Source organism: Paenarthrobacter nitroguajacolicus (assembly GCF_031455195.1).
Lineage (GTDB): Bacteria > Actinomycetota > Actinomycetes > Actinomycetales > Micrococcaceae > Arthrobacter > Arthrobacter nitroguajacolicus_D.
The window spans coordinates 57,106-114,776 of record NZ_JAVDSH010000006.1; the positions used below are offsets into that span (position 1 = coordinate 57,106).

Sequence of the window (57,671 nt, forward strand, 5' to 3'; positions counted from 1 at the left end):
AACTGAAGGGCGCCTGGTTGAGGATGAAGGACTCGTCCTTGCGCCAGGCAGCGAACAGTGCGTCCTCGAAGCCGGTCCGGGTGATGCGCTTGAGGTAGACCGCGGGGATGATCTGGTCGGTGTCCACGTTGCTCTGGCGCAGCGGTACACCAATGCCGGTGTGGGTTGTGAATGCTTCCATGGGATCCTCCTAGACTGCGATTCCGGTCAGTGTGCCCGCGGAAGCGGACTCCAGGTCCGACGGCGAGCTCAACGTGCCCCGGACGGCTGTGGCTGCTGCCACCACGGGCGAGACCAGGTGCGTGCGCCCACCCTTGCCTTGGCGGCCTTCAAAGTTCCGGTTGGATGTGGAGGCGCAACGCTCTCCCGGCTCCAGCTGGTCCGGGTTCATGCCCAGGCACATGGAGCAACCGGCGAAGCGCCATTCGGCTCCGAATTCCTTGAAGACCTTGTCCAGGCCCTCTGCTTCGGCTTCCAGGCGGACCCGGGCGGATCCTGGAACCACCAGCATGCGGACGTTGGGGTCCTTGGCGCGGCCGCGAATGATGTCTGCAGCGACGCGGAGGTCCTCAATGCGGGAGTTGGTGCAGGAGCCCAGGAAGACCGTGTCAACGCGGATGTCCTTCATGGGCGTGCCGGCTTCGAGGCCCATGTACTGCAGGGCACGCTCGGCGGCAGCTTTTGCGTTCTCGTCGCCGAAGTCTTCGGGGGACGGAACCTTGGCGGAGAGCGAGACACCCTGGCCGGGGTTGGTACCCCAGGTCACGAAGGGTTCCAGGGTATCGGCGTCGAGGTCGACTTCAACGTCGAACGTCGCGTCAGCATCCGTGTGGAGCGTGTTCCAGTACTCGACGGCGGCATCCCAGTCGGCGCCTTCCGGCGCGTGGGGGCGACCCTGCATGTAGTCGTAGGTGGTCTGGTCAGGGGCGACCATGCCAGCGCGTGCACCGGCTTCGATGGACATGTTGCAGATGGTCATGCGTGCGTCCATGGACAGTGCCCGGATGGCCGAACCACGGTATTCCAGGACGTAGCCCTGTCCACCACCTGTGCCGATCTTGGCGATCACGGCGAGGATGATGTCCTTGGCCGTAACGCCGGGGCGCAGGGTGCCCTCAACGTTGATGGCCATGGTCTTGAACGGCTTCAGCGACAATGTCTGCGTTGCCATGACGTGTTCAACCTCGGACGTGCCAATGCCCATGGCCAGTGCACCAAAGGCACCGTGCGTGGAAGTGTGCGAGTCGCCGCAGACCACGGTCATGCCCGGCTGGGTGAGCCCCAACTGGGGACCAACCACGTGCACGATTCCCTGTTCCTTGTCCCCCAGGGAGTGCAGGCGGACGCCGAATTCCTTGCAGTTGGCCCGCAGGGTTTCAATCTGGGTGCGGCTGGTGAGGTCGGCGATCGGCTTGTCGATGTCCAACGTTGGAGTGTTGTGGTCCTCCGTCGCGATGGTGAGGTCCACACGGCGCAGCTGCCTGCCCGCCAGCCGCAGGCCTTCAAATGCCTGCGGAGAAGTCACTTCGTGAACGAGGTGCAGGTCGATGAAGAGAAGGTCGGGCTGGGCATTGGCTCCTTCGCCCTCACCTTTGCGCACGATATGCGCATCCCAGACTTTCTCGGCCAGTGTCTTTCCCACGGCCTGCTCCCTTCACTGCGGTTTGGTTGTTCCTAGTCCACTGAAGCAGCACCGCTGCGAAATAGGCCAGTGAAACAACTTGCATCTCAGATATTGAGACGGCAATATCATTACATGGACAATTCTAGTGGAGTCGGTGTCATTGATAAAGCGGCCCAGGTCCTCGATGCTCTCGAGGCCGGACCAACGACACTCGCGCAACTTGTAGCGGCCACGGGCCTCGCCCGGCCCACGGTTCACCGGCTCGCGCTGGCACTGGTTCACCACCGCCTGGTGAGCCGCGACATCCAAGGACGATTCGTCCTCGGCAGCAGGCTCGTGGAGTTGGCATCCGCTGCAGGAGAAGACCGGCTCATCGCTTCAGCAGGTCCCGTCCTCATCCAGCTAAGGGACGCCACGGGTGAAAGCGCGCAGATTTTCCGCCGGCAAGGCGACTGGCGCGTCTGCGTCGCGTCGGCCGAGCGCCCCATCGGCCTCAGGGACACCATTCCCGTTGGCACCCAGCTGTCCATGAAGGCCGGCTCCGCCGCCCAGGTACTGCTGGCATGGGAAGACCATGACCGCTTGCTGGAGGGGCTGCAGAACGCCCGCTTTACGCCCACTGTCCTGGCGGGAGTACGACGCCGGGGCTGGGGTCAGAGCCTCGGCGAACGCGAACCTGGGGTCGCCTCGGTTTCAGCCCCCGTCCGTGGGCCTTCCGGAAGGGTGATTGCGGCCGTCTCCATTTCGGGTCCGATCGAGCGCCTCACCCGCCAGCCCGGCAGGCTGCACGCCGAAGTGGTCTGCAACGCGGCCCGCGTCCTGACCGAAGCACTGCGGAAGAACAACGACTAGTCCGGCGCCGGTCTACGCTGATCCAGCATCCACCATCGGGACGGGAGCCCAGCATGAGCAACTACGCCGTATTCCTCCGCGGCATCAACGTCGGAGGGATCAACATCAAAATGGTTGATCTCAAGAATGCGCTTGAGGATTACCCGTTCACCAAGGTCAAGACTTTGCTGGCCAGTGGAAACGTCGTCCTGCACAGCGAGCTCGGCGCCAAGGACGTCAAGGCCCAGTTCGAGAAATGCCTGCGGGACGCGTTCGCCTATGACGCCTGGGTGGTGGTTCTCTCCGCACAGCGGGTTGCCGAACTCGTCGAGGCTTGTCCCTATCCTGCCGACGACAAGTCCACGCACAGTTACGTGACGCTGGCCTCCGATACCGCCATGCTCGACGAACTCTTCGACGCAGGCCAGGCCTTGGGAGGCGTCGAACAGGTGCGGCTGGGCCCTGAAGCGTCCGCCTGGCTGGCCCCTGCCGGCGGCACGCTGGAGAGCCCTTTCAGCAAACTCTCGGCGAAAGCACGCTACAAAGCAAGCACCACCACCCGGAACCTGCGGACCCTCATCAAGGTCCGGGACGCCGCGGCAGCACTCTAGGACGTACGGGCAGCCTTCAACGCCGCATTAAAGGCCTTCAAGCGCGTGATCTCCACCTCGACGGGCTCAACGATCCGTGTTTCAGCCACCGCCGCAACGGATTCCTTCAACCGTTTGGCGGCTCCGGATGCCCGTATTTTCGCTGCCCAGCCACCAAAAATGCGGCCGGCGATGGCAAGAAGAATTCCCAATGCGACTCCCCCGGCCACCATCAACGTGGGCCAGGGCCAACCCTCCGTTCGAGGAACGTCCGGCACCGGCATCTGGAAGTAACCCAGCGCCGCCAGGACTCCGAGCCAGCCCAGGCCACCCACCGCCAACAGAAGTGCCAACCATTGCAGGGAGTTGAAAAGCGCCCACCACAGGGGCCGTTTGGTCGCCTTCAGGTCGGTTCCTGCGATGGCCTGGTCCAAGGCATCCGGCAAATGCTCGCGGCCGTCCCTGGCCACACCCCGGATCGCGGCGCGCCACGGCCCCGGAGCACCCGTGGACGCGTCGTCCACGAAGTCCCTGACGGCCGCATCCGTCCGCGCCCGCTCAGGAGCGCCTGCGGGAGGCAAGGAGGTCCGGCTCAGTTCCGGCTTCGTGTCGCCCCGGCCCAGGTTCAGCCTGCGCAATGGGTCCGGCCGGAAACGCAACAGCCACCGCGTCACGGGCCACCCTGTCCTCCGGGCCGACTCCCGCTTGAACGACCGCTGGACCGCGTCCACCACAACGGGTACGTTCGCGGCGGTAGCCAACTCCGACGCAAGGCGCGCCTTGGCATTTCCCCTGATCCCGCGCGCTTCGCCCTCCCCGGAGGCCCGGGCCAGTTCCGAGGCCGCCTTCGCGACGTCGGCCGCGAGCCGCTGCGTCGTTGCCTCCCGCTGGACCACGACGTTCCTGATGGCACCGCGGACGGTTGAAACGCCGTCGCCCGTCACTGCCGAGGCGCTGAGCACGCGAACCTTACCCAGGCCGTCGCGGGCCAGGATGCCCTCCAAGGACTGCATCACGGCTGAGGCGTCCGTGGGGCTTAGCCTGTCCACCTGGTTCAAGACCACCAGCGTGACGGCACCGTGGGAGGCCATGGGCTTGAGGAAATCATTGTGGACCGCTGCGTCTGCATATTTCTGGGGATCAAGGACCCACACCAGGACATCCACCATGCCCACCATGCGCTGGACGATCTCCCTGTTCTCCGCACGCGTGGAGTCGAAGTCGGGCAGGTCGAGGAGGACCAGGCCCGTGTCTTCGCCCGCGAGTCCGGCCATCGGGGGCAGGGTGTGGCGCTCCTTGACGTCAAGCCAGTCCAACAGCGGTCCGCTGCCTTCTTCTCCCCAAATCCCTGCCAAGGGTTCCGAGGTGGTGGGACGCCGCGCTGTCGCTGTCGCGAGCATACTTCCGGACACTGCGTTGAACAACGAGGATTTGCCACTGCCGGTGGCACCGAAAAAACCCACCACGGTATGTCCTGCGGATAATGATCGCCGGGAGGCGGCGCGCTCCAGGACGTCGTAAACCGATTGGAGTTCCTCATCAGGAAGGACGCCTTCGGCAAGTTCACGGGCTTCGTTGAGTGATTCGAGCCTGCGCTGCAGGTGGGAGGATTCGCGGACCTGGCTGTGGCGGCTCATGCGGCTTCCGCCAGGCGGCGAAGTGCGGCGGCGTGCCGGGCGAGGTCGCTGCCCGAACGGGGATGGGCAGCTTCAAGGCGGCCGAGGAAGCGCTGCCTTTCGTCGTCCAGGAGCCGTTGGCATTGTGTATGCAGATCCTCCCGCGCCTGTTGGGCGAGGCGCCTGACTGCGTCCTCGCCAAACACCGCTTCCAAAAGCTTCTGCCCCACTACTGCCGTTCCGCCCGCGATCCCTATCTCAAGACCGGTCAACCCGGCTGTCATGGAAAACACGACCACCATGAGCGCAGCACCCAACCCGTTGATGCCGAAGGACAGCCAGCGTGCCTGGGTCCGTTTGCCCTGTCCCTGGGTCCGGATCATCTCCATCAGGCCTTCCTGCCACGACCGGATAGCGGCGGCGGCCCGGGCATCGAATCCTTCGCTGGTACCGGACAGGTCATCGGGGCCCAGGAGCTGGCGGCCCGCGGGATCCGAACGCCAACGCCTGTCAACGTTCTCCGCGGCGTTGGCAGCCTCATCCAGAATCACGGCCTGCAACCCGGTTTCGATGGCCGTCTCCACCTTCACGGCCGGGGCAGGTTCGCCCCGGAAGAAGGCCCCCATGCGGTCACGCATGCGGCCTATATTCTGCTCAAGGGTCCGGAAGAACTCACCCGTGCCGACAAAGTCCTGCCACCGTGCCAGGACTTCACCCCGCAGGAGTGCTCCGTCTTTGGTTGCGGCGAGAATGCGTGAGAGTGCCAGCTCATATTCCTCCACGCAGCCTCCCTCGAGTTCGCGTGCTGCGGTGTCCTGCGCTGCCGCCGCGCCGGCTATTCCGTCGAGGCGGACGCTCACTGCCTTAACGGCTCCGTTGAGTGTTCGGCGGGCGACGTCGGCGCGGCCAGCTGCATTGGCGGCCAAGGCTCCCAGCCACTGGCGCAAGGGGGCCGCTGCCTCGTGGGGCAGCATTCCGAGTGCGTCCAGTTCGCTTTCCGGAACCACAAAGAGCTTCGCTTCGCCAAGGCCCTGCCGGTCCAGCATTGCCTGCAGATCGGCCCTGACCTCTTCCTCGGCGGCGGCCGGCACCCGGTCCAGGACAACGGCGACGGTGATGTCCCGCGAGGCCGCGTCAAGAAGCAGCCGCCACGGGACGGCGTCGGCGTATCGGTTGGCGGTGGTGACAAACACCCAAAGGTCCGCGGCGGCCAGGAGCTGTCCGGCCAGCCTGCGGTTGTCATCGGAGATGGAGTCGACGTCGGGCGCGTCCAGCAGCGCAATGCCTTGGGGGACGTTGTCGTGCGCCACCAGGACCAGCGAAGTGATCGCCTGGGCGTCAGGGGAAGCGCCGGCCTGGTTGGCCGGCACGGGACTTGCCGACACCATGCCGCGGATCCGGTCCAGGTTTGGCAGGATGCGGTGCCCTTCGAACCACTCCGCATCCTGCGGGTGGTGCAGCAGGATGGGCTGGCGGGTCGTGGGCCGGATAGCGCCGGCACGTGTGACCGGGAAGCCAACCAGCGCGTTGACCAGGGTGGACTTGCCGGCTCCGGTTGAACCGCCGACGACGGCCAGCAGCGGCGCGTCCAGGCTTCGGTAGCGGGGAATCACGTAATCGTCGAGCTGGGCCAGTGACTCGCGGATCCACTGGCGGGCTTCCTGCGCTTCCGGCACCGCGAGCGGCAAGGTGGTGGCCGCAAGTTCGGCTCGTGCAGCTTCCAGGGTATCGACGGCGGCCGCCGCCCCTCGGGGTACTGGACTGGCCCCGGATGCTGATGGGTCTTGGTTTGCGATCACAGCATCATCATGCCAGCCCGATCCCGGTCCATCGCACGGGGCAGGCGCTTAGGCAAAAAGAAATCCCCCGGAACCGTGAAGTTCCGGGGGATTCAGCTGTGACCCCAGCGGGATTCGAACCCGCGTTACCGCCGTGAGAGGGCGGCGTACTAGGCCGCTATACGATGGGGCCTTGCACTTTTTGTCACCGTTTCCGGCGATCAAGCTGAATGAGTATTTCATACTTTCAGCTCCGCTCCAAATCGCTTCAGCGAAGTGGAAGTTCCGATTTTCCGGCGTATTCACGCGGATTTTCAGAGCTGGGATACCAGGACTCGAACCTAGAATGACGGTACCAGAAACCGTAGTGTTGCCAATTACACCATATCCCAAAGTGGCTTTCGGACCGGAGTTCCCCGCCGCGGTTTCCCTTGGCTTTCCCTCCGCGCCCCTCAGCACGAGTAATGACTCTACCGGAGTCTCGCCACCTGCACAAATCGTAAAGCCGTTACCTGCATCACACGGCGCTCAGGCCGCCGTCGGGGCCTTCATCAGCAACCGGGACAGGGAATCCACCTGTCGTCCGGTGAACTCCTCCACCACTTCCCCGGTCCTGTTCAACCACACGCCAACCAGTCCCGCCGCGGTTGCTCCGTCCGCATCAAGGAGCCGGTTATCGCCAACATAGAGGGTCTCCCCGGGAGCTGTCCCCAGGAGGCGTACACCTTCGAGGTAGATGGCGGGATCCGGCTTGGGCACGCCCACAGTGTCCGTACCCACCAGGGTCGCGATCCTCGCCAAACCGGCGCCGTCCAACTTGGCGCGTTGGTAGTCATGCACGTTGTTGCTGACCGCACCGTAGGGAATCCCCGCTGCGTCCAAGGCATCCAGGACTTCCTCAACGTCGTCAAAAGCCCGCACGTACGCCGTTTGGCGCTGGTGATACTCGGCCACCCACGCCTGGGATTCCTCGCCGTCGCCCAATTCCACGCCAAAATGGCCCAGGGCGGCCCTGCCACGAAGCAGCCGCTGCTCGTTGAACGTCAGTTCCCCGGCCAGGTAGCGGTCATAGAAATGCGTGGTCTCGTGCGTGAAGATGCGGCCGAACTTCACCCACCCGGCCTGATCCAGGCCGGGCAGGAGATGTTCACTGACGTCACGCAACGCGGTGGTCATGGCGTACTCGAGGTCCACCAGGGTGTCGTCGATGTCGAACAGGACACCGCGGATAGTGCCGAAAGTGCTTGCGATCGCCATGACGTGAGCCGTTGCTAGCCGCGGAAAGCGCGGACGCGGGCCAGCGAGGAATCCTTGCCGAGGATCACCATGGACTCGAACAACGGAGGGGAAATGCGACGGCCGGAGATGGCGGTGCGCACCGGACCGAACGCGGCGCGGGGCTTGATGCCGAGGTCCTCGACGAGCGCCCGCTTAAGCGCAGTCTGGATGTTCTCGGCAGTCCAGTCCGTGATCGGCTCCAAGGCTGCCAGGGCTGCGTCGAGGACTTCCTCGAGGTTGGCCGGAAGACCCTTGCGGGCGTCGTCGGCGACGTCGATGGCGTCATCGGCCTTGAACAGGAACGCCAGCATTTCCGGAGCCTCGCCCAGGAGGGTGATGCGTTCCTGGACCAGGGGAGCTGCCTCTGCGAGGATCTCCTCCTGACGGGGGGTGAGGATCTCACCGACGAAACCGGCGGCGCGGAGGTAGGGAACAAGCCGCTCTTCGAAGTCTGCAGGGGCAAGCATCCGGACGTGGGTTCCGTTGATGGCTTCGGCCTTCTTGATGTCGAAGCGTGCCGGGTTGCCCAGGACGTCATGGATGTCGAAGTTTGCCACGAGCTGCTCCACCGTGAAGATGTCCTCATCCGCGCTCAGGGACCAGCCGAGCAGCGACAAGTAGTTGAGCAGGCCCTCGGGGATGAAGCCACGCTCGCGGTGCAGGAACAGGCTCGACTCGGGATCGCGCTTGGAGAGCTTCTTGTTGCCCTGGCCCATAACGTAGGGCAGGTGCCCGAATTCCGGCATGTATTCGGCCACCCCAATGGCGTAGAGCGCCCGGTACAGCGCAATCTGGCGCGGGGTGGAACTCAGCAGGTCCTCGCCGCGCAGGACATGCGTGATCCCCATCAGTGCATCGTCCACCGGGTTGACCAGGGTGTACAGCGGGGCGCCGTTGGCGCGGACCACTGCGAAGTCAGGGACGGAGCCGGCCTTGAAGGTGATTTCCCCGCGGACGAGGTCGTTGAAGGTCAGGTCTTCGTCCGGCATGCGAAGGCGCAGGACAGCCTCCCGGCCCTCAGCCTTGAACTGGGCGAGCTGCTCCTCCGTCAGGTGGCGGTCAAAGCCGTCGTAGCCGAGCTTGGGGTCGCGACCGGCTGCCTTGTGGCGGGCTTCGATCTCGTCAGGGGTGGAATACGACTCGTAGACGTGTCCCCCGGCCTTGAGCTTGGCGATGACGTCCTGGTAAATGTCGCCGCGCTGCGACTGCCGGTACGGTTCGTGCGGCCCGCCAACCTCAACGCCTTCATCCCAATCGATGCCGAGCCACTTGAGGGCGTCCAGCAACTGGTGGTAGCTCTCCTCGCTGTCGCGGGCAGAGTCGGTATCCTCGATGCGGAAGATCAGCTTGCCACCGGTGTGGCGTGCGTAGGCCCAGTTGAACAGGGCCGTTCGGATCAGCCCAACGTGCGGCGTTCCCGTCGGTGACGGGCAGAAGCGGACGCGGACCGGAGTCTCGGCGTTGACGGCAGGGATGGCGCTGGGGGCAGCGTTCGACGCAGAAGCAGTAGTCATAGTGGTTCCAACTTTACCGCTTGGCACCGCCTCGGTTTCCCGGCCGTAAACGCTCGACGGCGGCACTCGCCTTTCGTACGAAAGGTGGGTGCCGCCGTCAAGGTTTGGCTGTGGCCGGATGCCTAGCGGCGGACCACCGGGTTGGAGAGCCGGCCGATGCCTTCGATTTCCACTTCGAAACGGTCGCCTTCGCTGACCAGGCCTACCCCTGCCGGGGTGCCGGTCATGATGACGTCTCCGGGAAGGAGCGTGAACGCGTGCGAGACGATCGAGACGAGCTCGCGTACGCCACGGATCATCTGGTTGGTGCTGCCGTCCTGGCGGAGTTCCCCGTTCAGCCGGCCCTGGATGGCCAGGTCTTCGTGATCCAGGTCAGTCTCGATCCACGGCCCAAGCGGCGCGGACGTGTCGAAGCCCTTGGCTCGCGCCCACTGGAGGTCCGTCTTCTGGACATCGCGGGCCGTGAGGTCGTTGCCGCAGGTGTACCCGAAGATGACGTCGTCCGCACGCTCTTCCGGAACGTCCTTGCAGATGCGCCCGATGACAACACACAGCTCGGCTTCGAAGGAAACTTCCTCCGAGAACTCAGGAAGGATGATGGGGTCATTCGGGCCGATCACGGAAGTGTTGGGCTTGAGGAACAGCAGTGGCTGCTGGGGAACTTCGTTGCCCAGTTCCGCGGCATGCTCAGCGAAGTTCCGGCCAACACCGATCACCTTGCTGCGCGGAATGATCGGAGCGAGGAGCCGCACGTCTTCGAGCTTGTGCTTCACATGGGTACGTTCGACGCCATTGAAGAAGGGGTCGCCGTTGATGACAGTGATTTCCTCACTGCCGGCCTCGCCTTCAACAACGCCGTAAAGGGGATCAGAATCAACTACAAACCGGGCGATACGCATGGGCTCAAGCCTACCGTCACGGTTCAGCTTCGCAGGTAATCCAACTGGGCCGCCACGGACGTCTCGGCCGCCCACCTGACGGAAGGGTCGACGTCGGGATACACGGCGTCGGTGACTGCCGCGATGGACGCGTCTTGGCCAAGACGGTCAAGGGCTGTCCTGATCTGGTCCAGTCGCTGCTCACGGTGTTCGCGATACTCCCGGCACTTAACGTCCAGGGCAGGGAGCACGGGACCGTGGGCCGGCAGCAGGGTCGCTGGCCCGAAGGCTTCCAGCCGGTCCAAGCTTGCGAGGTAGTCCCCCAGCTTGCCATCCGGATAGTCCAGGACAGTGGTTCCACGGCCAAGGATGGTGTCGCCAGTGAGGACCGAACCCGTGGGGCCATCCCCTGGCAGGTGAAAGCACAAGGAGTCGGAGGTGTGGCCGGGAGTAGCAACCACGCGGATTTCAACATCGCCCACAGTGAGTACTTCGCCATCGTGGAGGGGCTCACCGCCGTGGCAGTATTCGGCCAAGGTGGCCCGGACAGGAGCACCGGTCAGAGCGTGGAAACGAGCTGATGCCTCCGTGTGGTCCGCGTGCCGGTGCGTGATCAGCACGACGTCCACCCGTCCGGTCGCAGCCAGCTCGGCCAGGTGCTGTTCATCCTCGGGTCCGGGGTCCACCACTGCGACGCGGCCGGAACCGGGCGCACCAATGACGTAGGAGTTGGTGCCGTCCAAGCTCATCGGACCCGGGTTGGGGGCCAGCCGGAAGCGCGTCAACTCGCTGCTGCGCCGCAGGGAAGAGGAGCCACCGTCGGAGAATGAGTTGCCGGAAGTCGAACTGCTGGAAGGTGAATTGCCGGAGGTCGCCATTGATTCAGAAGTCACTCCCCCATCTTGACACCACTTCCCAACCCTCACTCACACCCCACCCCCTACCAGCCAACCCTCACTCACATCCCACCCACTACCAGCCACGCCTCACTCACTGCTCGGACAGCCGAAGTATGCTCGACGGCGATATCCGGCGCCTACGGTTCGTGGCCACTTTGGACTCTTGTACGCAGAGCGTGAGAGAGCGTCCGAGGGAAACGGGTGGGACCTGAGAGAGCATCCGGGGGAAACGGGTGGGACCTGAGAGAGCATCCAAGGGAAACGGGTGGGACGTGAGAGAGCGTCCGGGAAGCAGAACGGCGGCCCTTCCGCTTGATAACCAAGGGAAGGGCCGCCGTCGTGCGGTGGTATTTCGGGACGTCCGGAAGGCTAGACCAGGCGGGTGAGCCAGCCGTGGGTGTCCTCGACGGTTCCGGTCTGGATGCCCAAGAGCTGCTGGCGGATGGCCATGGTGGTCTCGCCGGCTTTGGCGTCCTCGGCACCGATGAACTCGGTGGCGTCCTTGAGGACACCGATGGGCGTGATCACAGCAGCGGTACCGCAGGCGAACACCTCGGTGATCTCACCGGAGGCGACGCCGTCGCGCCATTCGTCCAGGGTGATCTTGCGCTCGCTGACTTCGCGACCCATGTCCTTTGCCACCTGGATGACGGACATGCGGGTGACGCCTTCAAGGATGGTGCCACTCAGGGCCGGGGTGACGAGGGAGCCGTCCTTCATGACGAAGAAGACGTTCATGCCGCCGAGTTCTTCCACGGCGTCGTCGTTGAAGTGGTCCAGGAAGAGGACCTGCTTGCAACCGTTCGCTTCGGCTTCCTGCTGGGCGATCAAAGAAGCTGCGTAGTTGCCGCCGCACTTGGCCGCTCCGGTTCCGCCGCGGCCGGCGCGGGCGTATTCACGGGAGATCCAGATGGAGACCGGCTTGAGCTCGCCGCCGAAGTAGTTACCGGCGGGTGAAGCAATAACGCGGAAGGACACCTCGCGGGCAGCACGAACGCCAAGGAATGCCTCGGTGGCGATCATGAACGGACGCAGGTAAAGGGCTTCGCCGTCGCCCGACGGAACCCATTCCTGGTCGGCCTGGACGAGTTCACGGATGGCACCGAGGAAGTACTCCTCCGGCAGTTCCGGAAGGGCGAGCCGGCGGGCAGACTTGTTGAGGCGGGCGGCGTTGGCCTCCGGACGGAAAGTCCAGACAGAACCGTCAGCGTGACGGTATGCCTTGAGGCCTTCGAAGATCTCCTGGCCGTAGTGCAGGACCGCGGCCGACGGGTCAAGGGAAATCGGTCCGTAGGGCTCGATCCGGGCGTTCTGCCAACCGCCATTGCCATCGGCGTCGACTTTGTAGTCGACGACGGCGGTGTGGTCGGTGAAGTAGTCGCCGAATCCCGGGTTCGCCAGGATGGCTGCACGCTCCTCAGCAGACTTCGGTGTTTCCGAAAGCTGCTGGCTGAATTCGACGCCATGGGCAGTCTGAGTCATGTTTCCTCCACAGTCAGCTACCTGGCAGGGCGAACGCGGCCCCGAAGGGTGTGGTTCAGCGATGGACCAGGGAAGCAGGTAAATAATTCAAGACAAGCTTACGCCTGAGATTTGGGCCTAAAGTGCCGCCGCAATGGCGTCGCCAATGGCAGCTGTGCTGCGCGGCTCGCCGGTGCGGCTTTCGACGTCGGCGACTACTGCCGCTTCGATCTTGCGGGCCGCCGTGGTGTAGCCAAGGTGGTCCAGGAGGAGCACTGCGGAGAGGATGGCCGCGGTGGGGTCGGCTTTCTGCTGTCCGGCGATATCCGGAGCGGAGCCGTGGACGGGTTCGAACATGGACGGTGCTGTGCGGTCCATGTTGATGTTGCCCGATGCCGCCAGGCCAATGCCGCCGGTGACGGCAGCGGCAAGGTCGGTGAGGATGTCGCCGAAGAGGTTGTCGGTGACGATGACATCGAAGCGGGAGGGCTCGGTCACCATGAAGATAGTGGCGGCGTCGATGTGCAGGTAGTCGTGGGTGACCTCGGGGAATTCCTTGGCCACTGCCTCGACGGTCCGCTTCCATAGGTGCCCGGCGAACACGAGCACGTTGTGCTTGTGGACGAGAGTGACGTGCTTGCGCGGACGCTCGCTGGCGCGGCGGAAGGCATCGCGGACGACACGCTCGACGCCGTGTGCCGTGTTGAGGGAAACCTCGGTAGCAACTTCGTGCGGAGTGCCGCCACGCAAGGTTCCACCGTTGCCCACGTAGGGACCCTCGGTACCTTCGCGGACCACAATGAAGTCGATCGTTCCGGGGTTGGCCAAGGGGCTGCCGACGGTTCCGTACAGCCGGGACGGGCGCAGGTTCACGTAGTGGTCCAGGGTGAAGCGGAGCTTGAGGAGCATCTCGCGTTCGATGATGCCCGACGGGATGCGGGTGTCGCCGGGAGCAGCGCCCACGGCCCCGAAAAGGATGGCGTCACGGGTGCGCAGGTCTGTCAGGACCTCGTCCGGAAGGGTCTCACCGGTCTCAAGCCAGTGCTGTGCACCGAGCTTGTAGTTGGTCAGCTCAAGGGAGACGCCTTCGGCGGCGACGGCCTTTTCGAGGACCTTGACGGCTTCGGCGATGACCTCTGGGCCAATGCCGTCGCCTGGGATGACAGCGAGATTGATGGACGTTGCACTCATACGTCTATCTAGCCAAGCAATCCACATGCTGGTCAAAATCGTCTCACTCTGCGAACAACGCCTCGGTACGGGGTTAAGACCACGGCATGATGCCCGGACGGTCCGCCTCCGCATAGAGTCGTATGCGTGGATAGCAGGCATGCAATATACGAATGGTTCCGGGTCAACCGCTTCAAAGTGGACCTTACGGCTACGTGCCTCCTGATCCTGCTCTTTGGGCCGGTCTATCTCCTTGCCGGGCACCCGTGGCTCGCACTCCTTTCCTGCAGCCTTCTGTTACCCCTCGCTTGGCGACGCACCCGGCCGGCCATGGCCGCCGTCGTCGTAATCCTTGTGTGCCTGGTCCAGTGGGCGGTGGGTGCGGAACCCGTGGCGGGCCAAATCGCCGTTCCACTCGTCATTTACGCCACCGCCGCTTACGGACCGGCCTGGGCAAGCCGGACAGTGTTGCTCGCAGGGATGCTTGGCGGCATCATGCTGACCACACGCGAGTTCTCCAGCAGTGCAGAGTCGGGCATCATGGGCCTCACCATCGGGGCCCTCTATACGGTGCTGATTTGGATGCTGGTGCTGGTGAGTTGGACGTTGGGGGACCTCACCCGCGTTCGACGTCTCCAGCTCCAGGCATTGGAGGACCGCACCCGGCGGCTTGAAGTAGAACAGCAGCAGGAGCGCCAGTTGGCCGCAGCTGACGAACGATCCCATATTGCGCGGGAAATGCACGACATCGTGGCCCACTCTTTGTCCGTCATCATTACCCAGGCAGACGGCGCACGTTACGCAGCCGCAGCGAAGCCCGAACTCGCCACCGAAGCGCTGGCCACCATTGCCGCCACAGGCAGGGATTCCCTGGCAGAGATGCGACGGCTGTTGGGCATCCTCCGCTCCGACGACGACTCCCCCACCCGCCCGCAACCCCGGCTTTCCGATCTGGACGAGCTCCTTCTGGGTTTCCGCGCCGCGACGCTGCAGGTTGTCTTCGACCAAAGCGGCGTCCCCCGCAGGGCGCTTCCCGCCGGGGCGGAGCTGACCGCATACCGCATCATCCAGGAGGCACTGACCAACGTCATCAAACATGCCGGCCCCAAGGCCAGTGCGCGGGTGACGCTCGCCTGGCAAGGCCGGGGCCTGCAGCTGGACATCGTCGACGACGGCCGGGGCGCCGCCGCTGATCCGCCGGCGGCAGGTGGCGGCAACGGCTTGCGGGGCATGGGCGAGCGCGTGTCCCTCTACGATGGTTCCTTGACCGCAGGCCCGGAACAGGGCGGCGGTTTCCGCGTGTCCGCTTTCATCCCCTATTCGGAGGCCTAACCCATGTCCGATGTTCCTGCGCCCATCCGGGTTGCCTTGGTGGACGACCAACACTTGGTCCGCTCGGGATTTGGCATGCTGATCAACTCCCAGCCGGATCTGGAAGTCGTGGCCGAAGCGGCGAACGGCATCGAGGCTGTCCAGGCTTTGAGCGCCACAGCGGCCGACGTCGTCCTCATGGATGTCCGCATGCCCGGAATGGACGGCATTGAAGCAACCCGGCGCATCCTGGAGCAGGCAGCAAGCCAACCCGCGGGCTCACAGCGGGCAGAGGTCAAGATCGTCGTCTTGACCACCTTTGACCTGGACGAGTATGCCTTGGCTGCCATTCAGGCCGGCGCGAGCGGGTTCCTCCTCAAGGATGCCCCACCCGAGGAGCTCCTTGAGGCGATCCGCACCGTTTACCGTGGCGACGCTGTGATCGCCCCGTCCACTACCCGTCGCTTGCTGGACCATGTGGCGCCGCTCCTGAGGACCCAGACGCCAGAGCAGAGCCAGCACGCTGCGGCCGTCGAGAGCCTCACGGCCCGCGAGCGCGAAGTGTTCCACCTGATCGCCCAAGGGCAGTCCAATCCTGAGATCGCGGCGGGGTTGTTCTTATCCGAAGCCACCGTGAAAACCCATGTGGGCCACATCCTGGCCAAGCTCGGCGCCAGGGACCGCGTCCAGGTTGTGGTCATCGCTTATGAGACCGGCGTGGTTGCGCCTGGGGCGTAGCCTCATCCCGGGTGCCTGCCGGGCTCAGACCACGGTATGAGTTGGCGTGTCCGGGAATCGGTCCCCGGCCCGATCCGGCAGGGGTGCACCGAACCCTAGCGTGGAAGCATGACAACATTCATGCCTCTCCCCCACCCTTCAGGAACAAACCGGCCCGAGGGATCGGACGCTGCCCAAGCCCGTCCCGCCGTCGAAGCTTTCAAGCTGACCAAAAGCTACGGGCGTGCCGATACGAGCGTTACGGCCCTGGACGGAGTGTCGGTGAGTTTCGACGCCGGGAAGTTCACGGCCATCATGGGGCCCTCCGGATCCGGCAAGTCCACCCTCATGCATTGCCTGGCAGGCCTGGACTCGGCGGATTCCGGCCGCATCGTGCTGGGTGGCACGGAGTTGACCGGTCTCAACGACCGCCAGCTCACCGCGCTGAGGCGTGAAAGGATCGGCTTTGTCTTCCAGGCTTTCAACCTGGTGCCCACGCTCACGGCCGAGCAGAACATCACGCTTCCGCTCGCATTGGCGGGCACAACGGCCGACGCCGGGTGGCTGGATACCGTTGTCAGCACCCTTGGCCTGAAGGATCGCCTGAAGCACCGTCCACATGAGCTCTCCGGGGGCCAGCAGCAGCGCGTGGCAGTAGCCCGGGCGCTGTTGACCCGTCCCGACGTCGTCTTCGGTGACGAACCTACCGGCAACCTGGACTCGAAGGCCGGCGGCGAAGTTCTTGCTTTGCTTCGCCGGAGCAGCCAGGAAATGGGCCAGACCATCATCATGGTCACCCACGATCCCGTGGCCGCAAGCTATGCGGACCGGGTGGTGCTGATGAGCGACGGTGGCCTTGTGGGAGAAATCCACGACCCCACAGCAGATTCTGTCCTGGCCGCCCTTGGCAAGCTGGGGGCGTAAGGCATGTTGCGTGTTGCACTGTCCCAATTGACGACGCACTACCGGCGGTTCGTGGCGATTGGACTTGCCGTGATGTTGTCGGTGATGTTCCTCGCTGCCACCCTCATGGTGGGCGCAAGCACCAATGCATCCTTGGGTGCGAGTATTGGCGAGGCCTACCGTAAAGCGGATCTCGTGGCGACGTCCAAGAACGGCGAACCGTTCACCCAGGCTGCCGTGGATGCTGCTGTTTCTTCACCTGCTGTGGCGGACAGCTACGCGGAGCGGTCCACGTATGTAACCTTCCAGGCTGGCGGAGGTGAGCAATTCGGCCGCCTTCGGAATGCAGCCCCAGCCTCCTTGGAGGGCGCTGTCCTCTCCTCCGGTTCCATGCCTTCGCAGGCTTTGGAAGCTGCTGTTGACGTCAAGACCGCCGGACATCTGGGGCTTACCGTCGGCAGCACGCTGGAGTTGCACGGGGCGGGTCCGGTCAAGAACGCGAAGGTGACCATTACGGGGCTGATGCAGGCCACGAATGATCCTTTTTCGTCCTCGGCCGCCCAGTTGCTTGCCTCCGACACGGTGCTCAACGCTGTGCAGGACGCCGGGGCCGGGTATACGGGTCTGCAGTTCGCACTCAAACCCGGGGAGGACGTGTCCGCGGCGAAGGACTACATCTCCCACAGGATGGAAGCTGCCGGGGCTGTGTCGCCCGTCGTCGAAACAGCCCAGGAGAAGGTCACCTCGACGGTCGCCATGCTCAGCGCCGGACAGGACCAGTTGACGGTAGTCCTGCTCGCCTTCGCTGGAGTGGCCATCCTCGTATCCACCTTGGTGGTGGCCAACACGTTCTCTGTCCTGGTGGCTCAACGGACCCGGGAATTGGCGCTGCTGCGGTGCCTGGGCGCCGGGCGTTCCCAGATCCGCGGGTCTGTCCTGCTCGAAGCCCTCGCGGTCGGATTCATTTCCTCTGTGCTGGGCGTCCTTGCCGCCACCGGCCTGATGACAGCCTTGATCGCCTGGGCCAAGTCCCAACCGGAGCAGGCCTTCGCGACGCTGGCGGTTCCGCCGTCGGCCATTATTGCCGGCTTGGTGGCCGGAACCCTGTTGACCGTAGTTGCGGCGTTGGTGCCTGCTAAGGCGGCGACCGCTGTGGCGCCTCTTGCCGCTTTGCGGCCCGCCGATGACGCGTCCGTCCGGAACCGGCGTGGCAGGCTGCGCCTCGTCATTGGGTTGCTGGCTTTGTTGGGTGGCGCTGGCCTGCTGGCATACGGGAGCCTGAACGTGGCGCTGCCCGTTGCGTTGCTGGGTGGCGCAGCGTCGTTCGTGGGCATCCTGCTCTGCTCCACACTCTTCATCCCCTCGGTGGTCGCTTTGGCTGGCCGTCTGGCGGCACCGGCCGGCGTGCCCGGCAGGCTTGCCGCCGTCAATGCCACCCGCAACCCGGCGCGTACTTCGGCCACGGCTGCGGCCCTGCTGATTGGCGTGACCCTGGTGTCCCTCATGATGACGGGCGCGGCGACGTCGCGGCAGGCGTTCAACGACACCCTTGCGGAGAACTACCCCGTTGACCTTTCCGCCCAGACTGCCGTGGACGGCACGGCCAACCTTTCCCAGGCAGTGGACAGGATCAAAACGCTCGACGGCGTCAGCGCTGCGGTCCTGCTGCAGGCGGTGGGAACCTTGAAGGACGGGGCCACTCCCGATGGCGGACGAACCGTCTATGCCCTCCCGGCAGCTGATGCAGGATCAGTGTTGCGGGATATCAACCTGAAGCCTTCTCCTGGCATGGTGTACCTGCCTGAAGACTCGGTTGCCGGCCGCGCAGCCATCGGAACGACTGCCGGCGATGTGTCGCTCGAATCGAAGGTTTTGCGTACCCGGAACGTCCCTGCCTTCGTTGAAGCAACCAGCATTGCTTCGGCGCCGCTGCCGGAAACCCCCGGTATGGTGTGGGTGAAGCTGGACGACTCCGTCTCGGGGGACCGGGTTCAGGCCATCCAAAAGGAGATCGCGTCGGCCCTCGGCGTACCGGAACGCACTGTCAGCGGTGCGGCGATCGAACGTGTGACGTTCAACAGCATCATCGATGTCCTGCTGCTGGTGGTCACGGGGTTGCTGGGCGTGGCCGTGGTCATTGCCTTGATCGGTGTGGCGAATACCCTGTCACTCTCCGTCCTCGAACGGACCCGCGAGAACTCGCTGCTTCGTGCACTGGGGCTGACCAAGGGCCAGCTCCGCGGGATGCTGGCTATCGAAGCCGTGCTGGTTGCGGGAGTGTCCGCCCTCCTGGGGGCCGGGATGGGCGTCGTCTACGGCTGGCTCGGCGCACAGGCCACCCTCGGCGGTGTGGCGACCGTCGTTCCCGCTGTGCCGTGGATGCAACTGCTGGCCGTCTTCGGTGTGGCCGTGGTGGCCGGGCTGCTCGCATCAGTGATTCCGGCCCGGCGTGCGGCACGTTTGTCCCCTGTCGAAGGGCTTGCCACCGCTTGACGCTCCATCACCAAATAGCCCTTAAAGCGGAACGCTCCCGCATTGCCTCCGGTCCTGCCGGTGGAAATGCGGGAGCGTTCCGCTGAAGGGTATGGTTCCTGGAAGAGCGCTGCTAGGCCTCGGCGGGTTCCTCGAAGCGCGGGAAGACCGGCGCAGGTGCCGGCAGTTCTGTGCCCGCGACGATCGGCGTGGCGATCGCAGCGAACTGGCGGGCGTCGCCTTCCGGCTGCCCAAGGACCTCGAGGAGCTTCGCCGACGACGACGGCATCACCGGCTGGGCGAGGATCGCCACGATCCGGACCACTTCCAAGGTGACGTAAAGGACAGTGTTCATCCGTTCGACGTCCGTTTTACGCAGCACCCAGGGGGCCTGCTCGGCGAAGTAGGCATTGGTATCACCCAGCACGGCCCAGATGGCTTCGAGGGCGCGGCTGAATTCCTGCTTGTCGAACGCCGAGCGCGCGATGTCCAACAGTTCACCGGCCCGGGCCAGCAGGGCGGTGTCCTCCTCCGTGAACGCACCGGGCGTGGGTACCTTGCCCTCGCAGTTCTTCGCCACCATGGACAGCGAACGCTGGGCAAGGTTTCCGAAGTTGTTGGCGAGGTCGGAGTTCATCCGGCCTACGATCGCTTCGTGGTTGTAATTGCCGTCAGCGCCGAACGGAACTTCGCGGAGGAAGAAGTATCGGCACTGGTCCAGGCCGTACTGCGCCACGAAGTCCTGCGGTGCTACCACGTTGCCCAGGGACTTGGACATCTTGACGCCGTTGTTGGTGAGGAAGCCATGGATCATGACGCGCTTCGGCAATTCCAGACCGGCGCTCATCAGGAACGCGGGCCAGTAGATGGCGTGGAACCGCGAGATGTCCTTGCCGATCACGTGGACGTCGGCCGGCCAGAACTTCCTGAACGATTCGGACTCGACGTCCGGGTACCCCACACCAGTGAGGTAGTTGGTCAGTGCGTCCACCCAGACGTACATGACGTGTTTTTCATCGCCCGGAACCGGAACACCCCAGTCGAAGGTGGTGCGGCTGATGGACAGGTCTTCGAGGCCCCGCTTGACAAAGCTGATGACCTCGTTGAAACGGGACTGTGGAGCACCGAACTCCGGCTGTTCCCCGTAGAGCTCCAGGAGCTTGTCCTGGTAGTTGGAGAGCCGGAAGAAGTAGCTTTCCTCAGCCGTCCAGGTGACCAGCGTGTCCGTTTCCTTGGAGTAACGGAGGCCGTCCTCCTTGACCACGGTGTCGTCCTCGACGTAGTACGCCTCGTCGCGGACCGAATACCAGCCCTCGTACTTGGACAAGTAGATGTCGCCGTTGGCTTCCATCTTCTTCCAGATGGCCTGCGAGGCAGCGTAGTGGTCCTTGTCCGTGGTGCGGATGAAGCGGTCGTGGGAGATGCCCAGGTCCTGGCTCATCTGCTTGAACGCCGCAGAGTTCCGGTCCGCGAGCTGCTTGGCAGTGATGCCTTCCTTCTCCGCGGACTGTTGCATCTTGAGCCCGTGCTCGTCCGTTCCGGTCATGAAGAACACCTCGTGACCGTCAAGCCGCTTGAAGCGCGCCATGGCATCCGTTGCAATGACCTCATAGGCGTGTCCGATGTGCGGCACGCCGTTGGGGTAGCTGATTGCGGTGGTGATGTAGAACGGGGATTTCTCTGGAGACGTCACTCTAAAAAGTTACCTTTATTTCGGATGAAAGAGCTTAGTTAAGTTCGGTCAGCGTATCGCTGAGGCGGACCAACTCGTGGTCATGGGAAGCCACCATGACGGCGATGCCGTCGCTGGTGGTGTCCTTCAGGATTCCGATAATGCGGTTGGCTGCGGCACGGTCGAGGCTGGCAGTGGGCTCGTCCACCACCAGGACACGGGTGCCCAGGATCAGTGCGCGAGCAATGGCCACGCGCTGGCGTTCGCCACCTGAAAGCTGGGCGGGACGGTGCCGCATTCGACGGCCCAGGCCCACCAGGTCCAAAAGGTCCTTGGCCATTTCCGTGCGCTGCTCCACTTCGCCATCGGGAACGGCGGGAAGCAGGACGTTCTCCAACGCGCTCATGCCGTCGATCAAGGCACCGCCCTGATCGACGTAACCGATGAGGGCACGACGGCGGTCCGCGATTTCGTCGTCGCCCATCGTGTCCAGCGCCACGCCTTCCCAGAAGACCTTGCCCGACGTCGGCAGCGTAAGTCCGGCGCTGACCGTCAGGATACTGGTCTTGCCGGAGCCGCTTCGGCCGGCGATACAGTGCATCTCACCGGCGTGCAGCGTCAGGTTGAAGTCATCGACGACGTCGACTTCCTCGGCTCCGCCTTTGTCGCCACCGTAGTGGATGGTGACGCGGCTCAGTTCCAGGGGCGTTGCGTGGTCCGCTGCCCGCACGATCGTGTTGGCTCGGGTCTGCAGCGACTCTTCCGTGGATTCCGGGGTGGCCGCCAGCTCGGGGTTGAGGTTGTCAGTCATTTGACTACTTTCGTTGCAATCGGAATCCAGCAAATTACGGCCAGCAGACCGGCCAGTCCGGCCCAAAGGGCCGCGTAGGGGGCAAGGAGCAGACCCAGGCCCAGTGCGCCGAGGACGCCCAGGGGAAGTGCCACAGTGCCCACCAGTGCATTTTCGAAGAAGCGGACCTGTCCCAACATGTCCGGGTTCCAACCCATGGCCCGTAGCGTGCCGAGGTATTCCCGCTTGGCATGAAGCTCGAACCGGCCAGTGACAAGCGTCAAGAGCAGCCCAACCACCACGCCGAAGACGGCGAGGATCACGCTTGGCGCCGCGATGCTGGCGGCCGCGAGGCCACTCAGCGCGCTGGCACCGGCTGCGCGGGGAATGTCGATCAGCAGGGCGATCAGGGCACCTACCGCGGCGCCGAAGACGCCAACGGCCACGGCCAACGAGATCGAGTTGAACCTGTTGGTGGTGAGCTGCCTGTTGGCGAACGTCAACGGCGAGTCCACGGTGACCAGTCGTTCGTCATGCTGCGGTTCCTGGTCAACCACTACGCGGTGGCGTAGCTGTTGGGCGGCCAACAAAGCCGCGCCGACGTAAATGACCAGCATGGTTGCGGAGACGATCACGGTTGCAATGTTCCAGCTCAGGAGGCTGAGGACCACCCCGGCAACCGTCAGTGCCGCAGCTCCCACGGCGAACTCTTCCAGAACCCAGGACCGGATCCGTTTCTGGGTCCAGCCCATAGCCCGCAGAATGCCGGCTTCGCTTCTCCGCTGGCGGATGTAGCTCACCGTCGAGGCGCCGGTCAGGAGCGTGGCGCCCAACAATGTCAGGAACAGGAGGGTGATGTTGGTTCCGGTCAGGGACCCGGAAACCGCGTCAGCAGCGTCCTGGCGAACCCATGACTGCTGGACGGTGCCCAGCGGTGACTCCTTGCCGGCGTCGTCCTTGCTGTAACCGGGAACAAAGATGTTGGCGTCTTCGCGGGCCGATCCAGCCACCACGGTGGCTTCGAGGCCGAGCTCGCGGATCTGGGTGGCCAGCTTCTCCACCTCAGGCTGCGCTGTCTTCCAGTTGCCCGATGCGTTGGCACGGACACGGACGGCGTCGATCACGTTGGCGTTCGAGTCGTAACCGCGTGCTGCGGCCAAGCCGTAGTAATCCGTGATGGCGCCGGCAGACTGGCTGACCAGGCCGGTAGCGCTCAAGGAAGGCTTCAGGGCCGTGCCGTCGACGTCCTTGCCGTTGGCGTCCTTGCTGAGTGTCATCGGGGCCGGGTCGTAGCCACCCAACGGCAGCTTGTTGACGTCACCGGCTGCGGCTTGGACGGCTGCCGGATCAAAGGTGCCGTACACCATGGGCAGAGGGGCAGCGGGCTTCTTGCCGGTTTCCAGGTCTTCCCGGTACGACCGCTCATCGACGGGCTTGCGCTGGGTCTGGTCCACCGGCGCGCCAAAGGAGGACTTCTCCGGCAAACGGTTCACAGTGACCCAATCCCCCGGGGTAGCGCTCTTGTCTGAGGCGCCATTGGCGGCGTCTTCGCCGTCCTTGTATTTCGGCGCAGCAGCGAACGCGGTGCTCCACGTCGCCGGGTTATACAAACCCTGGCTGAACGAGGCCGTGCTGCCCAGCAGTTGGCTGTGGTCCGTGGAACCGGGCCACTCCAGGGCGAACGGGGACTTGGAAACGAACGGGAGGTAATCCTTGTCCAAGGATCGGGTGACCGTGCCGACGTCCTTAACCACCTTGCCGCTGGCGTCGAGTTCCTCGATCTTGACCGAGTACTGCAGGTCCAGCGAAGTGCCCGTCCGGACGATCAGCGGGATCGCCTTGGAGTCATTCGTCAGCAGACCATCACGCTTGGCCTGCTGGTACTGCGTCATGAGGGGTGCCCAGTATTTGAGCTTGACGCCCAGGAAATCCGGGCCTTCCTCCAACTGTTCCATGCTCAGGCCCGTGGTGAAGAGGCTTTCGAAGTGGCGTCCGATGGCTCCGGCGTCGCGGGCATCTGCCGGCGGTGCCTTTTCAAGCGGCGCCAGGAAATCGCCGGCCGAGCCGAGGAGGGCCCTTTCGGCTGCGGGATCGACGGCGACGACGGACTCGGTCACCTCAGGTGCCAGGGGAAGCGCCACGGAAAGGTTGAAGAGGTTGTGCTCGGACCCGAGGGCCGGGGCGGGAAACTTGACCCCGGTTTCACCATCAGGCCCGGCGATCCGGACGTTCGTGCCGCCGGCTGCCTGTTCCTGCACCAGGCGGCCCTTGCCCAGGGTGCCCTCGGCACTGGTCTTGAAAAGGGTCTGCTGGTTGACGCCGTCAGAACTGGTTGCCGATGCCGTCAGGCGGTATTTCTTGGGGGTATCGGACAGCACGGATTCGGCTGCAGGCCACTTGCTTGAATCCATGGCGGAGGGGTCCCCCGCAGTTACTGCCCCGGCAAGGCCAGCGTTATATCCCAGGTAGTCCATGGCATTGAGCCGGGGGGCTTCCAGGTTCTGGGACACGCGCGAGACCAGGCTGATGGGCGCCGCAACGGCCGTCTGGCCCATGCCGCGGATCTTCTCCAGTTGATCAAAGCTGATGCCGCCCTGACCGTTGGCGATCTCCGGCTGGATCAATGCACCGCCGTCGCCGTCTTGAGACTGGTCAGGCTTTGCCTGGACCAGGATGTCGTAGAGTCCCCGCGAGTTCTCGTCCACTGTACGGTTCAGGGCTGCCTGTGACTGGCTCTGAACTAGGACGGACAAACACATTGCGACGATCAAAATGGCCGCGGTCAGCAGCAGCACACGGCTTCTGATGAACCTTTGGACGGCGTTCATTGGGCTCCCTGAGACCTTGATTGCGGGCGCGCACACATGGTCCGGCATTTTGCGTGGAACGCAGGGGAATACCGGGCTGTATGTGCAAAAAGTTGTGGCCGGCCTGCTGCCGGGTCCGAATCCCGGACCCAGCCATTGTAAGCAGACCGGCCACTCCTGCGTGCCTAAGGGTGTGTCGCAGGCACGCGAACATCAGCTGATTCGGATCAGTCCTAGTCCTCCAGATCCACTTCCCGGACCATGTCTGCGCCGATCCCGGCCTTGATGGCTTCCAGGACCTGCTGCGGAACCGAGCTGTCGATGGTCAGGAGCGCAAGGACCTGCCCGCCTTCGGTCTGACGTGCAACCTGCATGCCGCCGATGTTGATGTTGTTCATGCCCAGGATGTGGCCGATGGTGCCGATGACGCCCGGACGGTCGGCGTACGCCACTACCACCAGGTGCTCACTGATGGGAATTTCGACGTCGTATCCGTTGACGCCCACGAGCTTCTCAACCTGCTTGGGGCCTGTCAGCGTTCCCGCGACAGAGATCTGCGAACCGTCGCTGAGGGCTCCGCGGATGGTCAGGACATTGCGGTAGTCCTCAGCGTCCGGGGTGGTGATGAGGCGGGTGTTGATGCCGCGCTGCTCGGCGATGACCGGGGCGTTGACATAGGAGACCTGCTCGGTCACCACATCGGCGAAAACGCCCTTCAGTGCAGCGAGTTCAAGCACCTTGACGTCCAGCGCAGCGATCTCGCCTGCCACCTCGACGTCGATCTGCGTGAGGGAAGCGTGGGTCAGGGCGGTGAAGATCCGGCCGAGCTTTTCGATCAGCGGGATGCCCGGACGGACGTCCGGTGCAATGACTCCACCAGCAACGTTCACGGCGTCCGGCACGAGCTCGCCGGCCAGGGCAAGGCGGACGGACTTGGCGACGGAAACGCCGGCCTTTTCCTGGGCCTCATCCGTTGATGCTCCAAGGTGCGGGGTTACCACGACGTTATCGAGCTCGAAGAACGGGAGGTCGGTGCTCGGCTCCTTGACGAAGACGTCCACGCCGGCGCCAGCAATCTGGCCTTCCTTCAGGGCGGTGTAGAGGGCTTCCTCGTCCACCAGGCCACCACGGGCAACGTTGATGACGTATGCCGATTCCTTCATCTTCGCGAACGCATCCGCTCCCAGCATCCCCACCGTCTCGGGTGTCTTGGGCATGTGGATGGTGATGAAGTCGGAGTTTTCCAACAATTCATCGAGGGTAACCAGCTTGACGCCCAACTGGGCTGCGCGGGCAGACGTGATGTAGGGGTCGTACGCGAGGATTTCGGTCTCGAAGCCCTGCAGGCGTGCTGCGACCAGGGCGCCGATGCGGCCCAGGCCAATGATGCCGATCTTCTTCTCGAACAGTTCGATGCCGGTGTACTTGGAGCGCTTCCACTCGCCGTTCTTCAGCGCCGAGCTGGCCTGCGGAATGTGTCGGGCCAGGCTGAGGATGTGGCCCACGGTCAGCTCAGCTGCCGAGACGATGTTCGACGTCGGGGCGTTGACCACCATGACGCCGGCCTGCGTTGCGGACTTGATGTCCACGTTATCCAGTCCAACGCCGGCGCGGGCGATGATCTTGAGGTTCTTGGCAGCGGCGATCGCTTCGGCATCCACCTGCGTGGCCGAGCGGACCAGGATGGCGTCGACGTCGGCGATTGCGGACAGCAGCTGGGAACGGTCGGCACCGTCGGTCTGACGGATTTCAAAGTCCGGGCCCAATGCCTCGACGGTGGCGGGCGAAAGTTCCTCGGCGAGGAGGACGACGGGTTTGCTGGCTGACACGGGGTGGCACCTTACTTTGGACAACTTTGGGACAGAACTGGACAAGGAGCGGATGCGTGGCCCGGGCACGGCGCCGGGACCAGCCCAGAATATCGAATCCGGGCGCTGTTTCCGGTGCCGGGGAGGGATGTTACGGACGGACCGGAAGCGTTGTGAAGAAGTTCACAGCTCAGGCAGCGGGCATTACTGATGGGAAAATGCCCGTAAAACGGCGACGCCCGCCCGGCTGTTTTGCCGGACGGGCGTCTGTTGCAGGGCTGTTGCCGGTCAGGCGATCAGCGGGCTGCGGAACCTTCGACGTAGTCAGCGTCCTGCTGCTGCCAGGAGAACAACGAGCGGAGCTCGCGGCCGACCTCTTCGATCGGGTGCTGCTCTGCCTTGGCACGCAGCTCCTTGAACTCGACGCCGCCGTTGTCCTGGTCGTCGATGAAGCGCTTGGCGAAAGCACCGCTCTGGATGTCCGCGAGGACAGCCCTCATGTTTTCCTTCACCTCGGGGGTGATGACGCGGGGGCCGGAGACGTAGTCGCCGTACTCAGCGGTGTCGGAAACGCTCCAGCGCTGCTTGGCGATGCCACCTTCCCACATGAGGTCGACAATGAGCTTGAGCTCGTGAAGTACCTCGAAGTAGGCGATCTGCGGCTGGTAGCCGGCTTCGGTCAGGGTTTCGAAGCCGTACTGGACGAGCTGGGAAACGCCACCGCAAAGAACAGCCTGCTCGCCGAAGAGGTCGGTTTCGGTCTCTTCGGTGAAGGTGGTCTTGATGACGCCGGCGCGGGTGCCGCCGATGGCCTTGGCGTAGGACTTCGCCAGGTCCCAAGCGGAACCGGAAGCGTCCTGCTCAACAGCGATGATGTCCGGGATACCGCGGCCAGCTTCGAATTCGCGGCGAACGGTGTGGCCCGGAGCCTTCGGGGCGATCAGGATGACGTCAACGCCGGCGGGAGCCTCGATGTAACCGAAGCGGATGTTGAAGCCGTGTGCGAAGGCAAGTGCCTTGCCCTCCGTCAGCTTGTCCTTGATGGAGTCGTTGAAGATCGAGCGCTGGTGCTGGTCCGGAGCCAGGATCATGATGACGTCGGCCCATTCGGCGGCGTCGGCAACGTTCTTGACCGTGAAGCCGGCGTCCTCTGCCTTGGCGGCCGACTTCGAGCCGTCCTTGAGCGCGATGACTACCTCGACGCCGGAGTCGCGCAGGTTGAGCGCGTGGGCGTGGCCCTGGGAACCGTAGCCAACGATGGCTACCTTGCGGCCCTGGATGATCGACAGGTCTGCGTCGTCGTCGTAGAACATTTCAGTCACTTGCGTAACTCCTCTTGAGTGGTTTTTCGTAGATATTTATGGTGGTGCTGCGGTACTGGACGCTGCTCACGCGGAGCGGAGCGCCCTGTCACTCATGGAGCGGGATCCCCGTCCAACGGCCAAGGTGCCGGACTGCACTATTTCACGGATGCCGAACGGCTCAAGCACTGAAAGCAGCGCTGCGAGCTTCTCGGGGGTACCGGTTGCCTCAATCACCAACGAGTCTGTGGACACGTCGACGACGGCGGCACGGAACAGGTCTGCAGCCTGGGTAACCTGCAGACGTGTCGCGGCATCCGCACGTACCTTAACCAGGATGTGGTCGCGTTGTACGGAAGATTCAGAAGTCAGCTCCACAATCTTGATCACGTTGACCAACTTGTTGAGCTGCTTGGTGACCTGCTCGATCAGGTCGCCGTCGGCGTCGACGACGACAGTCATGCGGGACATGCCGGGAACCTCGGTGGGTCCCACGGCAAGGGAGTTGATGTTGAACGCGCGCCGGGCGAACAGGCTGGCCACGCGGGTCAGCACGCCGGGCTTGTCTTCTACCAGAACCGACAGTGTGTGGCGGGTCATGCCTAGTCCTCCTCTTCCCATTCGGGGGTCATGTTGCGGGCAACCTGGATCTGGTCATTGCTGACCCCCGAGGGCACCATGGGCCAAACCATCGAGTTGGGGCTGACGACGAAATCGATCACCACGGGGCGGTCATTGATTTCGAGGGCCTTCTGGATGGTGGCGTCGATGTCCTCGTCACGCTCGCAGCGCAGGGCCGCGCAGCCATAAGCGTCGGCCAGCTTGACGAAGTCCGGAATCCGGACGGTGTCGTGGCCTGTGTTCAGGTCCGTGTTTGAGTAGCGGCCTTCGTAGAACAGTGTCTGCCATTGGCGGACCATGCCCAGCGAGGAGTTGTTGATGATGGCGACCTTGATCGGGATGTTGTTGATGGCGCAGGTGGCCAGCTCCTGATTGGTCATCTGGAAGCAGCCGTCGCCGTCGATGGCCCAGACCACACGGTCCGGCTCACCAACTTTGGCGCCCATGGCAGCCGGAACCGAGTATCCCATGGTTCCTGCGCCGCCGGAGTTCAGCCAAGCGTGGGGGCGCTCATACTTGATGAACTGCGCGGCCCACATCTGGTGCTGGCCTACGCCGGCGACATAGATGCCTTCGGGACCCGTGAGCTCGCCGATGCGCTTGATCACGCGCTGCGGTGCGGTGAGCCCGTCCTCAGGCTCGGTCCAACCCAGCGGATACGTGTCCCGGAGGTTACCCAGGAACGCCCACCAGGAATCCAGGTCCGGGGCTCCGCTTAGCTCGAACTGCGTCTTCACGGCCTCGGTGAGTTCCGGGATGATTTCCTTGACCGAGCCCACGATCGGCACATCGGCGGTGCGGTTCTTGGAGATTTCCGCGGGGTCGATGTCGGCGTGGATGACTTTGGCGAAGGGAGCGAACGTCTTGAGCACTCCGGTCACGCGGTCATCAAACCTTGCGCCGAGCGTGATCAGCAGATCGGCCTGCTGGAGTGCGGTGACGGCGGACACGGATCCGTGCATGCCGGGCATACCGACGTGCTGCGGGTGGGAGTCCGGGAAGGCACCGCGCGCCATGAGTGTAGTGACGACCGGAGCGCCTGTTGCCAGGGCCAGCTCCATGAGCTCCGCCGAAGCGTGGCCCTTGACGACGCCGCCACCGACGTAGAGAACAGGCTTGCGTGCTGCGGCGATCAGCTTGGCGGCTTCGCGCACCTGCTTGTTGTGTCCACGGACCACCGGACGGTAGCCGGGCAGGTCCACCTTCGGAGGCCAGGCAAAAGTCATCTGGCCAACTTGGGCGTCCTTGGCGATGTCCACCAGCACGGGGCCAGGACGGCCCGTGGATGCGAGGTGGAACGCCTCAGCCATGACGTGGGGAATGTCATTGGGGTCGGTGACCAGGAACGAGTGCTTGGTGATGGGCATCGTGATGCCCACGATGTCGGCTTCCTGGAAGGCATCGGTGCCGATGACTCCACTGGAGACCTGGCCGGTGATGGCCACCATCGGCACGGAGTCCATGTGGGCGTCCATGATGGAGGTAACGAGGTTGGTGGCGCCCGGGCCTGAGGTGGCGATGCAAACGCCAACCCGTCCGGTAACCATGGCGTAGCCTTGCGCGGCGTGGCCGGCTCCCTGTTCGTGACGGACCAGGATGTGGTTCATGCTGGAGGCCATCAAGGGGTCATAGGTGGGCAGGATCGCGCCACCGGGCAAACCGAAAATATCGTCCACGCCGAGTTCTTCGAGCGAACGGACAATTGCTTGCGAGCCGGTCATCACCGTTGGGGGTACAACGTTGTTCGGCCCAAGTACAGGAGAGAGAGGTGCAGCAGCGTCGACGACGACGGCCTCAGCCGTACGGTCGACCTTTTCCGGAGCTTTGTGGGCTCCAGCGGACTTTGCAGCCATCAGCGAGGGGCTGATCGGCGATCCTTTGCTCATCGGACTCTTCCTTAGTGGATCTTCATTGGTGGGTCTTGGGAATAAAAAAACCCCTCAGCCTTCCGGCTCTTCGAGGGGTTTGCGCGTGACAGTTCGTTACCAGTCGGGCTAAGCCACGCGCTTGGTAAGGACGACGACGCCGACGGTAACGGTTGTGATCATGCGTTCAGTGTTCCCTCTCAGGGAGATACGTGTCAATTGACGACTATCGTATCTCACTATTTGGACAGCGATGTCCGCCTGCCGGACTCCGACTGTCTCAAAACAGTCGGCGTCCCCGGCAGGAATCAGCCGCAGTAAGCGCCCGTGGAGGCGCTGTGGACCAGCTTGGCGTACTTGGCCAGGACGCCCTTGGTGAACTTGGCCGGCATCGGCTCCCAGCCGACCTTCCGGGCCTCGAGTTCGGCTTCGTCGACCAGAAGGTCGAAGGACCGCGCCGCGATGTCGACACGGATCCGGTCCCCGTCCTTGACGAAGGCGATGGGACCGCCGTCGACCGCTTCCGGAGCGACGTGGCCGATGCACAGGCCCGTGGTACCGCCCGAGAAGCGGCCATCGGTGAGCAGCAGGACATCCTTGCCAAGGCCAGCGCCCTTGATGGCTCCGGTGATGGCCAGCATCTCGCGCATACCGGGACCACCCTTGGGGCCCTCGTAGCGGATGACCACAACATCGCCCTTAGTGATTTCGCCGTTGTCCAGGGCGTTCAGGGCGCCTTGCTCGCGCTCGAACACTCGGGCGGTGCCCTCAAAGACGTCGGCATCGAAGCCGGCGCTCTTCACGACTGCACCTTCCGGAGCCATGGAACCGTGGAGGATGGTGATACCACCGGTCTTGTGGATCGGGTTGTCCAGCGCGCGGAGGATCTTGCCGTCAAGGTCCGGCGGGTTGATCGAGGCGAGGTTCTCGGCCAGCGTCTTGCCCGTGACCGTGAGGCAGTCACCGTGCAGCAGGCCGGCGTCGAGCAGTGCCTTCATGATGACCGGCACGCCACCGATCTTGTCCACGTCGGTCATGACATAGCGGCCGAATGGCTTGAGGTCGCCCAAGTGCGGGATCTTGTCACCGATCCGGTTGAAATCGTCCAGCGTCAGCTCAACCTCGGCCTCGCGGGCGATGGCCAGGAGGTGCAACACCGCGTTGGTGGAACCACCAAAGGCCATGGTCACGGCGATGGCGTTTTCGAAGGCCTTCTTGGTCATGATGTCGCGGGCGGTAATGCCCAGGCGCAACAGGTTGACGACGGCCTCGCCGGACTTGCGGGCAAAGTCATCACGACGGCGGTCTGCCGAGGGCGGGGCTGCGGAACCTGGAAGGGACATGCCCAGGGCTTCCCCGATGCAGGCCATCGTATTTGCCGTGTACATGCCGCCGCATGCACCCTCGCCAGGACAAATGGCCTTTTCGATGCGGGTGAGGTCTTCCATGCTCATCTTGCCGGCCGCGCAGGCACCCACCGCTTCAAAAGCGTCAATAAGGGTGACTTCCTTTTCGGAGCCGTCCTCAAGCTTCACCCAGCCCGGCATGATGGAGCCGGCGTAAAGGAAGACCGACGCGAGGTCAAGGCGCGCAGCAGCCATGAGCATTCCCGGAAGGGACTTGTCGCAGCCGGCCAACAGTACAGAGCCGTCAATGCGCTCGGCCTGCATGACGGTCTCCACGGAGTCGGCAATGACCTCGCGGGAGACGAGCGAGAAGTGCATGCCTTCGTGCCCCATCGAAATTCCGTCGGAAACGGAGATGGTGCCGAACTGCATCGGGAACCCGCCGCCTGCGTGGACACCTTCCTTGGCACCCTGCGCCAAGCGGTTCAACGAGAGGTTGCAGGGGGTGATTTCGTTCCATGAACTGGCGACACCAATTTGGGGTTTGGCAAAGTCGTCGTCGCCCATGCCGACCGCACGGAACATGCCACGGGCGGGCGCCGCATGGATGCCGTCGGTGACGACCCGGCTGCGGGGCTTGATGTCCGGGGTGTTGTCTGTCGCAATGTGGGTGGTGTCACTCATGGACCAAAGTCTATGTGCACTCGGTGCCGCTGCACGCCGTTCCCTGCCGGGTTAAGCGCCCCCGCCCGATTGTTGCGACTTCCGCCGCAGCCCGCGCCCGTCCCCCGGGCGCCTGGGCCGGACCCGTCGAGCTCCCTGGCAATACCGGCCGCTTCGCTTTCGAGCATGTCGAGGACGCCCTTGATCGTGGCCCGTGCAGCAACTTCCTGACGCGCCAAGGCGACGATGCTCCTGCTCGCCTTAACGTCCGTGAGCGGCCGGAGCACGAGTCCCCGACGTGCGCTCGCCCTGGCCGTATACCGTGGCAACAGGCAAATTCCATGCCCGGCCCCCACCAACGCCTCCAATACCCGGAGGTCCGGGTAGCGTTGCCCCCTCTGGGCTGGCCGCCCCGCATGAAGCTCTATCTGGCGAAGGACCGTGTCGAAGGGAAACCCTTCAGGTACCCCAATCCACGGAAAATCGATGACATCGGCCGGACTCAGCCGGGGCCGGGCCGCCAGGGGATGTCCGGCGGGCATGGCCACGTCCAGCGCTTCTTCCAGGAGGGGCACGACGGTGAGCCCCTTCCGGGCAAACACGTCGGGCCCGTCCACGCTATGCGCCAGGACGATATCGTAGTCAGCCACCAAGGGGGCGAAATAGGCGGTTCCCGGGTCCTCAAAGTGGGCATCGAACGCCAGGCCCTCCACCGCCGCCACACGGTGGAGGACGCCAGGCAACAGCATCTCGGCCGCACTGGGAAAGAAGGCCACGGACACCCTGGCCTGCCAGCCCTTCCTGTAACTGTCCACGGTGGACTCTGCCTTGGCCATGGCAGTGGCAATGTCGGCAGCGGCGGCGGCCATGGCTTGCCCCGCTTCTGTCAGTTGCACACCCCTGCCGACTTTTTCCACAAGGACAACCCCGATTTCGGCTTGCAATGTCTTCAACTGCTGCGAGACCGCCGAAGCCGTGACATTCATGGCCTCTGCTGTTGCGCCAACACTTTGCCGGTCCGCCAATTCGCGCAAAATCTGCAGCCTTTTGAAGTCCATGCAGCCAGACTAGGCGACCAGCACGAATTCGGAGGCAGTGAATATCAAAGCCATAATCACTAAGTAGGCTGAGCAATTTGCGTAAACCAGCAGGTCAAACGCTGGACAGCCCAAAGGAGGACACGTAACGTCGGAAATACCACGAGCTGCACCCCTGTGAGCAGAAGGGCACCCGCCATGGATTGGTTAATTTGGGTCATTGTCATTGTTTTGGTCGTCGCGATTATTTGGTGGCTCATGAGCCGCAACAAGGCGCCGGATTCCACCGCGACCCAGGCCCGGGAAACAACAGCCCCAGCGGCCATGGAACCGGGAAACCGGGGCACCATCCCTGATACCGCCGCCGCGGCCGCGGGCGTGGCAGGTTTGGCAGGCGTCACGAACCTGGGCACCACGGCCGCCGAAGGCAGCGGACCGACGCGCGAGGAACGCGCGGCCGAAGAACCTGACCTCGCCGGGGAACCCGAGATTGCTGGTGAACCCGAGGTTGCCGACGTGCCTCGCGTTACGCCGGAACCCGAGGCTCACGGGGCAGCCCCCGTCGTCGACGATTCGCCGTCCACCGGGTCATCGGACGTCCAGCAGGACCCGACACCCGGCCTCACGGTGGAGGAACCAGTCATAGCCGCGCCTGTTGTGGACGAGCCCACGGTAGGGGAACCCCGAGTGGACTCCGAACCGGTGGTGGATACGGACGTTCAGGTGGATACGGACGTTCAGGTGGATACGGACGTTCAGGTGGATACCGAGGCGGTGGCGGATGATCCCGCCGTGGTCGACGGTGGCCGGGTCGACGGCAGCAGGGCCGACGGCAGCAGGGCCGATGCTGAAGCCGACAAAGCCGAGTGGGAATCGTCCTGGACCGACGAGAGCGGTGCACCCGTGCATCACCACGAGTACACAGACTCCCACTCCCCTACCCTGCCCGGCGCCGAAAGTGCCGCAGCGGAAGAAACGTTTCCTTCAGGCCACCTGGCCGTCGAGCACCCGTATGGGACGGGTTCCTCCAGCTCGGCCAAGGACGGCTACCCGGTGAAGGCCAGCGCTTCGGCCATGACCTATCACGACGAAGACACGGCGGGGTACGACGACGTCGCCGCGGATGTCTGGTTCGAATCCGCGGCGCATGCCGAAGCCGCAGGCTTCCGGCCTCCCCGGCGTAGCAGGCATTAACGGCCGCGACAGGTCTTGATCCGGCGGCAGCAGGCAGGCATGGGGCGATTCCCAGCGGTCAGACGGGTTGGTTTGGCGTGTGCCATCGCCACCATCCTTACCCTTACCGCCTGCACCGGCAGCCCGTCGTCGCCGGGTTCGGCGGCAACTCCCGGTGGCAGCAGCAGCCCGGCGTCGCACGGGCCTCCCAAGAGCCTCCGGGTCGAGCACAAGCTCGACGTCGGGTTGCAGCTGCCATGGTCGGTCACCTTCCTGCCAGACGGCACTGCGCTGGTCTCCGAACGCGATTCGGGCTTGGTGAAGAGCATTCGCGATGGCCGCGCAGCCACCGTTGGCCAGCTACCGGGCGTGGTCCCTGGCGGGGAAGGCGGGCTGCTGGGGCTCGCGCTGTCCCCGACGTTCGAAACGGACCACTGGCTGTACGCATACTTCACTGCCTCCAACGACAACAGGATTGCCCGGGTTAAGCTCAGCGGCGATGCGGGCGGCAGCCTCGCCCTTGGCGCAACCGAAGTGGTCTTCAGCGGGATACCGAAGGCGTCCACCCATAACGGCGGCCGCATCCGGTTCGGCCCGGACGGGCTCCTCTACGTGGGCACTGGTGACTCGCAGCGGCGTGACCAGCCGCAGGACCCCAGCGCCCTTGGAGGCAAGATCCTGCGCCTGACGCAGGAGGGCCACCCGGCGCCCGGGAACCCTTTCGGCAATGACAACCCGGTATACAGCTATGGCCACAGGAACGTCCAAGGCTTGGCATGGGACAGCGCGGGGCGGCTCTGGGCCAGCGAGTTTGGGCCCGACGTGGACGACGAGTTGAACTTGATTACCCCTGGCGGCAACTACGGGTGGCCAACAGTGACCGGAGCCCCCGGAAGGAAAGGATTCATCGACGCCAAGGTTGTTTGGCCGTCAACGTCGGAAGCTTCACCCAGCGGGTTGGAGATAGTGGACGGCGTCGCCTACACGGGGGCACTCCGGGGCCAACGACTTTGGGCCGTTCCACTCGAAGCTGAGGCAGCCGGCACGCCTGTGGCTTATTTCACAGGACAATACGGGCGCTTGAGGGACGTCGCCAGGGCCCCTGATGGGAGTTTGTGGGTCGTCAGCAACAACCAGAACCCTGATTTTGCGCTGATTTTGGGGCCTTGACCCCTGGCCACAGATGGTCGCGGGCCTCGATTTCACACTGAGGGGTAAGTCGTGTAGAGTTACTTGTCGTTGCGGAGATCGCCGGGGAAATCAAAGCCCCCATGCGGTTGAATACAACAGCTGCACCTCTAGCTCAACTGGCAGAGCAATTGACTCTTAATCAATGGGTTCCGGGTTCGAGTCCCGGGGGGTGCACCACAAAGAAAGGCCTTGGAGATCAATGATCTCCAAGGCCTTTCGTATTTAAGCAGTGGCGAAAGAATAGCCATCGCGAAAGTTCGACATGCCACGAGAACATTGGTCATAAGCGCACGAAAAGTAGTGTAGAGTTATTTGTCGTTGCGGAGGTCAATGAGGAATGCGAATTCCTCGAATCGACCAGAGTAATAGCTGCACCTCTAGCTCAACTGGCAGAGCAATTGACTCTTAATCAATGGGTTCCGGGTTCGAGTCCCGGGGGGTGCACCACAAAGGAAAAGGCTCCGGATCGTGTCTACGATCCGGAGCCTTTCTGTTTCCCGCGCAGGCTATCCCGCGCGGGGCGTGTTGTTCATACGGGGCGCTGGACGCGCTCAGCCTTGGGACAGCTCGGTCCCGTCATCCTGGACCGCTTGCTCCGGTGCCGGGATGCCGGCCAGCCCCCGGACCACGATCCTCAGTTCTTCACGCAACCTGGCGGTATCCACGGCTACGGGCGACAGGACGTCCTGCTCAAGCTTCACGGCTTCTGCGAGGGCTGCCGTTCCGGCCTCCGTCAGTGTCACCACATGGCTCCTGCGGTCGGAGTCACTGCGGTGCCGCGTGACGTGCCCGTGCAATTCGAGCCTCGCGAGGGTAGTTCCCATGGTCTGGGCCTTGACCCTTGCAACCTCGGCCAGGGCGGCTTGGGTTATGGCACCCTTGGCGGCAAGCACCTGCATGGCAATGACGCCGGCGTGGGTAAGGCCGATGGACTTCAATTTTTCGTTCCACGAGATTTCCACCAGGCGCGCAGCCGTTGAAAGCAATCGGGTAGTGGGCCATCTCTCCATATCTGGCATGCCGACAGTATATGCGCGCAACAGGCCCGGACGTGCCTTCTCCCCCACTAAACTGGTAAATCGCGATCATAAGCAAGGAGAATATTGTGGCTGAACGACTTATCCCGGGCGACACCGCACCGGACTTCACCCTTCAGGACCAGACCGGCAATAACGTGGGATTGTCTGACTTCCGCGGCCGAAAGACCATCGTCTATTTCTACCCGGCGGCCTCCACGCCCGGGTGCACCAAGGAGGCGTGTGATTTCCGCGACACGCTGGGTTCCTTGCAGGCCGCCGGTTACGGGGTCGTTGGCATTTCCCCTGACTCGGTCAAGGACCTGGCCAAGTTCGCAGATGCAGAAGCCCTGACGTTTCCGTTGCTCTCCGACGCTGACCACGCGGTGGCCGATGCGTACGCTGCCTGGGGCGAGAAAAAGAACTATGGCAAGACGTACATGGGCCTGATCCGTTCCACCATCGTGGTGGACGAGGAAGGAAAGGTTTCCTTGGCGCAGTACAACGTACGGGCCACAGGGCATGTAGCCAAGCTCCGGCGCGATCTGAAGCTGGACAAGTAGCGGGTACACTGGAGGCCGGTAGAAGGCGGTCCATGGGCCGCTTGGCTGCCGCCGGCGCGAGTGGTGAAATTGGCAGACACGCAGGATTTAGGTTCCTGTGCCTTCGGGCGTGGGGGTTCAAGTCCCCCCTTGCGCACAAATGCAGTGAAGAAGCACAGCGGCTTCGGGCCGCAGGCAGTGCCCCTTGGTGAGACATCCCGGGGGCACTTTTTCCTCCAGCAGCCGGGGAGCTTCCTGAAGATGCGCTGGGGAGTGCACTCAGGACGTTCAATTAGACTGGAATGCGGTCTGGCCGAAGCCGGCCACAGCACTTCCAACCGGCTTGAGGGGACAAGAGTGGCAAGCAGCAAAAGGCGGCGCCTGACCGTACAGTTCGGAGCCGTGGTTGTGGCCTTGGGGCTGGCGGCATGTACTGGAACAACAGGTCCCGCGCCTTCTTCCCCTGGCAGCACCGCCGCTGAGCCCACCGCAACTTTCAACTTCGGGACATCCTCCATGCCGTTGGGCCTCGATCCGGCATTGACGTCGGACTCCGAGTCCTACCGCATCACCCGCCAGGTCCTCGAAGGCCTCGTGGGCGTCGACGGCGAAACCGGGCAGACTACCCCGCTTCTGGCGACGGAATGGAAAGACAGCAACAACGGCCTCAGCTACGATTTCACGCTCCGCTCCCAGGTCACGTTCCATGACGGAACCCCGCTGGATGCCACCGCTGTCTGCGCCAACTTCGACCGCTGGTTCTCGTTCTCCCCTGAACTCCGGAAGCAGGCCCCGGGAATCTCCTTCCAGAGTGTGTTCAAGGCGTATTCGGACGCCCCGGTTTTCTCCATCTTCAAGGACTGCAAGGTAGTTTCGGCCAGCAACGTCCAGATCAACCTGACGCGGCCCTTCACTGGGTTCCTGAAGGCACTCACGCTGCCGGCCTTCGCGATCTCCTCCCCCACAGCTTTGGCAGCCCAAAAAGCAAACGTCCTGGACCAGGTCCGCAACGGCGAGGCGATCTCCACCTACGCGAGCCACCCGGTAGGAACCGGACCTTATGAATTCAGCGCCTGGGACGACAAGCAAGTCACCCTGGCGAGCTACAAGAACTACTGGGGAAACCGCGGCCAGATAGCCACCATCAACTTCATCCCTTACGACCGCGCCGAGACACGCCAGCAGGCCTTGCTGGACGGGAAAATCGACGCCTACGACCTCGTGACTTCCGGAACCTTCGATCAATTGGTCAAGAAAGGTGTCCAGATCATTCAGCGGGACCCCTTCTCCGTGATGTACCTCGGCATCAACCAGGCCGTTGCGCCCTTGGACAAGCCGGAGGTCCGCCAGGCCATTGAGATGGCCATCGACAAGGAATCGCTGATCCGGAAGTTCTTCATCGACAACACCACGCAGGCGTCACAGTTCGTGCCGCCGAAGCTCAGCGGCTTCAACAACAATGCCCCCTCGCTGGGGTACAACCCTGACAAAGCCAAGGAGCTCTTGTCCAAGGCAGGCTACAAAGGCGAAGAGCTGAAGTTCTACTATCCGCTGAACGCCACCAGGGCCTACATGCCTACGCCGGAGAAGATCTACGCGGAAATCAGCCGTCAGCTGGTAGCCGTGGGTTTCAACATCAAGCCTGTTCCCGTGGACTGGGAAGATGGCTATCTCCAGAAGGTGCAGTCACCCGGGGACCGGGCCCTGCACCTGCTCGGCTGGAACGGCTCCTATGCCGATGCCGACAACTTCCTTGGTCCGTTGTTCGGGGAAACCCGCGCAGAGTTCGGGTACTCCGATTCGGACGTCTTCCACAAGATCGAGCGGGCACGTGCAATGCCCGACGGCGATGAGCGCAACGCGCAGTACCAGGCCATCAACGCCGACATCGCTGCTTCAGTACCGGCTGTTCCCATCGCTTTCCCCATCTCGGCATTGGCTTTGTCCGACAAGGTGGAAAGCTACCCCGCCTCCCCCGTGCTGAACGAAGTTTTCACGAACGTCCGCCTAAAGCCTTGACGATTGGCCGTAATTTCAGTATTGAGACTGCGCGGGGATATTCTGTAGCAGCCAGTGCCGCCGCTAACGGAGATTGATTGTGACCTTCATTTCCAAGACTCAACATGCCGACGTCGTCCTTATTGGCGGCGGAATCATGAGTGCCACCCTGGGTGCGTTCATCAAGCAACTTGAACCCTCCTGGACCATCTCCATGTTCGAACGACTCGACGAAGCGGGGCTTGAGAGTTCCGGTCCGTGGAACAACGCAGGCACCGGACACGCCGCGTTGTGTGAGCTCAACTACTCCCCGGCAGCCAAAGACGGTTCCGTGGACCCGTCCAAGGCGCTGCACATCAACGAGCAGTTCCAGCTGTCCCGGCAGTTCTGGTCCCACTTGGTGGACAGCAACGTCATTGGTTCCCCCAAGGGCTTCATCAACACCGTTCCGCACATGAGCTTCGTCATTGGCGATGACCACGTGAACTTCCTGAAGACCCGTTATGAGGCCCTCAGGCCGAACACGCTGTTCCGCAGCATGGAGTACACCGAGGACCAGGCCCAGATCGCCAAGTGGGCGCCATTGATCGTCAAGGGCCGTGACCGCAAGCAGCGCGTCGCCGCTACCCGCGCGGCGGAAGGCACCGACGTCGACTTCGGTGCCCTGACACGCGAGCTGACCGGCTACCTCCAAGGCAGCGGCGCCGAAGTCAACTATGGGCACGACGTCACCAACATCAACCGCGCAGCGGGCGGTGGCTGGGACCTCTCCCTCAAGCACGCCAAGTCGGGCGAGCACGGACGCATCCACGCAAACTTCGTCTTCGTTGGCGCTGGCGGCGGGGCGCTGCACCTGCTCCAGGCCTCCGGTATTCCGGAAAGCAAGGGCTACGGTGGATTCCCCGTCTCCGGCCAGTTCTTCCGGTGCACCGATGACGCCATCACCTCCCAGCACAGCGCGAAGGTCTACGGCCAGGCATCGGTTGGCGCGCCTCCCATGTCCGTCCCCCACCTGGACACCCGCTACGTGGATGGCAAGCGTTCCCTCCTGTTCGGCCCGTATGCAGGCTTCTCCACAAACTTCCTGAAGACCTCCAGCTACCTGGACCTTCCGCTGTCCATCCGTCCGGGGAACATCATCCCGATGCTGGCAGTGGCCAAGGACAACATGGACCTCACGGCCTACCTCATCAAGGAAGTTGCCAAGCGCCACGAAGCCAAGGTCGAATCCCTCCGCGAGTACTATCCCGAGGCTTCCGGCGGTAACTGGGAGCTGATTACTGCCGGACAGCGTGTGCAGATCATCAAGAAGCACCCGCAAAAGGGCGGCGTGCTCCAGTTCGGCACCGAAGTTATCGCCTCCCGCGATGGCTCGATTGGCGCTCTTCTTGGCGCATCCCCGGGAGCTTCCACTGCCGTGCCGATCATGATCGAGCTGCTGCAAAAGTCGTTCCCCAAGAACTTCAAGGGCTGGCAGTCCAAGCTCAAGGACATGATGCCCGGCTACGGCGTCAAGCTCAACGAGAACCCCGAATTGGCTGCCGAGCTGGAAGCAAGCACGGCCAAGTCCCTGCAGCTGGAAGTGGCAAACGCCGTCCAAAGCTAGGCCATCCCGGGGCTGCGGCCGGTTCCCGTCAGACGAATCGTTTCGTAGACCTCAGGAGTCAATGCAATGTTCCGCCTGGCCAAGCTGTCCCTGGGAAACCGGGCCCTGATCGCGCTGATCACCGTCTTTGCGGCGGTGTTCGGCGTGATCACCATGGGATCGTTGAAACAGGAACTCATTCCCTCGATCGAGTTCCCACAGATCACGGTTGTCACCTCCATGCCGGGCGCCTCTCCAGAGGTGGTGGACAAGCAGCTCAGCCAGCCGCTCGAAACGGCCCTGAACAGCGTCGAGGGCCTTGAGTCCACCACTTCCACGTCCCGCAACGGCGTTTCCCAGATCACCATGGTGTTCACCTACGGTTCAAACCTGGACAGGGCCAGGAACCAAATCGACCGGGCTATTTCCAACGCCAAGCGGGCTCTGCCGGCCGACGTCGAACCACAGGCCATCGCCGGCAACATCAGCGACTTCCCGATCGTCTTCCTGGCAGTCTCCTCGGACAAGCCACTGAGCGAACTCAATGCCGACCTGCTGCGGCTCAGTGTCCCCCGGCTACAAAAGATCGACGGCGTCCGTGGCGCCGATGTCACGGGCGGCGCCCGTCAGCACATCCTTATCCAACCCCGCCCGGCCGATCTTGCCAGCACCGGGACGTCGGTCCAGTCCATCAGCAGTGCGCTGAAGAACAACGGCACCCTGGTGCCTGTGGGGACCATCGAGGACCAGGGCAAGACGTTGTCGCTGCAGCTCGGCAGCCCGGTGGATTCCTTGGATATCATCAAGGGACTTCCGCTGGCCGGTGCCAAGAATGCTGCGACGATCGGCGCGGTGGCCGACGTCAGCATCCAGGATGATGCCGCCACGTCCATCACCCGCACCAACGGCAAGCCCACGCTGGCCTTGTCGGTCACCAAGAAGCCCGAGGGCGATACTGTCGCTATCTCCCATGCGGTGCGGGATGCCATCGGACCCATGCAGGACGAGCTGGGCAACAACGCGACGTTCACGCCGGTCTTTGACCAGGCTCCGTTCATCGAAAAGTCCATCAAGGACCTCACTACCGAGGGCCTCCTTGGCTTGGGCTTCGCTGTGGCCGTCATCCTGGTGTTCCTGATGTCCGTGCGGTCCACCCTGGTTACGGCGGTCTCGATTCCGTTGTCGCTGTTGATCACCTTCATCGGCATCTCCGCCACCGGGTACTCGCTGAACATCCTGACGTTGGGCGCGCTCACCATTGCGATCGGCCGCGTTGTGGACGATTCCATTGTGGTAATTGAGAACATCAAACGGCACCTCAGCTACGGGGAAGACAAGCTGACGGCCATCCTGACATCCATCCGGGAAGTGGCCGGGGCGATTACCGCATCCACGCTCACCACCGTGGCAGTGTTCCTGCCCATAGCGTTCGTCGGGGACCTGGCCGGCGAATTGTTCCGCCCGTTTGCCTTGACGGTGACCATCGCTCTGTTGTCGTCGCTGTTGGTCTCCTTGACCATTGTTCCCGTCCTGGCCTACTGGTTCCTCTCTTCCAAGGGCAAAGGCGTGGAGGATCGCTCCTCTGCCAGGGAGTCCGCGGAAAAGGCCAGGGAGGCGGAACAGCGAAGCCGCCTCCAACGCGGTTACCTGCCCATCCTTGAGAAGACACAGAAGCACCCCGTTCTCACGTTGTCCGCGGCCGCAGTGGTCCTCGTCGCCACCATCGCGGTTTCGCCGCTGCTGGCTACGGATCTGTTGGGCCGCTCGGGCGAAAACAGCATGACGGTGCGCCAGGTCCTTCCGGCCGGAACGAGCCTCCAGGCCACCAGCGATGAGGCCGCGAAGATCGAGGACGCCCTCAAGGACATGGATGGCATCAAGGACGTGCAGGTCACCTCCGGAAATGCGCAGACGGGCTTCGCGGCGCTGACGTCCACAGGATCGTCCAACTCCACGTTCACGATTGTCACTGACGAGAAGGTGAACCAGGCCAAGCTCCAGGACGCAGTCCGCGCCAAGCTCGAGGGGGCGGCCGGCAAGGTCACTGTTGGATCCCAGCAAGGTGGCTTCGGTACGTCGTCCACGGTGGACATCACCATCAAGGCCGCCAACTCAGCGGACCTGCGGACGGCCAGCGATGCCATGGTCCAGGCGATGACGGGAGTACCGGGAAGCACCGAGGTGGCTACCAACCTTGCCTCAACCCAGGCGGTGGTCCAGGTTCGCGTGGACCGTGCCAAGGTGGTAGCTGCCGGGCTGACGGAGGAGCAGGTGGGCGCCTTCCTTGCTTCCACGGTCAGCCCCATACCTGCCGGCACGGTACGCATCGACACCAACGACTATCCGGTGCAGATCGGCCAGGGAACCCGCTTCACCAGCATCGCCGCCGTGCGCGCGCTGCAATTGCCGACGGCGCGTGGTCCCGTATCGCTGGAAAGTGTCGCCGCCGTCGAACAGGTGGACACGCCCGTGTCCATCACAAGCAGCAACGGTCAACGGACCGCAAAGGTGACTGTGACGCCGTCGGGTTCCAACCTTGGCAGCGTCAGCAGCGCCGTCCAGCAACGGCTGGCTTCTGTCGAATTGCCGTCGGGTGTTACCGCCACGATCGGTGGGGCCACCACACAGCAGGCAGAATCCTTCCGGCAACTCGGCCTGGCGTTGCTTGCTGCCATCGCGATTGTCTACGTCATCATGGTGGCGGCCTTCAAGTCCCTGATCCAACCGTTAATTCTTCTGGTTTCGGTCCCCTTCGCCGCCACCGGTGCCGTCGGCCTGTTGCTGCTGACCGGGGTTCCCTTGGGCCTCCCCTCACTGATCGGCATGTTGATGCTGGTAGGCATCGTGGTCACCAACGCGATCGTGCTCATCGACCTCATCAACCAGTACCGCAAGCCACACGATGGACGCGCCGGCATGAACGTGGCCGATGCCATCACGCACGGGGCCCGCCAGCGCCTGCGCCCGATCCTGATGACTGCCCTTGCCACCGTGTTTGCGTTGACTCCCATGGCGCTGGGCCTGACCGGGGGCGGCGGCTTCATATCGCAGCCCTTGGCGATTGTGGTCATCGGCGGCCTGGTCTCCTCTACCGCGCTGACACTGGTCCTGGTTCCAGTGCTCTACAAGCTGGTGGAGGGACGGCGCGAGAAACGGCAGCTGCTGAAGGACCTGCAGGATAAACCCACTCCACAACCCGAAGGCGCGGGCGGATCCGACGAGTTCCAAGACTGGACCACAGGCATGATTCCCCGGGTGAAGGGCCGCCGCGCGGCCCATAATCCCGCGGAGTAACCGCGCACCAACCCCTCACGCAGGGCCGGGAACATTTCCCGGCCCTGTCCTGTTACAGCCACTGATACATGCAAATGCATCTAGTTTGAGGTACACTGTTTACAGAGCCCGGGACCACGGGCAGGGAGAAAGGCACATCATGCAGATCGGCGTATTCAGCGTCAGTGACATCACCACTGACCCCACAACGGGCCGCACGCCCACGGAGAACGAACGCATCAAGGCGTCCGTAGCCATCGCCAAGAAGGTCGAAGAAATCGGCATGGACGTGTACGCCCTGGGCGAGCACCACAACCGGCCGTTCTTCTCCTCCTCCCCGACCACCACGCTGGCCTACATCGCAGCGCAGACAGAGCGCATTACGCTCTCAACGGCCACCACCCTGATCACCACCAATGACCCGGTCAAGATCGCCGAAGACTTCGCGATGCTGCAGCACCTCTCCGATGGCCGAGTGGACTTGGTCCTTGGGCGTGGCAACACCGCGCCGGTTTACCCCTGGTTCGGGAAAAACATCCAGGACGGCATCGAACTTGCCATCGAAAACTACAGCCTGCTGCGCAAGCTGTGGGATGAGGACACCGTTAACTGGTCGGGCAAGTTCCGCACGCCCTTGCAGAACTTCACCTCCACGCCGCGCCCGCTCGACGACGTCGCCCCGTTCGTTTGGCACGGCTCCATCCGCACACCCCAGATCGCCGAAGTGGCCGCCTACTACGGCGACGGCTTCTTCGCCAACAACATCTTCTGGCCCAAGGAGCACTACCAGCAGTTGATCGGCCTCTACCGTGAGCGCTACGAGCACTACGGACACGGCAAGGCGGACCAGGCAATCGTCGGCCTGGGCGGTCAGTTCTTCATGCGGAAGAACTCCCAGGACGCCGTCAAGGAGTTCCGCCCGTACTTCGACAACGCCCCGGTGTACGGCCACGGACCTTCGCTGGAGGACTTCACGTCCCAGACGCCACTGACCGTGGGCAGCCCGCAGGAAGTCATCGAGAAGACCCTGACTTTCCGCGAGGCCTTCGGTGACTATCAGCGCCAACTGTTCCTGATCGACCACGCCGGCCTTCCCCTGAAGACCGTCCTGGAGCAGCTGGACCTCTTCGGCGAAGAAGTACTGCCGGTCCTTCGCAAGGAATACGCCGCCATGAAGCCCGCCCACGTTCCCGACGCGCCCACCCACGCTTCCCGCGTGGCCGCAGCGCTGGAGGCCAAGGTCAGCGAGTCCGCTGCTGCCGGGGCCGCGGGGCAGGACGCCTGATGTCCGGTCCAACAGGCGCGGCGTCTTCCGCCGTTCGCCTCGCCGCCGAAACCTGGGAGTCCTTGTTCCGCTCGCAGGTGGCGGTGATGCGGAAACTTCAGTCCGGACCGGCCTTCAAGACGCTACCCGTCAAGGAGTACGACGTCCTGTTCACCCTGTCCCGGTGCCCGTCAGGGCAGCTTCGCCTGAACGAGATCAATGACAAGGTGCTGCTGAGCCAGTCCAGCTTGAGCCGCTTGGTTGACCGGTTGGAGAAGCGGGGTTTGGTGGAGCGCACCGCAGCGCCCGACGACGGTCGTGGAGTACTGCTCTCACTCACCGACTCGGGGCGCGAGTTGCAAAAGGCCATCGGCCGGGAGCACGTGCGCGACATCGCCCACTTGGTGGCTCCGGCCCTTACGGCAGAGGAACAACGCGAGTTGTTGCGGCTGACGGAAAAGCTCAGGGCATCGGTGGCGGGCCACTAGCGCAGGCTGACAAGCTCCCGGGGGTTCTCCTCCGGGAGCATTCCGTTAACGGAGGCACTGACTTTGAGTGTTTTCAACGACAGGCTGCCGCCCACGGTGGACAGGAATGCCGTGTCTGAGGAGTCGCGTCCCGCGGTGATGCGCAGCATGGATCCGCGCGGCGCCAGGCCCGTAGGGTCTATGACGTGCCAGGCGCCGTCGATGTGTGCCTCAGCCACTGCATGGAAATCCATGGGGCTCAGGCCAGGTGCGTACACGGCCGCCAGGCGCGCCGGGACATCCTTGGATCGCAGCAGGGCGATGGCCAAGTGGGCAAAGTCCCTGCAGACTCCCTTGCGGTGGAGCAAGGTCTCCACTGCCCCGTCGGTTCCGCGCGAGGAACCACTGACGTAGCGGAGCTCACCATTGACCCAATCGCGGACGGCCTGGAGCAGTTCCGCGCCGTGCAGTCCACCAAACTCCGCGTACGAGGTAGGAAGCAGCCTGTCCGACTCCGCGTACCGGCTGGGCCTGACATACCTGATCAGTTCCATGGGATCCGAGGTGTCGGGCTGCCCGATGCCGTGGACAGTAGCCCAATAGTCCACCGTGACTTCCGTGGGCTCATCGAATTCCAGGTAATGGAAGCGTCCCCCATGGTGGTCGTTGAGTTCGGCGTAGGGAACCTCGTTGCCGGCTGCTGTGATGGAAAGTCTCTCCGTCACAGAGTCGTAGCCCGGGTTGTTGGCTACGGCTATGGCCATGGCTACTTTCGTGCTGGCTGTGGTCTTGAAAACGAGCGTGGCAGCTACGTTGCGTTCCATTGATCTCCGGGGTGGGTTGCGGCAGTCGGCCCCCAAGCCGCCGTTTGCGTGGATCAGCCAATCGCAGGGCTATGGATTGACCTTCAGAGACAGTAGCATCCGCTGGGCATTGGCAAAGTCGGAGCCGTGGGCTGCGTATTTGGCGGCCAGGTCCAAGGTGTCGAACGCTTTGGCGGGAGCCACTTTTTCGTCCGCGGCAAAGGCATGGATGGCGGGGACGTCCGCGAAGGAATAATCGCCCCTGCCGGCCGGGCCCTGGACCCGGTTCCTGAGTTCGCAGGACTGTCCATCACTTCCTGCCACGACGTTGGTAATGCCAAAGGAACCAAAGAACCTGTAGCCCTGGATCACGCGGAAAACAACCCGGGGATCGATGGTATCGGGTCCATCGGAATGCGGTATGTCCAAGGGAACACTGCTGATCACCACATAGGGCCGTGACTGGCCGGCTGGGCAAGCAGCGGGGGCCGCCGTGGGCAGGCCCGTTTGGAGCGTGGCAACGTACTTCCCGGCCCCATCCTTGACTTCGACCTTCACAGCACCGGGCAGGGAACCGGCCTCCGGCGTGAGGGACTGGGCTATCCAGTCTTTGGGCAGCTCGAAGCTGACAGTCTTCGCAGGGTCGGTATAGGTCTTCCAGGACAACGCTGTCGCCGCAGGGCTGGGCCCGGCGCTGGGCGATCCGCCCGGATCAGCCGATGCGGACGGCGAGCCGGACGCGGAGTCCGTTGCCGTCGTCGTGCTTTCCGGCGTTCCCGTCCCGGATTCCGAACTGTTGGGTTGCGACGTGACGGTGGGGCCGACCTGCGGGCCTTTGTTGTCAGCCGAACAGGCCGTGCCGGCCAACAGAACACCGCATGCCAGTGCCACCGCGGCAACAGGCCGCGTTACCGGCCGGGTCGGGATCATCATGCCCTTCATGGTCCCAGCCTATCGGCGGGGATACCGCGACACGCACAGGGCTAGGCTGAGGGTATGGCTCCCGATCAGTACGACGAATATGAGGACACTCTGCCCACCATGTCGGCGGTTGATATAGCCGACTGGCGGTTGCGGACCTTCGCCCTGTACGACAAGGTACGGCAACTCGCAGCCACCAACCCCTTCGACGCCCATGTGTTCTGGCGCCAGGAACGGGATCTGATGTTCGCCACGCACCCCGCATCGGCGCTCACTGCGGACATGAAGGCGCGCTTTTCCGGATTGCGAACCGCCGACTACGACCCCTCCTTCCGGATGTACGCTGCGCTCTCGCCTGAAGGTACCGGCCAGGAGATGAACGTCGAAACGGGCACGGACGGCGTGGTGCCCTTCACCCGTATCGGCACCTTCGAACTTCCCGGGCTCGGTTCCCTGGCCGTATGGCGGCTGAGGAGCTACGGCGGAGGAATATTCGTTCCCTTCCGTGACGCCACCGCCGGGAAACCAGGCGGAAGCTACGGTGCTGGCAGGTACCTGTTGGATACGGTCAAGGGATCCTTCCACGGAACGAGGGGCTCTGGAGGGGAGCAGGAGTTTATTCTCGACTTCAACTTCGCTTATAACCCGTCGTGCGCCTACAACGAAGCGTGGGCTTGCCCGCTGGCGGGACCGGCCAACCGGCTGGCCGCGGACATTCCAGTAGGCGAACTGTATCTGGGCTAGCCAAACAGCCCGCCAGGACCAGTCATTGCGAGGGCGGCCACCGCTGCGACGATCGTCAGGGGTGCCACGATCAGGCCGGACAGCGCATACCCTTTCCATTTGACCAGTACGTTCATCCGGACCAGGCGATCATGCCACAGCAGTGTGGCCAGCGACGCCCATGGTGCTACGAGTGGTCCGGCATTGACGCCCACCAGCAAAGCGGCCATCCGTTCCGGCGTCCCAGCCAGGGGCTCCGCCAGCAGGTAGGCGGGCAGGTTATTGACGACGTTGGAGCCCAGGGCGCCCGTCATGGCCAACCTCAACAGGTCAATGAACCCGTTCCCTTCGCCTGCTGCCTGCCCCAGCAGCTCTGACGCGCCGACGTACTGGGCGGCTTCAACCACAAGGAAAAGCCCGCAGGTAAACAGCAGCAATGACCACGGAATCAGGGTCACCGTCAGTACTTTGGGTCGCCGGAGGACAAACGCCACCACCAGGATCGCCGCTGCTGCCGTTGCGGGAATCCAGATGGCAACACCAGAAACCAAGGCTGGCAGGAGGAGTACCAGTACGATCGCGCTGACCAGTAACAGGGTCTTATCCTGCGATACCTTGGGGCGGGCCGGTGCTGCTGGCCGGGTGGAGTCGCGGGCATAGGTCCTGCGGAGATCGCGCCTGAAGACGATCGCTATGAAAGCCAAAGGGACCACGACTGCAACCAACGACGGCGCCCACATCAGCTGGGCGAACTGTGCTGGGCTGATTCCGCCCAGGTTGTGCTGGGCCAGGAGGTTGGTCAGGTTGGAGATGGGTAGCAAGAGGCTGGCCGTGTTCGCCAGCCAGACCGTAGTCAGGGCGAAGGGCAGGACAGGGAGGCCAGCCTGGCGGGCTACCGTGACGACCACCGGAGTGAGCAGCACAGCCGTCGTATCCAATGAAAGGAAGATGGTGCTCAGGGTGGCGAACAGGGCTAACAGCAACCACAACAGGACGGCGCGGCCACGGCCCCACCCGCGCAAATGCCGGGCGATCCATTGAAAGGCACCGGCTTCACTGACGAGCTCGGTCACCACCGTCATGGCGACGACGAAGGCCAGGATCGGGGCCACCCTATCCACCAGCACCGTTACTTCGTGCCACGGGAGGATACCCGTGGCAACAGTGACCCCGCCCGCCACAAGGAGGATCAAACCAATTATCGCCAGACGCATGGAACGGATTCTAAGCCAGCGTTCTGTGTTCTTCCCCCGCGGCACGGGAATCAACGCGTCACCGTACCGTAAGCAATGAAGCCCCTGCGGCGACGGCCCGAAGCCTAGCCTTGAACCATGAACCGATTCCGGGGTTTCATCAGGGCCCACAGCCGCCTGCGGGCCAGTCAACCTCCGCGAACCTGAGCCACTTGCCGAATGCGTTGCGAGGCCCGCTCTGCGCGGATCGGATGGGATATGGGGCGTCAAACGGGCCTCACAACGCAGGAGATCTTCAGGGAGGACGTAGGATGTCTTCATGACCTCACGCCTTTCCCGTCGCATCGCCCGCGTCCGCCCTGTTGCCTCGGAGTCCTCCGCGGGCCAGGCTTTCGACGAACACTTCTTCGTGGCCAACGATGCTGCCGATTTCGACTCTGCTGAGGGCAGACAGTGGACGGTCATCGACTCGCCCTTCCCGTCATCACGGGCGAATGCTTCCAGCTCCAACCGGGAAGGGTGGGAGCCGGGCACCGTGGTCGGTGAAGACAGCTTCCGATTCCTGGCTCCCTCCATACCGGTCAACGTGCTCGGGATGGCCCACAACACCGGACAACCAGGCCGCGACCTGCCGCCGCAGGCATTCCATAAAGCGGCGTCCAGTGTGATCGGCCCGGATGACGCGATCCAGGTGGGCTCGACCGTGGGCCACGTGGACCCGGAAGCCGAGCTGACCGTCGTCGTGGGCCGTAAGGCGCGGGGCCTGACCCTGGCAACGGCGAAGTCCGCGATCCTGGGCTACACGATCGGCAATGACGTCTCTGCCCGCGACCTCCAGAAGTCCGACGAACTCTGGATCAGCGCCAAGAGCCAGGACACCTTCACGCCAGCAGGTCCCTGGATCGTCACGGAACTCGACGACTCAGCCCTCTCCATCGGAATTGTCCACAACGGCACGGAACTAAGGACCGCCAGTTCTGCGGACCTCGGCTGGAAAGTGGATGAGATCATGGTCTACCTGACCTCGTTCATGACGCTCCAGCCTGGCGATCTGGTGCTCACGGGCTTCCCGGCAGAGTGCGCGCGCATCCATCCCGGAGACACTGTTGTGTGCCGGGTAGAAGGAATCGGCGAGCTGCGCAACCCTGTCACCGGCGCTTCCTGGGAGGAGCACACGGCATAGTGTGTCAGGCTTAACACATGGAGATTGCCGCGGAAGCCACCGAGCTACGCTCCTCTCCCCTACGCAAGCCGCCCAAAAAACGGCACCGCGGCGTCTTGAAGTACCCGGTAGTGCGCCAATTGCTGCGGTTTACGGGCGTCGGTATCGTCTGCACAGCCAGTTCCTTGGCCATTTATGCGTTATTGCGTCCCTGGATCGATCCCCAACTGGCCAATGCTGTTGCCTTGATCGTGACGTCGTTGATGAACACTGCGTTGAACCGGCGGCTCACCTTCAAAATCACGGGCAGGAAGAAACGCGCCCAGGACCACCTCAGCGGCGCTATCGTCATCGGCATAGCACTGGTCATCACGGGCGGCAGCTTGGGCCTGCTGCATCTGTTCCGGCCCGAAGCCACGGTAACCGAGGAGCTCTGGACCACCACATTGTCCGGCTTCGTGGCCACGGCAGTGCGGTTCACCCTGCTACGGCACTGGATTTTCCGGCGCGCCCGCCACGTGTAGCCCGGGCTGGGGCTACTGGGGGGCCAGGTTGCGCACACGGCCGACGGCGGTTTCCACAGCGGCGGCGGCCAGCTCCAGTTCGGTGTCGGTTACAGCTGACGTGAAGCTGAAGCGCACGGAAGTTTGCGCAGTTTCCGGGGCGATGCCGAGGGCCACCAGAACGGGCGATGGCGCATCGGAGCCGGCCGCGCAGGCCGAGCCACTGGAACACACCACGCCAAGCCGCTCAAGCTCAAGCAACACCGATTCGCCGCTGGTTCCCGGGAAGCAGAACGACGCGACCGAGGGCAGCCGCAGGCTCCGGTGGCCCGTGAGCATGGAGTCGGGCACGGCCTGAAGTACCCGGTTGATGAACGCATCGCGCAGCAACGAAACCCTGGCCGCCTGTTCCTGTTGCTCGGCGTTCGAGATGCCCAGAGCCGTGGACAGGGCCACGGCGCCAGCAACGTTTTCGGTTCCCGAACGCCTGCCCCGCTCCTGGCCTCCGCCATGGACCAGGGGCTCGACCCGTAGGCGCCCCCTGGTGAACAGCACCCCGGACCCCTTCGGTGCCCCAAGCTTGTGTCCTGAGATGCTCATCGCATCCACGCCCAGGGCCTTGACGTCCACGGGAAGCCACCCAGCGGCCTGCACGGCGTCAGTATGGAACGGCACTCCGTGCTCCCTGGCCACGGCAGCAAGTTCGGCTACCGGCTGGACGGTTCCAATCTCGTTGTTGGCGTACATGATGCTCACCAAGGCAGTTTCCGGGCGCAGCACACCCCGTAGGGCAGCCACGGTGACCAATCCTTGGTTATCGACCGGTACGACATCGACGTCGAAACCGTGTACGCGCTGCAGGTAGCGGGCCGATTCTTCCACGGCCGGATGTTCGATTGCACTGATGACCACACGGCCCAGCGAGGGATCCGCCGCCCGCCTGGCCAGTGCGATGCCCTTGACCGCCAGGTTGTCCGCCTCTGTTCCACCGGAGGTGAAGGTCACCTCGCCAGCACGGCAGTTCAGTACCTTCGCGACGCCGGTGCGCGCCTCCGCGAGCGCAGAGGCAGCCGCTTCGCCCAGGCTGTGATGGCTGGAGGGGTTGCCGAACTCGCCGCTCAAGTACGGCCACATGGCGTCGAGGACTTCGCGGCGGATTGGAGTGGTGGCTGCGGCATCGAGGAAGATCATGGGAGTGACGTGGTCCTAGGGCTGCGATGTGGTGAGTTCGATGTCGAGGCCAAGGTCCAAAGCGCTCACGCTATGGGTCAGTGCGCCGACGGAAATGACATCCACGCCGGCCGCTGCGATCCCGGTGACGGTGTTGATGTTCACGTTGCCGCTGGCTTCGACGATGGCACGGCCGTCCACCTGCTTGACACCGGCGCGGAGCTCTTCGATGGAGAAGTTGTCCAGCATAATCGTGTCCACTCCGGCCGCCAGCACCGGTTCGATCTGCTCAGCATTGTCCACTTCGACTTCGAAGTGCGTGGTGTGGCCCAGCTGTGCTTTGGCTGCCGTCAGCAGCTCAGTCAGCTTGGTGGTGTCGCCGCCGGTCATGACGGCAAGGTGGTTGTCCTTGGCCAGGACCGCATCGGAGAGGCTGTACCGGTGGTTCGCTCCCCCGCCGCAACGTACGGCGTAGCGTTCAAGCACCCGGAGTCCGGGGGTGGTTTTCCGCGTGTCCGTGATCCGGGCACGCGTTCCTTCAACCAGCCGGACGAACTCCGCAGTCTTGGTGGCGATCGCACTCATGCGCTGCACCAGGTTGAGCCCTACGCGTTCAGCCAGCAGCACCGAACGGGCACTGCCGTTGACCCGCGCGAGGTGCGTGCCGGCGTCGAACGCTTCACCGTCGGCGAGCAGGAGCTCAACTTCGGTGTCCGGGTCCACCAGCTTCATTGCGTCGCGGAATACCGTGCCGCCACTGAAAACCCCTGGTACGCGCGCGTTCAGCACGGCTGTGGCCCGGGCCCCGGCGGGAATCAGCAGCTGGGAGGTGATGTCGCCGCTCGGAGCGTCCTCCGCAAACGCCCGTTCCAGGATCTCCCGGACAGGGGCTGCGGGGAGGGTCAGGTTAGTCATGGACGAGGCTCGCTTTCCGGCTCATGGTGTAAGGCTGGTCAAAATGTTCGACGGCGGCGGGTTCGGTCACGCCGTCGCTGCGGTAATGCGCGCCCAGCGAACGCCGCCGCTCCCGAGCCGCCTGCACCAGCAACTGCGCGGCCAACAGCAGGTTCGCGTCCTCATGCTCCCGCACCTCAACCGAGTCAGGAACAGTCAGCGGAAGCACCCCACTCTCCCACTCGCCAAGAGCCTCGGCGGCTTCAGCCAGCAATCGACCGCTCCGCAGCACACCGGCCTTGGCAGTCATGAGTTTTTGGAGCGCACTCCGAGAAAACGCGGGGCGCGACGGTTGTCCGGGTGACGTGCCGTCGTCGGCTGGCAGGGTCCCGGCAGCACGCGTCAAAGCGAGGCCGCCCGCGGCCGAGTCAGTACGCAGAGGGACCGCGTCAGCCGCCCCAATGAAAGCACTCACAGCCCGCCGCCCGAAAACGAGCCCCTCAAGCAACGAATTACTGGCCAGCCGGTTGGCACCCTGCACCCCGGTACAGGCAACTTCGCCGGCGGCCAGCAGCCCTGGAACCGAGGTCCGGCCGTAGAGGTCGGTCACCACTCCACCCATCCAGTAATGCGCGGCCGGTGCTACGGGCACGGGTTCCCGGGTCCAGTCGACGCCGGCTTGGCGGGTGTGTTTGCTGAGGGTCGGGAATCGCTTTTCCAGGAAGCCATGGCCGCGCACTTCTTCCACCATCCTTGCGTCGAGGAAGACGTGGCCGTTGGGGTCGTTGAGCTTTGCCAGGTGCAGGGCGATGCTGCGCGAGACCACGTCCCTGGGGGCGAGTTCGGCGTCGGGGTGGTAGTCGGGCATGAAGCGGTGGCCGGTGGCGTCCATCAGGATGGCACCTTCGCCGCGGACGGCTTCAGAGATCAGCAAGGGGTGGGTGTTGGTTTGGCTGCTTGCCGGCCCTTGGCCGATGAGAGCGGGGACCATGCACGTCGGGTGGAACTGGAAGAATTCAAGGTCGGACACCGTGGCACCGACGCGCCAGGCAAGCGCCAGCCCGTCAGCCGTAGCTACGGTTGGGTTGGTGGTCTGTGCGAACAGCTGCCCTGCGCCTCCGGTGGCGAGCAGTACGGCGTCGCCCTGGATGCTGTGGTGGCGTCCGTCCTGGATGTAATTGGCACCCGCGATGCGGCCGGCGCCGTGAAAGCCAGCGCCTTGGGACAGGGAGGTGACATGGGCGTGGCCGATCACGTGGATCCTGCCTGCTGCCTCAAAGTCCAGGACGGTCCTGATCAGTGCGGCGGCAACCCCGGCCCCGGTAGCGTCGCCCCCTGCGTGGAGGATACGTGGCGCGGAGTGGGCAGCTTCAAGGCCCAAGGCGGGATCGCCGTCGTCGTCCAGGTCGAAGCGGACCCCGAACCGTACCAGCCCGGCGATGTCCAGCGTTGCCTCAGTACAGAGCACCCGCACCGCTTCTTCGTTACAGTGCCCGGCGCCCGCCTTGAGGGTGTCAGCGATGTGGGCGGCGACCGTATCCCCGGGCGCCGGCTCGTCCAGGACTGCTGAGATGCCACCCTGTGCGTAGAAGGTGTTGCTGTCCGCGAGGGCACCCTTGGTCAGCAACACCACGTCAGCGCCGGCTTCGGCGGCCAGCAAGGCGGAGTACAGTCCGGCGATGCCGCTTCCGACGACGATCAGCCGCTTGGGCCGGGGCCCTCCAGCAACGCTCTCTGTGGTCATGCGAGGCTCTCTTCGGCTAGTGGGAATGCCTGTGCTAGGCAGGCTTGGCGGCCAGCATGCGCTCCAGGGCAACTTTGGCGTTGTCCTGTACGGCGTCGTCCACGGTGATGCGGTTGACGATGCGTCCTTCGACGAGTTCCTCCAGCACCCAGGCGAGGTAGCCGGGGTGGATGCGGTACATGGTGGAGCACGGGCAAATGACGGGGTCGAGGCAGAAGATGGTGTGCTGCGGGTTTTCCGCGGCAAGCCTGTTGACCATGTTGATTTCGGTGCCGATGGCGAACGTGGTGGGTTCGGTGGCGGCGGCTATGGCCTTCTTGATGAAGTCGGTGGACCCGGCGGAGTCAGCTGCGTCCACTACCTCCATGGGGCATTCGGGGTGCACGATCACGTTGACGCCCGGGAAGTCCTGGCGGGCTTTTTCGATCTGGCCTACGTTGAACCGCTTGTGCACCGAGCAGAAACCGTGCCAGAGGATCACCCTGGAATCGAGCAGTTCCTGCTCATCGTTGCCGCCGAGTTCCTTGCGCGGGTTCCACATGGGCATCTGCTCCAGCGGGACGCCAAGGGCTTTGGCCGTGTTGCGCCCGAGGTGTTGATCGGGGAAGAAAAGGACGCGCTGTCCTCGTTCGAAAGCCCATTCCAGGACCACTTTGGCATTGGAGGACGTGCAGACGATGCCGCCGTTCCGGCCGCAGAAGGCCTTGAGCGCAGCAGAGGAATTCATGTAGGTGACGGGGATGACCGGTACCCGGCCGTTAGCGTCCGGCTCCGTGCCGAAGATTTCCTCCAACTGCTCCCAGCATTCCTCCACTGAGTCCTCATCCGCCATGTCGGCCATGGAACAGCCGGCGGCGAGGTTGGGCAGGATGACAGCCTGCGCGGGCGTGGAGAGGATGTCCGCAGTCTCGGCCATGAAGTGGACACCGCAGAAGATGATGGCTTCGGCATCGGGCTTGGTCAGCGCGGCGTTGGCCAGCTGGAAGGAGTCGCCCACAAAGTCCGCGTACTGGATGACTTCGTCGCGCTGGTAGAAGTGGCCCAGGATGACGGCACGGTCCCCGAGCGTCGCCTTGGCGGCCCGAATGCGGGCGTCGAGTTCGGCGTCGGAAGCTTTCTTGTATTCTTCCGGCAGCTGGCCTTGGCGCGGTGTGGCCTTGGGTGCAACATCACTGCTGGAGGCACCAGGGCCATAAGCGGGCTCGCCGGCCAGGGCCTCGGCAAGGTCGTATTCCCATGGGCCCCTGGCCAAGGCCGGGCTGCACGTGGACCCTGCGCGGGAGAGGCCCTTCTCGGCTTCTTCGCGAGTGATCAGCTGGACGGCAGTGTTGACGCTGCTCATGGTGTACTCCTGTTATCTGGCCCGAGGCCGGGCGTGCCGGTGAAGCGGTAGAGGCGTGGCGGACGGTGTTTTCCGCCTTGCAGGTATTCACCGGTTTCTTCGATTTCCGGTGTGGCTTTGATGTGTCGGCGGAAGTTTGCGGGATCGAGCTGGCGGTCCAGCACTGCTTCGTAGACTTCCCGGACCTGGGCGAGGGTGAAGAACTCCCCCAGCAGGTGGTAGGCAATGGACCCGTAAGCCATCTTGTTGCGCAGCCGCCACAGGGCGTAGTCGACGATGGTGTTGTGGTCGAACGCCAACTCGCCGAGTTTGTCCGCGCGGAACCACCGCACATTCTCCGATTCGTCCGCGAGCGCAGCCTCAGTGGGTTGCACCAGCGCCCAGTAGACGATGGACACCACGCGTTGGGTGGGTGATCGATGGAGGCCACCAAAGGCGTATAGCTGCTCAAGGTAGTGCGGGGTAAGCCCCGTGGTGTCCCGCAGGTTCCGGGAGGCCGCGTCCTGCAGGGACTCATCATGTGCCAGTGGGCCGCCGGGCAACGCCCACATGTCCCGGTACGGTTCACGGATTCTGCGGACAAGCGGCAACCACAGCGTGGGGCGGCCGGATGTTTCGCTGGGGCGCAAGGCGAAAATCACCGTCGAGATAGCCAACGACGGCGGTGCGAGCCGCCGTTCGGCCACATTGGCTGAGCTGGTGTTCACGGCGTTCACCTCGCTTCGTCGCCGTTGCGATCCTGAGTGGATCTCAGTTAAAGTCATGTTGACTAGAACTAATGGTACGACTCAATCGGCATCCCGCAAAATGCTTTACGTCACACGGACTTCGCCGCCGCCTCCATCAGTGGAAGGGTGCGGCCTTGGATGTGGCTGTTCAGTACTATCACCGAGGAACAACGCACCACGGACTTGGTGGCGATCATGGCGTCCAGCACCCTCTGCATGTCGGGGTTGGACCGAGCGGCGATACGGACCATAAGGTCCGAGTTCCCAGTGACCGTGTGGACTTCGATGATCTCCGGAATCGCCCCCAGGCTTTCGATGATCGCGTCATGCCCGATTTCCTGCGTGATGGTCACGGAACAGAAAGCCACCACCGGGAACCCGAAGTTGGCCGGATCCGGCTGAGGCACCCACGATCCTATGACCCCGTTTTCGATCATTCGATCGATCCGCGACTGCACCGTAGCCCTGGCGACCTTCAGCACGCGCGAGGCCTCCAACACCGAAGATCGCGGTGAATCGGTGAAGAAACGTACAATTTTTGCATCAAGCGCATCGACCAGCATCAAAGTTCCTGTCCCCGGGGATCCATACCCATCACATCGCCACAGCAAAAAGTGATGTATCTTACAAACTGCGAGAATTATTCCACGGCTCTTGCTGCGTCGTCGACGCCCGCGTGCCACGCCCATGAAGCCAGCACGCCAAACCAGCATGAAACCCATAGAAGGTAGACACGTATGACAACGAAGTCCATCGCGGCTCCTGCACCAACGGCCGGACTCGGCCACTCACTCAAACCCCGCCAGCTGACCATGATGGGATTGGGCAGCGCAATCGGCGCGGGCCTCTTCCTCGGATCAGGGGCAGGCGTTCAGGCCGCCGGCCCGGCGGTCCTGATCTCCTATCTTGTTGCAGGAACATTGATCATCCTCGTCATGTGGGCGCTGGGTGAAATGGCAGCCGCCAACCCCAACAGCGGGGCATTCTCGGTCTACGCCGAAAAGGCCCTCGGCAAAACGGCCGGCGG

Annotated in this window: 47 protein-coding genes and 5 tRNA genes (2 of these 52 only partly in view); 21 read left to right on the plus strand and 31 right to left on the minus strand. The window is 63.6% G+C overall.

Annotated features, from left to right (window positions below; genetic code table 11):
- Nucleotides 1-181, minus strand: the 5' end (the start) of a protein-coding gene (gene leuD, locus J2Y68_RS14115) for a 3-isopropylmalate dehydratase small subunit (protein WP_309994393.1). Its footprint begins 422 nt before the window's first position; only the first 181 of its 603 coding nucleotides appear in the window; it begins with the start codon at nt 179-181; its stop codon lies off the left edge, out of view.
- 9 nt (nt 182-190) lie between these two features.
- Nucleotides 191-1,642, minus strand: a complete 1,452-nt coding sequence (gene leuC, locus J2Y68_RS14120; RefSeq protein ID WP_211713495.1) for a 3-isopropylmalate dehydratase large subunit — start codon at nt 1,640-1,642, stop codon at nt 191-193.
- Between the two features lie 114 nt (nt 1,643-1,756).
- Between leuC and J2Y68_RS14125 the strand changes: the two genes are divergently transcribed.
- Both J2Y68_RS14125 and J2Y68_RS14130 read left to right on the plus strand, forming a co-directional pair.
- Nucleotides 1,757-2,476: an IclR family transcriptional regulator gene (locus J2Y68_RS14125; RefSeq protein ID WP_014922101.1), complete on the plus strand. Its 720-nt coding sequence runs from the start codon at nt 1,757-1,759 to the stop codon at nt 2,474-2,476.
- 53 nt (nt 2,477-2,529) lie between these two features.
- Nucleotides 2,530-3,066, plus strand: coding sequence for a DUF1697 domain-containing protein (locus tag J2Y68_RS14130; protein ID WP_309994395.1), 537 nt, complete (start codon nt 2,530-2,532; stop codon nt 3,064-3,066).
- Here the strand turns inward: J2Y68_RS14130 and J2Y68_RS14135 are convergent.
- The 10 genes from J2Y68_RS14135 to J2Y68_RS14180 all read right to left on the minus strand — a co-directional run bounded on the left by J2Y68_RS14135 (nt 3,063) and on the right by J2Y68_RS14180 (nt 13,660).
- A complete protein-coding gene (locus J2Y68_RS14135) occupies nt 3,063-4,682 on the minus strand; it encodes a GTPase (protein ID WP_309994397.1) in 1,620 nt (539 codons plus the stop codon). The two genes, J2Y68_RS14130 and J2Y68_RS14135, sit on opposite strands and share 4 nt — an antisense overlap.
- Nucleotides 4,679-6,457, minus strand: coding sequence for a dynamin family protein (locus J2Y68_RS14140; RefSeq protein ID WP_397335153.1), 1,779 nt, complete (start codon nt 6,455-6,457; stop codon nt 4,679-4,681). The genes J2Y68_RS14135 and J2Y68_RS14140 overlap by 4 nt, the downstream gene beginning before the upstream one ends.
- A gap of 102 nt (nt 6,458-6,559) precedes the next feature.
- A tRNA-Glu gene (locus tag J2Y68_RS14145) sits at nt 6,560-6,632 on the minus strand.
- A gap of 127 nt (nt 6,633-6,759) precedes the next feature.
- Nucleotides 6,760-6,831, minus strand: a tRNA-Gln gene (locus J2Y68_RS14150).
- A 136-nt stretch (nt 6,832-6,967) separates the two neighbouring features.
- Entirely contained in the window at nt 6,968-7,696 is a 729-nt protein-coding gene (locus J2Y68_RS14155; protein ID WP_211713492.1) for an HAD family hydrolase, read from the minus strand.
- A gap of 14 nt (nt 7,697-7,710) precedes the next feature.
- Entirely contained in the window at nt 7,711-9,231 is a 1,521-nt protein-coding gene (gene gltX / locus J2Y68_RS14160) for a glutamate--tRNA ligase (RefSeq protein WP_309994401.1), read from the minus strand.
- A 122-nt stretch (nt 9,232-9,353) separates the two neighbouring features.
- The gene (locus J2Y68_RS14165) at nt 9,354-10,130 is read right to left on the minus strand and encodes a fumarylacetoacetate hydrolase family protein (protein ID WP_211713490.1); all 777 of its coding nucleotides are present in this window, start codon (nt 10,128-10,130) and stop codon (nt 9,354-9,356) included.
- 23 nt (nt 10,131-10,153) lie between these two features.
- Entirely contained in the window at nt 10,154-11,002 is an 849-nt protein-coding gene (locus tag J2Y68_RS14170; protein WP_309994403.1) for an MBL fold metallo-hydrolase, read from the minus strand.
- A gap of 375 nt (nt 11,003-11,377) precedes the next feature.
- Entirely contained in the window at nt 11,378-12,490 is a 1,113-nt protein-coding gene (locus J2Y68_RS14175; protein ID WP_257369081.1) for a branched-chain amino acid aminotransferase, read from the minus strand.
- Nucleotides 12,491-12,607: 117 nt separating this feature from the next.
- Nucleotides 12,608-13,660, minus strand: a complete 1,053-nt coding sequence (locus tag J2Y68_RS14180; protein WP_309994405.1) for a 3-isopropylmalate dehydrogenase — start codon at nt 13,658-13,660, stop codon at nt 12,608-12,610.
- A 126-nt stretch (nt 13,661-13,786) separates the two neighbouring features.
- On the opposite strand from J2Y68_RS14180, the gene J2Y68_RS14185 reads away from it, so the two are divergent.
- The 4 genes from J2Y68_RS14185 (at nt 13,787) to J2Y68_RS14200 (ending at nt 19,063) form a co-directional block, all read left to right on the plus strand.
- Entirely contained in the window at nt 13,787-14,971 is a 1,185-nt protein-coding gene (locus J2Y68_RS14185; protein ID WP_309994407.1) for a sensor histidine kinase, read from the plus strand.
- Between the two features lie 3 nt (nt 14,972-14,974).
- Nucleotides 14,975-15,688, plus strand: a complete 714-nt coding sequence (locus tag J2Y68_RS14190) for a response regulator transcription factor (RefSeq protein WP_309994409.1) — start codon at nt 14,975-14,977, stop codon at nt 15,686-15,688.
- 108 nt (nt 15,689-15,796) lie between these two features.
- The gene (locus J2Y68_RS14195) at nt 15,797-16,591 is read left to right on the plus strand and encodes an ABC transporter ATP-binding protein (RefSeq protein ID WP_309994410.1); all 795 of its coding nucleotides are present in this window, start codon (nt 15,797-15,799) and stop codon (nt 16,589-16,591) included.
- 3 nt (nt 16,592-16,594) lie between these two features.
- A complete protein-coding gene (locus J2Y68_RS14200; protein WP_309994412.1) occupies nt 16,595-19,063 on the plus strand; it encodes an ABC transporter permease in 2,469 nt (822 codons plus the stop codon).
- Nucleotides 19,064-19,175: 112 nt separating this feature from the next.
- Here J2Y68_RS14200 and metG read toward each other — a convergent pair whose 3' ends face one another.
- The 9 genes from metG to J2Y68_RS14245 form a co-directional block, all read right to left on the minus strand.
- Nucleotides 19,176-20,735 carry a methionine--tRNA ligase gene (gene metG / locus J2Y68_RS14205; RefSeq protein ID WP_309994414.1) on the minus strand — a complete coding sequence of 520 codons (1,560 nt, stop codon included), beginning with the start codon at nt 20,733-20,735 and terminating at the stop codon, nt 19,176-19,178.
- 34 nt (nt 20,736-20,769) lie between these two features.
- On the minus strand, nt 20,770-21,525 hold the full coding sequence (locus J2Y68_RS14210; protein ID WP_211711615.1) for an ABC transporter ATP-binding protein: 756 nt from the start codon (nt 21,523-21,525) through the stop codon (nt 20,770-20,772).
- The gene (locus J2Y68_RS14215) at nt 21,522-24,332 is read right to left on the minus strand and encodes an ABC transporter permease (RefSeq protein WP_309994417.1); all 2,811 of its coding nucleotides are present in this window, start codon (nt 24,330-24,332) and stop codon (nt 21,522-21,524) included. The genes J2Y68_RS14210 and J2Y68_RS14215 overlap by 4 nt, the downstream gene beginning before the upstream one ends.
- 212 nt (nt 24,333-24,544) lie before the next feature.
- Nucleotides 24,545-26,140, minus strand: coding sequence for a phosphoglycerate dehydrogenase (gene serA, locus J2Y68_RS14220; RefSeq protein ID WP_309994419.1), 1,596 nt, complete (start codon nt 26,138-26,140; stop codon nt 24,545-24,547).
- Nucleotides 26,141-26,415: 275 nt separating this feature from the next.
- Nucleotides 26,416-27,441: a ketol-acid reductoisomerase gene (gene ilvC / locus J2Y68_RS14225; protein WP_309994420.1), complete on the minus strand. Its 1,026-nt coding sequence runs from the start codon at nt 27,439-27,441 to the stop codon at nt 26,416-26,418.
- 66 nt (nt 27,442-27,507) lie between these two features.
- Nucleotides 27,508-28,020, minus strand: a complete 513-nt coding sequence (ilvN, locus tag J2Y68_RS14230) for an acetolactate synthase small subunit (RefSeq protein WP_021470923.1) — start codon at nt 28,018-28,020, stop codon at nt 27,508-27,510.
- A 2-nt stretch (nt 28,021-28,022) separates the two neighbouring features.
- Nucleotides 28,023-29,927, minus strand: coding sequence for an acetolactate synthase large subunit (locus J2Y68_RS14235; protein WP_309994421.1), 1,905 nt, complete (start codon nt 29,925-29,927; stop codon nt 28,023-28,025).
- A gap of 287 nt (nt 29,928-30,214) precedes the next feature.
- A complete protein-coding gene (ilvD, locus tag J2Y68_RS14240) occupies nt 30,215-31,936 on the minus strand; it encodes a dihydroxy-acid dehydratase (RefSeq protein WP_309994422.1) in 1,722 nt (573 codons plus the stop codon).
- Nucleotides 31,933-32,973 carry a LysR family transcriptional regulator gene (locus J2Y68_RS14245; protein WP_309994423.1) on the minus strand — a complete coding sequence of 347 codons (1,041 nt, stop codon included), beginning with the start codon at nt 32,971-32,973 and terminating at the stop codon, nt 31,933-31,935. Before J2Y68_RS14245 ends, ilvD begins: the two co-directional genes overlap by 4 nt.
- Nucleotides 32,974-33,150: 177 nt before the next feature.
- Between J2Y68_RS14245 and J2Y68_RS14250 the strand changes: the two genes are divergently transcribed.
- From J2Y68_RS14250 to J2Y68_RS14265, 4 genes are all read left to right on the plus strand, one after another.
- Nucleotides 33,151-34,146 carry a sunset domain-containing protein gene (locus tag J2Y68_RS14250; protein ID WP_309994424.1) on the plus strand — a complete coding sequence of 332 codons (996 nt, stop codon included), beginning with the start codon at nt 33,151-33,153 and terminating at the stop codon, nt 34,144-34,146.
- A gap of 39 nt (nt 34,147-34,185) precedes the next feature.
- Entirely contained in the window at nt 34,186-35,295 is a 1,110-nt protein-coding gene (locus tag J2Y68_RS14255) for a PQQ-dependent sugar dehydrogenase (RefSeq protein ID WP_309994425.1), read from the plus strand.
- Between the two features lie 122 nt (nt 35,296-35,417).
- Nucleotides 35,418-35,493, plus strand: a tRNA-Lys gene (locus J2Y68_RS14260).
- 194 nt (nt 35,494-35,687) lie between these two features.
- Nucleotides 35,688-35,763, plus strand: a tRNA-Lys gene (locus tag J2Y68_RS14265).
- Between the two features lie 104 nt (nt 35,764-35,867).
- On the opposite strand, the gene J2Y68_RS14270 is transcribed toward J2Y68_RS14265, so the two are convergent.
- Entirely contained in the window at nt 35,868-36,335 is a 468-nt protein-coding gene (locus J2Y68_RS14270; RefSeq protein ID WP_249184153.1) for a MarR family winged helix-turn-helix transcriptional regulator, read from the minus strand.
- A gap of 86 nt (nt 36,336-36,421) precedes the next feature.
- On the opposite strand from J2Y68_RS14270, the gene bcp reads away from it, so the two are divergent.
- From bcp to J2Y68_RS14305, 7 genes are all read left to right on the plus strand, one after another.
- On the plus strand, nt 36,422-36,895 hold the full coding sequence (gene bcp, locus J2Y68_RS14275) for a thioredoxin-dependent thiol peroxidase (RefSeq protein ID WP_309994426.1): 474 nt from the start codon (nt 36,422-36,424) through the stop codon (nt 36,893-36,895).
- 54 nt (nt 36,896-36,949) lie between these two features.
- Nucleotides 36,950-37,031: transfer RNA gene (locus tag J2Y68_RS14280), tRNA-Leu, on the plus strand.
- A 200-nt stretch (nt 37,032-37,231) separates the two neighbouring features.
- Nucleotides 37,232-38,893: an ABC transporter substrate-binding protein gene (locus tag J2Y68_RS14285; protein WP_309994427.1), complete on the plus strand. Its 1,662-nt coding sequence runs from the start codon at nt 37,232-37,234 to the stop codon at nt 38,891-38,893.
- Between the two features lie 79 nt (nt 38,894-38,972).
- Nucleotides 38,973-40,478, plus strand: a complete 1,506-nt coding sequence (locus tag J2Y68_RS14290; RefSeq protein ID WP_309994428.1) for a malate:quinone oxidoreductase — start codon at nt 38,973-38,975, stop codon at nt 40,476-40,478.
- 66 nt (nt 40,479-40,544) lie between these two features.
- A complete protein-coding gene (locus J2Y68_RS14295) occupies nt 40,545-43,751 on the plus strand; it encodes an efflux RND transporter permease subunit (protein WP_309994429.1) in 3,207 nt (1,068 codons plus the stop codon).
- 139 nt (nt 43,752-43,890) lie between these two features.
- Complete coding sequence (locus J2Y68_RS14300; protein ID WP_144649657.1) at nt 43,891-45,015, plus strand: LLM class flavin-dependent oxidoreductase; 1,125 nt, start codon at nt 43,891-43,893, stop codon at nt 45,013-45,015.
- On the plus strand, nt 45,015-45,482 hold the full coding sequence (locus J2Y68_RS14305) for a MarR family winged helix-turn-helix transcriptional regulator (RefSeq protein WP_309994430.1): 468 nt from the start codon (nt 45,015-45,017) through the stop codon (nt 45,480-45,482). The genes J2Y68_RS14300 and J2Y68_RS14305 overlap by 1 nt, the downstream gene beginning before the upstream one ends.
- Here J2Y68_RS14305 and J2Y68_RS14310 read toward each other — a convergent pair.
- Both J2Y68_RS14310 and J2Y68_RS14315 read right to left on the minus strand, forming a co-directional pair.
- Nucleotides 45,479-46,285 carry a transglutaminase-like domain-containing protein gene (locus J2Y68_RS14310; RefSeq protein ID WP_309994431.1) on the minus strand — a complete coding sequence of 269 codons (807 nt, stop codon included), beginning with the start codon at nt 46,283-46,285 and terminating at the stop codon, nt 45,479-45,481. The genes J2Y68_RS14305 and J2Y68_RS14310 overlap by 4 nt on opposite strands.
- Nucleotides 46,286-46,354: 69 nt before the next feature.
- Complete coding sequence (locus J2Y68_RS14315; protein ID WP_309994432.1) at nt 46,355-47,206, minus strand: hypothetical protein; 852 nt, start codon at nt 47,204-47,206, stop codon at nt 46,355-46,357.
- Nucleotides 47,207-47,260: 54 nt separating this feature from the next.
- Here J2Y68_RS14315 and J2Y68_RS14320 point away from each other — a divergent pair, with 54 nt between their 5' ends.
- Nucleotides 47,261-47,929, plus strand: coding sequence for a DUF1684 domain-containing protein (locus tag J2Y68_RS14320; RefSeq protein WP_211711600.1), 669 nt, complete (start codon nt 47,261-47,263; stop codon nt 47,927-47,929).
- On the opposite strand, the gene J2Y68_RS14325 is transcribed toward J2Y68_RS14320, so the two are convergent.
- Nucleotides 47,926-49,122 (minus strand): SLC13 family permease, encoded by a 1,197-nt coding sequence (locus tag J2Y68_RS14325; RefSeq protein WP_309994433.1) that lies wholly within the window; start codon nt 49,120-49,122, stop codon nt 47,926-47,928. The two genes, J2Y68_RS14320 and J2Y68_RS14325, sit on opposite strands and share 4 nt — an antisense overlap.
- 298 nt (nt 49,123-49,420) lie before the next feature.
- Between J2Y68_RS14325 and J2Y68_RS14330 the strand changes: the two genes are divergently transcribed.
- Nucleotides 49,421-50,284 (plus strand): fumarylacetoacetate hydrolase family protein, encoded by an 864-nt coding sequence (locus tag J2Y68_RS14330; RefSeq protein WP_309994434.1) that lies wholly within the window; start codon nt 49,421-49,423, stop codon nt 50,282-50,284.
- 17 nt (nt 50,285-50,301) lie between these two features.
- Entirely contained in the window at nt 50,302-50,787 is a 486-nt protein-coding gene (locus tag J2Y68_RS14335) for a GtrA family protein (RefSeq protein ID WP_309994435.1), read from the plus strand.
- Nucleotides 50,788-50,799: 12 nt separating this feature from the next.
- Here the strand turns inward: J2Y68_RS14335 and J2Y68_RS14340 are convergent, their stop codons facing one another.
- From J2Y68_RS14340 to J2Y68_RS14365, 6 genes are all read right to left on the minus strand, one after another.
- Nucleotides 50,800-51,957, minus strand: a complete 1,158-nt coding sequence (locus J2Y68_RS14340; protein WP_309994436.1) for a cysteine desulfurase family protein — start codon at nt 51,955-51,957, stop codon at nt 50,800-50,802.
- Nucleotides 51,958-51,972: 15 nt separating this feature from the next.
- On the minus strand, nt 51,973-52,851 hold the full coding sequence (gene nadC, locus J2Y68_RS14345; RefSeq protein WP_309994437.1) for a carboxylating nicotinate-nucleotide diphosphorylase: 879 nt from the start codon (nt 52,849-52,851) through the stop codon (nt 51,973-51,975).
- Nucleotides 52,844-54,574, minus strand: coding sequence for an L-aspartate oxidase (gene nadB, locus J2Y68_RS14350; protein WP_309994438.1), 1,731 nt, complete (start codon nt 54,572-54,574; stop codon nt 52,844-52,846). Before nadB ends, nadC begins: the two co-directional genes overlap by 8 nt.
- 34 nt (nt 54,575-54,608) lie before the next feature.
- Complete coding sequence (nadA, locus tag J2Y68_RS14355) at nt 54,609-55,916, minus strand: quinolinate synthase NadA (RefSeq protein ID WP_309994439.1); 1,308 nt, start codon at nt 55,914-55,916, stop codon at nt 54,609-54,611.
- Nucleotides 55,913-56,632: an NUDIX hydrolase gene (locus J2Y68_RS14360; protein ID WP_211711591.1), complete on the minus strand. Its 720-nt coding sequence runs from the start codon at nt 56,630-56,632 to the stop codon at nt 55,913-55,915. The genes nadA and J2Y68_RS14360 overlap by 4 nt, the downstream gene beginning before the upstream one ends.
- A 101-nt stretch (nt 56,633-56,733) precedes the next feature.
- Nucleotides 56,734-57,207: an Lrp/AsnC family transcriptional regulator gene (locus J2Y68_RS14365; RefSeq protein WP_211711590.1), complete on the minus strand. Its 474-nt coding sequence runs from the start codon at nt 57,205-57,207 to the stop codon at nt 56,734-56,736.
- Between the two features lie 174 nt (nt 57,208-57,381).
- Between J2Y68_RS14365 and J2Y68_RS14370 the strand changes: the two genes are divergently transcribed.
- Nucleotides 57,382-57,671: the start of an amino acid permease gene (locus J2Y68_RS14370; RefSeq protein WP_309994440.1), read on the plus strand. 1,093 nt of this gene lie beyond the right edge of the window; the window shows 290 of its 1,383 coding nt (coding positions 1-290); the start codon lies at nt 57,382-57,384; its stop codon lies off the right edge, out of view.

What these genes read in the sequence shown, in the direction of transcription:
- J2Y68_RS14195 (WP_309994410.1), top strand. Translation starts at nt 15,797, where the DNA reads ATGACAACATTCATGCCTCTCCCCCACCCTTCAGGAACAAACCGGCCC.
- J2Y68_RS14180 (WP_309994405.1), bottom strand. Translation starts at nt 13,660, where the DNA reads ATGAGTGCAACGTCCATCAATCTCGCTGTCATCCCAGGCGACGGCATT.
- J2Y68_RS14325 (WP_309994433.1), bottom strand. Translation starts at nt 49,122, where the DNA reads ATGCGTCTGGCGATAATTGGTTTGATCCTCCTTGTGGCGGGCGGGGTC.
- ilvD (WP_309994422.1), bottom strand. Translation starts at nt 31,936, where the DNA reads ATGAGTGACACCACCCACATTGCGACAGACAACACCCCGGACATCAAG.
- J2Y68_RS14165 (WP_211713490.1), bottom strand. Translation starts at nt 10,130, where the DNA reads ATGCGTATCGCCCGGTTTGTAGTTGATTCTGATCCCCTTTACGGCGTT.
- J2Y68_RS14365 (WP_211711590.1), bottom strand. Translation starts at nt 57,207, where the DNA reads ATGCTGGTCGATGCGCTTGATGCAAAAATTGTACGTTTCTTCACCGAT.
- J2Y68_RS14250 (WP_309994424.1), top strand. Translation starts at nt 33,151, where the DNA reads ATGGATTGGTTAATTTGGGTCATTGTCATTGTTTTGGTCGTCGCGATT.
- J2Y68_RS14235 (WP_309994421.1), bottom strand. Translation starts at nt 29,927, where the DNA reads ATGAGCAAAGGATCGCCGATCAGCCCCTCGCTGATGGCTGCAAAGTCC.
- J2Y68_RS14255 (WP_309994425.1), top strand. Translation starts at nt 34,186, where the DNA reads ATGGGGCGATTCCCAGCGGTCAGACGGGTTGGTTTGGCGTGTGCCATC.
- J2Y68_RS14125 (WP_014922101.1), top strand. Translation starts at nt 1,757, where the DNA reads ATGGACAATTCTAGTGGAGTCGGTGTCATTGATAAAGCGGCCCAGGTC.
- J2Y68_RS14130 (WP_309994395.1), top strand. Translation starts at nt 2,530, where the DNA reads ATGAGCAACTACGCCGTATTCCTCCGCGGCATCAACGTCGGAGGGATC.
- J2Y68_RS14155 (WP_211713492.1), bottom strand. Translation starts at nt 7,696, where the DNA reads ATGGCGATCGCAAGCACTTTCGGCACTATCCGCGGTGTCCTGTTCGAC.
- J2Y68_RS14210 (WP_211711615.1), bottom strand. Translation starts at nt 21,525, where the DNA reads ATGACTGACAACCTCAACCCCGAGCTGGCGGCCACCCCGGAATCCACG.
- J2Y68_RS14305 (WP_309994430.1), top strand. Translation starts at nt 45,015, where the DNA reads ATGTCCGGTCCAACAGGCGCGGCGTCTTCCGCCGTTCGCCTCGCCGCC.
- nadB (WP_309994438.1), bottom strand. Translation starts at nt 54,574, where the DNA reads ATGACCACAGAGAGCGTTGCTGGAGGGCCCCGGCCCAAGCGGCTGATC.
- J2Y68_RS14340 (WP_309994436.1), bottom strand. Translation starts at nt 51,957, where the DNA reads ATGATCTTCCTCGATGCCGCAGCCACCACTCCAATCCGCCGCGAAGTC.
- J2Y68_RS14310 (WP_309994431.1), bottom strand. Translation starts at nt 46,285, where the DNA reads ATGGAACGCAACGTAGCTGCCACGCTCGTTTTCAAGACCACAGCCAGC.
- ilvN (WP_021470923.1), bottom strand. Translation starts at nt 28,020, where the DNA reads ATGACCCGCCACACACTGTCGGTTCTGGTAGAAGACAAGCCCGGCGTG.
- J2Y68_RS14200 (WP_309994412.1), top strand. Translation starts at nt 16,595, where the DNA reads ATGTTGCGTGTTGCACTGTCCCAATTGACGACGCACTACCGGCGGTTC.
- J2Y68_RS14245 (WP_309994423.1), bottom strand. Translation starts at nt 32,973, where the DNA reads ATGGACTTCAAAAGGCTGCAGATTTTGCGCGAATTGGCGGACCGGCAA.
- J2Y68_RS14190 (WP_309994409.1), top strand. Translation starts at nt 14,975, where the DNA reads ATGTCCGATGTTCCTGCGCCCATCCGGGTTGCCTTGGTGGACGACCAA.
- J2Y68_RS14295 (WP_309994429.1), top strand. Translation starts at nt 40,545, where the DNA reads ATGTTCCGCCTGGCCAAGCTGTCCCTGGGAAACCGGGCCCTGATCGCG.
- nadA (WP_309994439.1), bottom strand. Translation starts at nt 55,916, where the DNA reads ATGAGCAGCGTCAACACTGCCGTCCAGCTGATCACTCGCGAAGAAGCC.
- J2Y68_RS14335 (WP_309994435.1), top strand. Translation starts at nt 50,302, where the DNA reads ATGGAGATTGCCGCGGAAGCCACCGAGCTACGCTCCTCTCCCCTACGC.
- J2Y68_RS14330 (WP_309994434.1), top strand. Translation starts at nt 49,421, where the DNA reads ATGACCTCACGCCTTTCCCGTCGCATCGCCCGCGTCCGCCCTGTTGCC.
- J2Y68_RS14215 (WP_309994417.1), bottom strand. Translation starts at nt 24,332, where the DNA reads ATGAACGCCGTCCAAAGGTTCATCAGAAGCCGTGTGCTGCTGCTGACC.
- J2Y68_RS14320 (WP_211711600.1), top strand. Translation starts at nt 47,261, where the DNA reads ATGGCTCCCGATCAGTACGACGAATATGAGGACACTCTGCCCACCATG.
- J2Y68_RS14300 (WP_144649657.1), top strand. Translation starts at nt 43,891, where the DNA reads ATGCAGATCGGCGTATTCAGCGTCAGTGACATCACCACTGACCCCACA.
- J2Y68_RS14315 (WP_309994432.1), bottom strand. Translation starts at nt 47,206, where the DNA reads ATGAAGGGCATGATGATCCCGACCCGGCCGGTAACGCGGCCTGTTGCC.
- J2Y68_RS14175 (WP_257369081.1), bottom strand. Translation starts at nt 12,490, where the DNA reads ATGACTCAGACTGCCCATGGCGTCGAATTCAGCCAGCAGCTTTCGGAA.
- J2Y68_RS14135 (WP_309994397.1), bottom strand. Translation starts at nt 4,682, where the DNA reads ATGAGCCGCCACAGCCAGGTCCGCGAATCCTCCCACCTGCAGCGCAGG.
- nadC (WP_309994437.1), bottom strand. Translation starts at nt 52,851, where the DNA reads ATGACTAACCTGACCCTCCCCGCAGCCCCTGTCCGGGAGATCCTGGAA.
- J2Y68_RS14270 (WP_249184153.1), bottom strand. Translation starts at nt 36,335, where the DNA reads ATGCCAGATATGGAGAGATGGCCCACTACCCGATTGCTTTCAACGGCT.
- gltX (WP_309994401.1), bottom strand. Translation starts at nt 9,231, where the DNA reads ATGACTACTGCTTCTGCGTCGAACGCTGCCCCCAGCGCCATCCCTGCC.